At 72.3% G+C, this 57,063-nt stretch carries 51 protein-coding genes and 1 pseudogene (2 of these 52 running past the window's edge); 31 read left to right on the forward strand and 21 right to left on the reverse strand.

Going from position 1 to position 57,063, the window contains the following annotated elements:
• The 5 genes from dacB to ABGA99_RS06835 all read right to left on the reverse strand — a co-directional run.
• Window positions 1–1,085: the 5' portion of a D-alanyl-D-alanine carboxypeptidase/D-alanyl-D-alanine-endopeptidase gene (dacB, locus tag ABGA99_RS06815; RefSeq protein ID WP_347576247.1), read on the reverse strand. 424 nt of this gene lie to the left of the window's left edge; only the first 1,085 of its 1,509 coding nucleotides appear in the window; it begins with the start codon at window positions 1,083–1,085; its stop codon lies off the left edge, out of view.
• 166 nt (window positions 1,086–1,251) lie between these two features.
• A complete protein-coding gene (locus tag ABGA99_RS06820; RefSeq protein ID WP_326798309.1) occupies window positions 1,252–2,037 on the reverse strand; it encodes a succinate dehydrogenase/fumarate reductase iron-sulfur subunit in 786 nt (261 codons plus the stop codon).
• A complete protein-coding gene (locus ABGA99_RS06825) occupies window positions 2,034–4,028 on the reverse strand; it encodes a fumarate reductase/succinate dehydrogenase flavoprotein subunit (protein WP_347576246.1) in 1,995 nt (664 codons plus the stop codon). The genes ABGA99_RS06820 and ABGA99_RS06825 overlap by 4 nt, the downstream gene beginning before the upstream one ends.
• Before the next feature lie 41 nt (window positions 4,029–4,069).
• Window positions 4,070–4,903 carry a hypothetical protein gene (locus ABGA99_RS06830; RefSeq protein ID WP_347576245.1) on the reverse strand — a complete coding sequence of 278 codons (834 nt, stop codon included), beginning with the start codon at window positions 4,901–4,903 and terminating at the stop codon, window positions 4,070–4,072.
• Window positions 4,904–5,019: 116 nt separating this feature from the next.
• Complete coding sequence (locus ABGA99_RS06835) at window positions 5,020–5,310, reverse strand: hypothetical protein (protein WP_047017871.1); 291 nt, start codon at window positions 5,308–5,310, stop codon at window positions 5,020–5,022.
• Between the two features lie 355 nt (window positions 5,311–5,665).
• On the opposite strand from ABGA99_RS06835, the gene ABGA99_RS06840 reads away from it, so the two are divergent.
• The 8 genes from ABGA99_RS06840 (at window position 5,666) to ABGA99_RS06875 (ending at window position 17,288) form a co-directional block, all read left to right on the forward strand.
• Window positions 5,666–7,906, forward strand: coding sequence for an ABC transporter family substrate-binding protein (locus tag ABGA99_RS06840; protein WP_347582311.1), 2,241 nt, complete (start codon window positions 5,666–5,668; stop codon window positions 7,904–7,906).
• Between the two features lie 379 nt (window positions 7,907–8,285).
• Window positions 8,286–10,172 (forward strand): translational GTPase TypA, encoded by a 1,887-nt coding sequence (typA, locus tag ABGA99_RS06845; protein WP_347576243.1) that lies wholly within the window; start codon window positions 8,286–8,288, stop codon window positions 10,170–10,172.
• Window positions 10,173–10,413: 241 nt separating this feature from the next.
• Window positions 10,414–12,051 (forward strand): ABC transporter substrate-binding protein, encoded by a 1,638-nt coding sequence (locus ABGA99_RS06850; protein WP_347576242.1) that lies wholly within the window; start codon window positions 10,414–10,416, stop codon window positions 12,049–12,051.
• Window positions 12,052–12,118: 67 nt separating this feature from the next.
• Window positions 12,119–13,042 carry an ABC transporter permease gene (locus ABGA99_RS06855; RefSeq protein ID WP_347576241.1) on the forward strand — a complete coding sequence of 308 codons (924 nt, stop codon included), beginning with the start codon at window positions 12,119–12,121 and terminating at the stop codon, window positions 13,040–13,042.
• Window positions 13,035–13,997 carry an ABC transporter permease gene (locus ABGA99_RS06860; protein ID WP_347582312.1) on the forward strand — a complete coding sequence of 321 codons (963 nt, stop codon included), beginning with the start codon at window positions 13,035–13,037 and terminating at the stop codon, window positions 13,995–13,997. Before ABGA99_RS06855 ends, ABGA99_RS06860 begins: the two co-directional genes overlap by 8 nt.
• Before the next feature lie 7 nt (window positions 13,998–14,004).
• Window positions 14,005–15,012: an ABC transporter ATP-binding protein gene (locus ABGA99_RS06865; protein ID WP_347576239.1), complete on the forward strand. Its 1,008-nt coding sequence runs from the start codon at window positions 14,005–14,007 to the stop codon at window positions 15,010–15,012.
• 155 nt (window positions 15,013–15,167) lie between these two features.
• Window positions 15,168–16,265 carry a dipeptide ABC transporter ATP-binding protein gene (locus ABGA99_RS06870; protein WP_347576238.1) on the forward strand — a complete coding sequence of 366 codons (1,098 nt, stop codon included), beginning with the start codon at window positions 15,168–15,170 and terminating at the stop codon, window positions 16,263–16,265.
• Between the two features lie 117 nt (window positions 16,266–16,382).
• On the forward strand, window positions 16,383–17,288 hold the full coding sequence (locus tag ABGA99_RS06875; protein WP_347582313.1) for an LPXTG cell wall anchor domain-containing protein: 906 nt from the start codon (window positions 16,383–16,385) through the stop codon (window positions 17,286–17,288).
• Between the two features lie 76 nt (window positions 17,289–17,364).
• Here ABGA99_RS06875 and ABGA99_RS06880 read toward each other — a convergent pair whose 3' ends face one another.
• The 5 genes from ABGA99_RS06880 to ABGA99_RS06900 all read right to left on the reverse strand — a co-directional run bounded on the left by ABGA99_RS06880 (window position 17,365) and on the right by ABGA99_RS06900 (window position 22,546).
• Entirely contained in the window at window positions 17,365–19,533 is a 2,169-nt protein-coding gene (locus ABGA99_RS06880; protein ID WP_347582314.1) for a hypothetical protein, read from the reverse strand.
• 161 nt (window positions 19,534–19,694) lie between these two features.
• On the reverse strand, window positions 19,695–20,255 hold the full coding sequence (locus ABGA99_RS06885; protein WP_347576235.1) for a DUF6113 family protein: 561 nt from the start codon (window positions 20,253–20,255) through the stop codon (window positions 19,695–19,697).
• On the reverse strand, window positions 20,252–21,148 hold the full coding sequence (gene mshB, locus ABGA99_RS06890; RefSeq protein WP_347582315.1) for an N-acetyl-1-D-myo-inositol-2-amino-2-deoxy-alpha-D-glucopyranoside deacetylase: 897 nt from the start codon (window positions 21,146–21,148) through the stop codon (window positions 20,252–20,254). Before mshB ends, ABGA99_RS06885 begins: the two co-directional genes overlap by 4 nt.
• 38 nt (window positions 21,149–21,186) lie before the next feature.
• Window positions 21,187–21,381, reverse strand: coding sequence for a hypothetical protein (locus ABGA99_RS06895; RefSeq protein ID WP_101421759.1), 195 nt, complete (start codon window positions 21,379–21,381; stop codon window positions 21,187–21,189).
• Window positions 21,382–21,577: 196 nt separating this feature from the next.
• Window positions 21,578–22,546, reverse strand: coding sequence for a hypothetical protein (locus ABGA99_RS06900; RefSeq protein WP_347576233.1), 969 nt, complete (start codon window positions 22,544–22,546; stop codon window positions 21,578–21,580).
• A gap of 490 nt (window positions 22,547–23,036) precedes the next feature.
• Between ABGA99_RS06900 and ABGA99_RS06905 the strand changes: the two genes are divergently transcribed.
• The 5 genes from ABGA99_RS06905 (at window position 23,037) to ABGA99_RS06925 (ending at window position 29,268) form a co-directional block, all read left to right on the forward strand.
• On the forward strand, window positions 23,037–24,077 hold the full coding sequence (locus ABGA99_RS06905; RefSeq protein WP_347576232.1) for an ABC transporter permease: 1,041 nt from the start codon (window positions 23,037–23,039) through the stop codon (window positions 24,075–24,077).
• A 123-nt stretch (window positions 24,078–24,200) separates the two neighbouring features.
• On the forward strand, window positions 24,201–25,964 hold the full coding sequence (locus ABGA99_RS06910) for an ABC transporter substrate-binding protein (RefSeq protein WP_347576472.1): 1,764 nt from the start codon (window positions 24,201–24,203) through the stop codon (window positions 25,962–25,964).
• Between the two features lie 101 nt (window positions 25,965–26,065).
• Window positions 26,066–27,043: an ABC transporter permease gene (locus ABGA99_RS06915; protein WP_347576231.1), complete on the forward strand. Its 978-nt coding sequence runs from the start codon at window positions 26,066–26,068 to the stop codon at window positions 27,041–27,043.
• A 10-nt stretch (window positions 27,044–27,053) separates the two neighbouring features.
• Window positions 27,054–28,115 carry an ABC transporter ATP-binding protein gene (locus tag ABGA99_RS06920; protein WP_347576230.1) on the forward strand — a complete coding sequence of 354 codons (1,062 nt, stop codon included), beginning with the start codon at window positions 27,054–27,056 and terminating at the stop codon, window positions 28,113–28,115.
• 16 nt (window positions 28,116–28,131) lie between these two features.
• A complete protein-coding gene (locus ABGA99_RS06925; RefSeq protein ID WP_347576229.1) occupies window positions 28,132–29,268 on the forward strand; it encodes a dipeptide ABC transporter ATP-binding protein in 1,137 nt (378 codons plus the stop codon).
• A 27-nt stretch (window positions 29,269–29,295) separates the two neighbouring features.
• Here ABGA99_RS06925 and ABGA99_RS06930 read toward each other — a convergent pair whose 3' ends face one another.
• Together ABGA99_RS06930 and ABGA99_RS06935 are read right to left on the reverse strand one after the other, a co-directional pair.
• Window positions 29,296–30,171, reverse strand: coding sequence for a transglutaminase-like domain-containing protein (locus tag ABGA99_RS06930; RefSeq protein ID WP_347582316.1), 876 nt, complete (start codon window positions 30,169–30,171; stop codon window positions 29,296–29,298).
• 204 nt (window positions 30,172–30,375) lie between these two features.
• Window positions 30,376–31,374 carry a GNAT family N-acetyltransferase gene (locus ABGA99_RS06935; protein ID WP_347582317.1) on the reverse strand — a complete coding sequence of 333 codons (999 nt, stop codon included), beginning with the start codon at window positions 31,372–31,374 and terminating at the stop codon, window positions 30,376–30,378.
• Between the two features lie 111 nt (window positions 31,375–31,485).
• Here ABGA99_RS06935 and fdxA point away from each other — a divergent pair, with 111 nt between their 5' ends.
• Both fdxA and dapC read left to right on the forward strand, forming a co-directional pair.
• Complete coding sequence (fdxA, locus tag ABGA99_RS06940; RefSeq protein WP_027754067.1) at window positions 31,486–31,812, forward strand: ferredoxin; 327 nt, start codon at window positions 31,486–31,488, stop codon at window positions 31,810–31,812.
• Window positions 31,813–31,902: 90 nt separating this feature from the next.
• Window positions 31,903–33,009 (forward strand): succinyldiaminopimelate transaminase, encoded by a 1,107-nt coding sequence (gene dapC / locus ABGA99_RS06945; RefSeq protein ID WP_347576226.1) that lies wholly within the window; start codon window positions 31,903–31,905, stop codon window positions 33,007–33,009.
• Window positions 33,010–33,139: 130 nt separating this feature from the next.
• Here the strand turns inward: dapC and ABGA99_RS06950 are convergent, their stop codons facing one another.
• Window positions 33,140–33,511 carry a hypothetical protein gene (locus ABGA99_RS06950; RefSeq protein ID WP_347576225.1) on the reverse strand — a complete coding sequence of 124 codons (372 nt, stop codon included), beginning with the start codon at window positions 33,509–33,511 and terminating at the stop codon, window positions 33,140–33,142.
• A gap of 280 nt (window positions 33,512–33,791) precedes the next feature.
• Window positions 33,792–34,733, reverse strand: a complete 942-nt coding sequence (locus ABGA99_RS06955; protein ID WP_347576224.1) for a heavy metal transporter — start codon at window positions 34,731–34,733, stop codon at window positions 33,792–33,794.
• Window positions 34,734–34,872: 139 nt separating this feature from the next.
• On the opposite strand from ABGA99_RS06955, the gene dapE reads away from it, so the two are divergent.
• Window positions 34,873–35,946, forward strand: coding sequence for a succinyl-diaminopimelate desuccinylase (dapE, locus tag ABGA99_RS06960; RefSeq protein ID WP_347582318.1), 1,074 nt, complete (start codon window positions 34,873–34,875; stop codon window positions 35,944–35,946).
• A 147-nt stretch (window positions 35,947–36,093) separates the two neighbouring features.
• On the forward strand, window positions 36,094–36,834 hold the full coding sequence (locus tag ABGA99_RS06965; protein ID WP_347576222.1) for a TIGR00730 family Rossman fold protein: 741 nt from the start codon (window positions 36,094–36,096) through the stop codon (window positions 36,832–36,834).
• Between the two features lie 16 nt (window positions 36,835–36,850).
• On the opposite strand, the gene folP is transcribed toward ABGA99_RS06965, so the two are convergent.
• Window positions 36,851–37,711, reverse strand: a complete 861-nt coding sequence (gene folP / locus ABGA99_RS06970; protein ID WP_347582319.1) for a dihydropteroate synthase — start codon at window positions 37,709–37,711, stop codon at window positions 36,851–36,853.
• A gap of 215 nt (window positions 37,712–37,926) precedes the next feature.
• Between folP and ABGA99_RS06975 the strand changes: the two genes are divergently transcribed.
• Window positions 37,927–38,514 (forward strand): DivIVA domain-containing protein, encoded by a 588-nt coding sequence (locus ABGA99_RS06975; protein WP_347582320.1) that lies wholly within the window; start codon window positions 37,927–37,929, stop codon window positions 38,512–38,514.
• Window positions 38,511–39,092 (forward strand): DNA-3-methyladenine glycosylase I, encoded by a 582-nt coding sequence (locus ABGA99_RS06980; RefSeq protein ID WP_347576219.1) that lies wholly within the window; start codon window positions 38,511–38,513, stop codon window positions 39,090–39,092. Before ABGA99_RS06975 ends, ABGA99_RS06980 begins: the two co-directional genes overlap by 4 nt.
• Before the next feature lie 58 nt (window positions 39,093–39,150).
• On the opposite strand, the gene ABGA99_RS06985 is transcribed toward ABGA99_RS06980, so the two are convergent.
• Window positions 39,151–39,954: an enoyl-CoA hydratase-related protein gene (locus tag ABGA99_RS06985; protein WP_347576218.1), complete on the reverse strand. Its 804-nt coding sequence runs from the start codon at window positions 39,952–39,954 to the stop codon at window positions 39,151–39,153.
• A gap of 341 nt (window positions 39,955–40,295) precedes the next feature.
• Here ABGA99_RS06985 and ABGA99_RS06990 point away from each other — a divergent pair, with 341 nt between their 5' ends.
• Window positions 40,296–40,463 (forward strand): DUF3117 domain-containing protein, encoded by a 168-nt coding sequence (locus ABGA99_RS06990; protein ID WP_018834979.1) that lies wholly within the window; start codon window positions 40,296–40,298, stop codon window positions 40,461–40,463.
• A gap of 159 nt (window positions 40,464–40,622) precedes the next feature.
• Here the strand turns inward: ABGA99_RS06990 and ABGA99_RS06995 are convergent, their stop codons facing one another.
• Window positions 40,623–41,255, reverse strand: a complete 633-nt coding sequence (locus ABGA99_RS06995) for an O-methyltransferase (RefSeq protein WP_347576217.1) — start codon at window positions 41,253–41,255, stop codon at window positions 40,623–40,625.
• A gap of 297 nt (window positions 41,256–41,552) precedes the next feature.
• Here ABGA99_RS06995 and sigE point away from each other — a divergent pair, with 297 nt between their 5' ends.
• The 5 genes from sigE (at window position 41,553) to ABGA99_RS07020 (ending at window position 47,791) form a co-directional block, all read left to right on the forward strand.
• Complete coding sequence (sigE, locus tag ABGA99_RS07000; RefSeq protein ID WP_347576216.1) at window positions 41,553–42,353, forward strand: RNA polymerase sigma factor SigE; 801 nt, start codon at window positions 41,553–41,555, stop codon at window positions 42,351–42,353.
• The gene (locus ABGA99_RS07005) at window positions 42,350–43,150 is read left to right on the forward strand and encodes an anti-sigma factor (RefSeq protein WP_347576215.1); all 801 of its coding nucleotides are present in this window, start codon (window positions 42,350–42,352) and stop codon (window positions 43,148–43,150) included. Before sigE ends, ABGA99_RS07005 begins: the two co-directional genes overlap by 4 nt.
• A gap of 151 nt (window positions 43,151–43,301) precedes the next feature.
• A complete protein-coding gene (locus tag ABGA99_RS07010) occupies window positions 43,302–46,346 on the forward strand; it encodes a trypsin-like peptidase domain-containing protein (RefSeq protein ID WP_347576214.1) in 3,045 nt (1,014 codons plus the stop codon).
• Between the two features lie 156 nt (window positions 46,347–46,502).
• Window positions 46,503–46,979: a sec-independent translocase gene (locus tag ABGA99_RS07015; RefSeq protein ID WP_347576471.1), complete on the forward strand. Its 477-nt coding sequence runs from the start codon at window positions 46,503–46,505 to the stop codon at window positions 46,977–46,979.
• A gap of 164 nt (window positions 46,980–47,143) precedes the next feature.
• Window positions 47,144–47,791 (forward strand): hypothetical protein, encoded by a 648-nt coding sequence (locus ABGA99_RS07020; RefSeq protein ID WP_347576213.1) that lies wholly within the window; start codon window positions 47,144–47,146, stop codon window positions 47,789–47,791.
• A gap of 107 nt (window positions 47,792–47,898) precedes the next feature.
• On the opposite strand, the gene ABGA99_RS07025 is transcribed toward ABGA99_RS07020, so the two are convergent.
• A complete protein-coding gene (locus ABGA99_RS07025; protein ID WP_347576212.1) occupies window positions 47,899–49,035 on the reverse strand; it encodes an Mrp/NBP35 family ATP-binding protein in 1,137 nt (378 codons plus the stop codon).
• Between the two features lie 94 nt (window positions 49,036–49,129).
• Here ABGA99_RS07025 and ABGA99_RS07030 point away from each other — a divergent pair, with 94 nt between their 5' ends.
• Window positions 49,130–49,849, forward strand: a complete 720-nt coding sequence (locus ABGA99_RS07030) for a hypothetical protein (RefSeq protein WP_347576470.1) — start codon at window positions 49,130–49,132, stop codon at window positions 49,847–49,849.
• A 141-nt stretch (window positions 49,850–49,990) separates the two neighbouring features.
• On the opposite strand, the gene ABGA99_RS07035 is transcribed toward ABGA99_RS07030, so the two are convergent.
• A complete protein-coding gene (locus tag ABGA99_RS07035; RefSeq protein ID WP_347576211.1) occupies window positions 49,991–50,509 on the reverse strand; it encodes a hypothetical protein in 519 nt (172 codons plus the stop codon).
• 39 nt (window positions 50,510–50,548) lie between these two features.
• Window positions 50,549–51,658: a magnesium and cobalt transport protein CorA gene (locus ABGA99_RS07040; RefSeq protein ID WP_347576210.1), complete on the reverse strand. Its 1,110-nt coding sequence runs from the start codon at window positions 51,656–51,658 to the stop codon at window positions 50,549–50,551.
• Window positions 51,659–52,138: 480 nt separating this feature from the next.
• On the opposite strand from ABGA99_RS07040, the gene ABGA99_RS07045 reads away from it, so the two are divergent.
• The 4 genes and pseudogenes from ABGA99_RS07045 to ABGA99_RS07060 all read left to right on the forward strand — a co-directional run.
• Window positions 52,139–52,747: a suppressor of fused domain protein gene (locus tag ABGA99_RS07045; RefSeq protein WP_347576209.1), complete on the forward strand. Its 609-nt coding sequence runs from the start codon at window positions 52,139–52,141 to the stop codon at window positions 52,745–52,747.
• 131 nt (window positions 52,748–52,878) lie between these two features.
• Complete coding sequence (locus ABGA99_RS07050; protein WP_347576208.1) at window positions 52,879–53,514, forward strand: DUF6758 family protein; 636 nt, start codon at window positions 52,879–52,881, stop codon at window positions 53,512–53,514.
• A gap of 112 nt (window positions 53,515–53,626) precedes the next feature.
• Entirely contained in the window at window positions 53,627–54,472 is an 846-nt protein-coding gene (locus ABGA99_RS07055) for a PHP domain-containing protein (protein ID WP_347576207.1), read from the forward strand.
• 75 nt (window positions 54,473–54,547) lie between these two features.
• Window positions 54,548–55,069, forward strand: a pseudogene (locus ABGA99_RS07060) (MarC family protein); the annotation flags it as partial.
• Window positions 55,070–55,241: 172 nt separating this feature from the next.
• Here ABGA99_RS07060 and ABGA99_RS07065 read toward each other — a convergent pair.
• Window positions 55,242–55,784 carry a flavoprotein gene (locus tag ABGA99_RS07065; protein WP_347582321.1) on the reverse strand — a complete coding sequence of 181 codons (543 nt, stop codon included), beginning with the start codon at window positions 55,782–55,784 and terminating at the stop codon, window positions 55,242–55,244.
• Window positions 55,785–55,889: 105 nt separating this feature from the next.
• On the opposite strand from ABGA99_RS07065, the gene ABGA99_RS07070 reads away from it, so the two are divergent.
• Window positions 55,890–57,063, forward strand: the 5' portion of a protein-coding gene (locus tag ABGA99_RS07070) for a helix-turn-helix transcriptional regulator (protein ID WP_347582322.1). It continues 11 nt past the right edge of the window; only the first 1,174 of its 1,185 coding nucleotides appear in the window; its start codon is at window positions 55,890–55,892; the stop codon falls past the right edge of the window.

Consider the following 57,063-nt stretch of genomic DNA (forward strand, 5'->3'; position numbering starts at 1 on the left):
TTGCCCCGCGACAGCCCCGAGCCGTCGACCTGGCGGAGCGTGGACGTGTCGACGCCCACCGACGACAGATACGACGAGACGCCCCGCAGGCCCGCGCTCCACGTGCCGGCGTCCGCCGTCTCCACGCCGATCGTCTTCGTCAGGATCTCCGCGTGGCCGTTGTTGGAGAGCTTCATGAAGGGGACCATCAGGTCCTTCAGCGGCATCGAGCCGTGGCTGGCGACCGTACGCGCCCCCTCCGGCGTCGCCCGGCCGAGCTGCGTCCTGCCCTTGACCTCCACCCCGTGCCGCTTCAGCGCGTCCCGGAAGACCGCCGCCGCGTAGCCCGTCGGCTCCCACACCGAGATCCACTCCTTGGTGGCGTTCGCCTTCACCGGGATGTTCCCGCTGACGACGATGGTGTTCGTGCCGTGCTCCCGCGAGATGCCCAGCGTGTCGCGCTCGCCCTCCGCGACCGTCAGGCCCCGGTTGTCGATCTTCACGTAGTCGTTGGCCGGCGTCACCTTCACCGTCGGCCGGTCGCCCGCCCGCTTGCCGGGGTACGCCTCCACCACCACCGTGCCGGAGTCGTAGTCCGTGTCGGGGGCCACCGTCAGCGCGGAGATCTGCATCGCGTAGTAGTCCGACTCGTAGTCGGCGGACCAGCCGTTGCCGACCCGCACGGAGTCGAAGCGGGTGTCGTCCGCGACGAGCCGGCCGACCTCGTCCACCCCCGCCGCCGCGACCTTCGCGGCCAGCGCGTCGTAGTCGGCGGCCAGCATCGTCGGGTCGCCGCTGCCGCGCAGGTACAGATCGCCGCCCGCCGTGAGGGCGTCGGTGGACCAGGTGTAGTCGGGGCCCAGCAGTTCCATCGCCGCGGCCGACGTGGGCAGCTTGGTGTTGGAGGCGGGCGTGAGCCGGGTGGCGGCGGACTGCTCGTACAGCGTCTCGCCGCTCGCCGCGTCGGCCACGACGACCGAGGCCAGCGCGCCTTCCAGGCGCTCGTCGGCGAGGACGTTGTCCAGCGCCTGCTTGAGCCCGTCGTCGTCGGGGTCCGCCCCGGCCGGGGCGCCGCCGCCGAGGCCGAGGGCGAGTAGGGCCGCCATGCCGGCGGCGGCCGGCCAAGTCCACGTACGCGCCGCTGATTTCGGGCGTCTGGAGGATCTGCTCATGACAGTCGAGCATTCCGAACCATGACACGGGCAACAAGTACCTTGCCGCCCGTGTCATTGGTCCGACCGGTGGTATCCGGCCGACGGCCGGACGGGACGCTCAGTCTTTGCGGCGGAAGATCTTGCTCCCCAGCCACACCAGCGGGTCGTACTTACGGTCCGCCGCCCGCTCCTTGAGCGGGATCAGCGCATTGTCGGTGATCTTGATGTGCTCGGGACAGACGTCCGTGCAGCACTTGGTGATGTTGCAGTACCCCAGGCCGTGCTCGTCCTGGGCGGTGGTCCTGCGGTCCAGACCCTCGTCCTTCGCCGCGTCCAGCGGGTGCATGTCCAGCTCGGCGACGCGCATGAGGAAACGCGGGCCGGCGAAGGCCGCCTTGTTCTCCTCGTGGTCGCGGACCACGTGGCAGGTGTCCTGGCACAGGAAGCACTCGATGCACTTGCGGAACTCCTGCGAGCGGTCCACGTCCTCCTGCTGCATCCGGTACTCACCCGGCGCCAGCTTCTCCGGCGGGACGAACGCGGGGATCTCGCGGGCCTTCTCGTAGTTGAAGCCCACGTCCGTGACCAGGTCGCGGACCACGGGGAAGGCGCGCAGCGGGGTGACCGTGATGGTCTCCTCGCGGTCGAACACCGACATCCGGGTCATGCACAGCAGCCGCGGGCGGCCGTTGATCTCCGCGCTGCACGAGCCGCACTTCCCGGCCTTGCAGTTCCAGCGCACCGCCAGGTCCGGTGCCTGTGTGGCCTGCAGCCGGTGGATGATGTCGAGGACGACCTCGCCCTCGTTCACCTCGACCTCGAAGTCCTCCAGGCCACCGCCCTCGGTGTCGCCGCGCCAGACCTTGAAGCGGGCGATGTAGCCCGTGGTGGGTGCCGTGGTCACTCGGTCAGCTCCTCGTCCGTCAGGTACTTCACCAGCTCTTCCTTCTCGAAGAGGTCGAGCAGGTCGGGCCGGATCGGCGGCATCTCGCGCTTCTCCAGCCGGATCTGGCCCCGCTCCGGGTCCGGCACGTCCGCCGCGGGCAGCGCGCCGCCTGCCGGGTCGGCGAGCCGGCAGACCAGGTTCTGCTTGCGCCAGTCGCGGTCCATCGCCGGGTGGTCGTCGCGGGTGTGGCCGCCGCGGGACTCGGTACGCTCCCGGGCCGCGCGCGCGACGCACTCGCTGACCAGCAGCATGTTCCGCATGTCCAGCGCGAGGTGCCAGCCGGGGTTGAACTGCCGGTGGCCCTCGACGCCGGCGCCCCGGGCCCGTACCCGAAGGTCGCCGAGGCGCGCCAGGGCCTCGCTCATCTCCGCCTCCCGGCGGATGATGCCGACCAGGTCGTTCATGGACTGCTGCAGCTCCTGGTGGAGGGTGTACGGGTTCTCCGGCGGCTTGGCGCCGCCGTCCCCGCCCTCGCCCGCGGAACCCGCGGCCCCGCCGGCGCCGGCCTCCGCGCTGAACGGGCGCAGTGCCTCCGCGGACGCCGCGGCGATCTGCTCCTCGTCGACCTCGGCCGGCCCGGCGTCGGAGCTCGCCGCGTCGCGGGCGTACTCGGCCGCGTACAGCCCCGCGCGGCGCCCGAACACCAGCAGGTCCGAGAGCGAGTTGCCGCCGAGGCGGTTGGAGCCGTGCATGCCGCCGGCGACCTCGCCGGCCGCGAAGAGGCCCGGCACGCCCAGCGCCGCCGCCGTGTCGGGGTCGACGTCCACGCCGCCCATCACGTAGTGGCAGGTGGGGCCGACCTCCATCGGCTCGGCGGTGATGTCGACGTCCGCCAGCTCCTTGAACTGGTGGTGCATCGACGGCAGCCGGCGCTTGATCTCCTCGGCGGGCAGCCGGGTCGACACGTCCAGGAACACCCCGCCGTGCGGGGAGCCGCGGCCCGCCTTGACCTCGGAGTTGATGGCGCGGGCCACCTCGTCCCGGGGCAGCAGCTCGGGCGGGCGCCGGTTGTTGTCCGGGTCCTCGTACCAGCGGTCGCCCTCGTCCTCGCTCTGGGCGTACTTCTCCTTGAAGACGTCCGGGATGTAGTCGAACATGAAGCGCTTGCCCTCGCTGTTGCGCAGGACACCGCCGTCGCCGCGGACCGACTCGGTGACGAGGATGCCCTTGACCGAGGGCGGCCAGACCATCCCGGTGGGATGGAACTGGACGAACTCCATGTTGATCAGCGACGCCCCGGCGAGCAGCGCGAGCGCGTGCCCGTCGCCGGTGTACTCCCAGGAGTTGGACGTCACCTTGAACGACTTGCCGATGCCGCCGGTCGCCAGCACCACCGACGGTGCCTCGATCACGAAGAACCGGCCCGACTCGCGCTCGTAGCAGAACACGCCGGAGACCCGGCCGTCGGGCGCCTTGAGGATGCGCGTGACCGTGTACTCCTGGAAGACCTTGATCCGGGACTCGTAGTCCCCGCCGGCCTTGAAGTCCTCCTGCTGGAGGGAGACGACCTTCTGCTGCAGCGTACGGATCAGTTCGAGCCCCGTGCGGTCGCCGACGTGGGCGAGGCGCGGGTACTCGTGGCCGCCGAAGTTGCGCTGGGAGATCTTGCCGTCCTTGGTGCGGTCGAAGAGCGCACCCCAGGTCTCCAGCTCCCAGACGCGGTCCGGCGCCTCCTTGGCGTGCAGCTCCGCCATCCGCCAGCTGTTGAGGAACTTGCCGCCGCGCATCGTGTCGCGGAAGTGCACCTGCCAGTTGTCGCCCGCGTTGACGTTGCCCATGCTGGCGGCGATGCCGCCCTCGGCCATCACGGTGTGGGCCTTGCCGAAGAGCGACTTGCAGATCACGGCCGTGCGCAGGCCCTGCTCGCGGGCCTCGATCGCCGCCCGCAGCCCGGCGCCCCCGGCACCGACCACGACGACGTCCCACTGCTGCCGTTCGACTTGCGTCATTTTCTGTGCTTCGCCTTTCCCATCGTTCGGCTCGCTGCGCCTCAGAACAGCACCGGGTCGTCGAATGCGCCCGAGGCCACCAGGTATACGTACAGGTCGGCGAGCCCCACGCTGATGAGGGACGCCCAGGCAAGCAGCGCATGGCGCTCGTTGAGCTTGCCCACCAGGCCCCAGGCGCGGTAGCGCAGCGGGTGCTTGGAGAAGTGCCTGAGCCGGCCGCCGACGATGTGCCGGCACGAGTGGCAGGAGAGGGTGTAGAGCCAGATGAGCACGACGTTGATCCAGAGCACGATGGTGCCCAGACCCATGTGGCCCCACTCGTACTCGCTGTTGCGGAAGCCGAGGATCGCATCCCACGTGAGGATCGCGGCGACCGCGATCGCGGCGTAGAAGAAGTAGCGGTGCAGGTTCTGCACGATCAGCGGGAAGCGGGTCTCGCCGGTGTACGTCTTGTGCGGCTCGGCGACCGCGCAGGCCGGGGGCGAGCCCCAGAAGCTGCGGTAGTACGACTTGCGGTAGTAATAGCAGGTGAACCGGAAGCCCAGCGGGAAGATCAGGATGATCGCCGCCGGGGACATGAACCACCAGTCGCCGAAGAGCGCGAAGTTGGGGCCGCCCTTCATGTCCACGCAGTCGGAGCCCAGACAGGGCGAGTAGAACGGTGAGACGTAGGGCGCCGCGTAGTAGTCGGCGTTGCTGAGGGCGCGCCACGTCGAGTAGACGATGAACGCCATGAGCCCGGCGACGGTGACGGTGGGCTGCACCCACCAGCGGTCGGTGCGCAGATGGCGCGCCGCGATCGCGGCACGGCCCGGCGCGCGGACACCGCCCGGCTGATCGGGGGTCGGTGGGCGTTCGGTTGTTCCGGTGGCCAAGGTTGTCTCCGGCAGGAGGGGATGAGTGGGGTCGGGGATGGACGGGGATGCGTCGCGGACCGGGGTCTGACGGGACCCCGGCGCGGACGCGGGGCGGGGGTGGTCCGGCTGCCCCGCTAGGGGGCGTGCCGGCCGCCGGCGCCGAGTCCCTCGTCGTCGGCGTCCCGCCACAGGGTGTGGTCGTACGGCTGGTCGGGAATGGGGACCAGGGTCGGTCCCTCCTTCTCCGGGCCCTGGGCGGAGACCTCGCGCAGCAGGGCGAGGGACTCCCGCAGGTGATCGGCGTCGGTCCGTACGCGGCGCAGCTCCAGCGCGCCGGTGCCCATGCGCTGCTCCAGGCGGCTCACGGTGCGTACGAGATCGTCGACGCAGCGCTGCGCTGCGGTCAGTTCTTCGTTCAGGGTCATGAGATGCCCTCACGTCTTCGGTCGGGCGGTGCTGACGGTGCCCCGCACGCGTCTTCGCGCACGGCGAAGACGCGCTCAGGGCGCTGTGGGGGGAAGTGTCGCGCGTCTCGCGCTCGCTTGGGAAGGGATCTGCAGATTTCCCCCTGCGGGGGTGACGGACGGGGCTGGATCCTGCCGATCCCTGCGGAAAACACACGGGCCGATGTCCCTACGGCTGGGCCGGACGGGTGGCGTTGCACGGCGCGTCCGCCGTGTCGCCGCGGGGCGCGGGGCGGGCTCGTTTTAGGTGGCGGGACACGAGAAGTGTGATGAGCGGCAAATGACGCCAAAAGTGTGCATCACGGAGGTATCGCGCATGTCCCTTCACAGCCGCAGGCGCTACACCGCCGTGCTGATCGCGGCGGGCGTCACGCTGCCCCTGGCGGGCTGCGACACCTCCCCCGGCAGCGCGGCCGGCTCCGCGCACGACGTGACCGCCGTCTCCCGCGAGCAGCTCCGGCCCGGCGGCACGGTCCGCTGGGCCGTGGACCGGGCGCCGGAGACGTTCAACGTCTTCCAGGCCGACGCGGGCGAGGCGACCGACCGCGTGGCGGGCGCGGTGCTGCCGCGGCTGTTCACCCTCGACGCGCAGGGCAGGCCGACCGCCGACCCGGACTACCTGGAGAGCGCGGACGTCGAGGACCGCAGCCCGAAGCAGCGCGTGGTCTACCGGCTGAACCCCAGGGCGGTGTGGAGCGACGGGCGGCCGATCGGGGCGGAGGACTTCGAGGCGCAGTGGCTGGCACTGAACGGCGAGGACAGCGCGTACTGGACGGCGCGCAACGCCGGTTACGACCGGATCGAGTCGGTCGAGGCGGGCGAAGAGCCGGGTGAGGTACAGGTCGTCTTCGAGGAGCCGTACGCGGACTGGCAGGCGCTGTTCTCGCCGCTGTACCCGATGAGCGTGACGAAGACGCCGGAGGCGTTCAACGACGGGTCGAGGACGGAACTGCCGGAGATCGCGGGCCCGTTCATGATCAAGGGCGACGACCGCGGCGGTGGCGGGAAGAAGGACAGGAAGAGCAAGCGGTACAAGGACGGCAAGAAGGCGGACAAGCACGAGAAGGACGGCCGGAAGGGCGGCAAGAAGAAGGACGGCAAGAAGAAGGGGAAGCGGGACCGGAGCGACGCGAGCGAGCCGACGTCCGTGACGCTCGTGCGCAACCCCCGCTGGTGGGGCGACCGGGCGCTGCTCGACCGGCTGGTCTTCGAGGAACTGCCGCGCGGCACCGGGCGAGAGAAGGCGCTGGACGCCGGCCGGCTGGACATCGCCGAGGTGGAACGGGACGAGGCCCTGGAGGCCGCCCGCGCCGAGAGGGCCGCGGCGGCCACGGTGGAGGTCGAAAGGCACGACCCGTCGCAGGACGGCAAGCCCGCGGACCTGGTGAGCCTGCCGAAGGCCGGCCCGCGCCCGTACACGGTGCACCGGGCGCTGGAGCCCGCGTACACGCAGCTCGCGCTCAACGGCAGCTCGGGCCCGCTGGCCGACGAGCGGGTACGCCGCGCCGTCGCCCGCGCCGTGGACCGCGGCACCCTCGCGCGCAGCGTCCTCGGCCCGCACGGTCTGCCGGCGAAGCCGCTCGGCAGCCACCTGCTGATGCCGGGCCAGCCCGGCTACAGCGACCAGAGCGCCGCGCTCGGCCCGCAGGACGTGATCGCGGCGCAGAAGCTGCTGGCGGAGGCGGGCTGGAAGGGCGGCCCGCGGTCGGAGGAGGCGGAGGCGAAGGGCCCCCGCGACAGGGACGGCGGGGACGGCCGGGCCGACCGCGACCGGGCGGAGGGCGCGAACTCCGGCGACGACAAGCCGGGGGCGGTGCTGCCGACGTACGACGTGCCGCTGTCGGTGACGCAGCCGGCGCAGGCGCAGAACGTCGCGCTCGGCCGGCAGGCGGAACTGTGGGCGGCGGCGGCGAAGCACGGCACGTCCTCGAAGGCGTACAAGGAGGCCGTGAAGGCGGCCCGGCTGGCGCGCAGGGCGCTGGCGGAGCGGGAGACGAGCGTGGCGCAGCCGCCGCGGCAGCGGCCGTTCGTCAAGAACGGCAAGCCGCTGACGCTCCGCTTCGTGGTGCCGCAGGGGCCGGGGACGGAGCAGCTGCGGTCGGTGGCCTCGCGGGTGGTGAAGATGATGGACAACATCGGCGTACGGACCGAGGTGGTGGAGGCCGGGGAGCAGGGCTACTTCAAGGACTACATCGCGGCCGGCGAGTACGACATCGCGCTCTACTCCTGGCCGGGCACCGCCTACCCGGCGACCGACGCCCGCCCGATCTACGCCAAGCCCGTGCCGTCCCCCGACGGCTCCCTGGTCGTCGAGCAGAACTACACCCGGGTCGGCACCGACGAGATCGACCAGCTCTTCGACCAGGCGGTCTCCGAACTGGACGACGAGGTGGCCCAGGAACTCCTCACCCGCGCCGACGCCCGCATCTGGGCGGCCGCCGGCTCGATCCCCCTCTACCAGCGCCCCCAACTGGTCGCCACCACCCGCAACCTCGCCAACGCCGGCGCCTTCGGCTTCGCCACCCCCCGCTACCAGGACATCGGCTACCGCAACTGACAAACGCCCTCCGCCGCCGCGGCGACCCGACGCCGGGGATCCGGGGGCGGGGCGTACACCGGCGGGCCGTACGCGGGGCTGATCGACCCGTCCGCGTGGCCCTCCCCGGCGGAGGCCCGGGAATCCCGGCACCGCTGGAGCTGCGCCCCACGGGCCGGGCCGGGAGCGATGCGACGCGCCGCTCGCCCGGGTGTGGGCCGGGGTCCGGACGGGGACCTGGGCCAGGTCGGGGCGGGGGCCGCCCGTGTGGGGCGGGGGGCCGGATGGGGCGCTCTACCGTACCGGCACGCGTGGGCGTGGGGGAGGGGGCCCGTACGATAGGACGGCCGAGGTCGAATCGCCCGGCTGACCCCCTCTAGTTCGGGAGCACCGCCCAGTCATGCCGACGCGCCAGGACATTCGCAACGTCGCCATCGTCGCCCACGTCGACCACGGCAAGACCACCCTGGTCGACGCCATGCTCAAGCAGGCCGGCGCCTTCGCCGAGCACCAGCTCCAGTCCGTCGACGACCGGGTCATGGACACCGGGGATCTGGAGCGCGAGAAGGGCATCACCATTCTCGCCAAGAACACCGCGGTGAAGTACCACCCCAAGAGCGGCGACCCGGTGGTGATCAACATCATCGACACCCCCGGCCACGCCGACTTCGGCGGCGAGGTCGAGCGCGGGCTGTCCATGGTCGACGCGGTCGTGCTGCTGGTCGACGCCTCGGAGGGGCCGCTGCCGCAGACCCGGTTCGTGCTGCGCAAGGCGCTGCAGGCGCGGCTGCCGGTGATCCTGTGCATCAACAAGACCGACCGGCCCGACTCGCGGATCTCCGAGGTCGTGGACGACACCTACGACCTCTTCCTCGACCTCGACGCCGACGAGGAGCAGATCGAGTTCCCGATCGTCTACGCCTGCGCCCGCGACGGCGTCGCCTCGCTGACCCAGCCCGAGGACGGCACGGTGCCGGCGGACAGCGACAGCCTGGAGCCGTTCTTCTCCACCGTGCTGGACTACGTCCCCGCCCCGTCGTACGAGGAGGGCGCGCCGCTCCAGGCACACGTGACCAACCTCGACGCCGACAACTTCCTCGGCCGCATCGCGCTGCTGCGCGTGGAGCAGGGCGAGCTGAAGAAGGGGCAGACCGTCGCGTGGATCAAGCGCGACGGCACCGTGCAGAACGTGCGGATCACCGAGCTGATGATGACCGACGCGCTCACCCGCCGCCCCGCGCAGGTCGCCGGGCCCGGGGACATCTGCGCGGTCGCCGGCATCACCGACATCATGATCGGCGAGACCCTCGCCGACCCGGAGAACCCGGTCGCGCTGCCGCTGATCACCGTCGACGAGCCGGCGATCTCCATGACGATCGGCACGAACAACTCGCCGCTGGTCGGCAAAGGGATCGGCGGCGGGAAGAGCAAGGGCCACAAGGTCACCGCCCGGCTGGTCAAGGACCGCCTCGACCGCGAGCTCGTCGGCAACGTGTCGCTGCGCGTGCTGACCACCGAGCGCCCCGACGCCTGGGAGGTGCAGGGCCGCGGTGAGCTGGCGCTGGCGATCCTGGTGGAGACGATGCGCCGGGAGGGCTTCGAGCTGACCGTCGGCAAGCCCGAGGTGGTCACCAAGGAGATCGACGGCAAGCTCCACGAGCCCGTCGAGCGCATGACGATCGACGCGCCCGAGGAGCACCTCGGCGCGATCACGCAGCTCCTCGCCGCCCGCAAGGGCCGGATGGAGACGATGACGAACCACGGGTCCGGCTGGGTCCGCATGGAGTTCGTCGTGCCCTCGCGCGGGCTCATCGGCTTCCGTACGGAGTTCCTGACGCAGACCCGCGGCACGGGCATCGCGCACTCGATCTTCGAGGGGCACGAGCCGTGGTTCGGCGAGCTGCGGACGCGCAGCAGCGGCTCGCTGGTCGCGGACCGGACGGGCGCGGTGACGGCGTTCGCGATGACGAACCTCCAGGAGCGCGGGACGCTCTTCGTCGAGCCGGGCACCGAGGTGTACGAGGGCATGATCGTCGGGGAGAACTCCCGCTCCGACGACATGGACGTCAACATCACCAAGGAGAAGAAGCTCAGCAACGTACGGTCGTCCACGGCCGACATCGCCGAGTCGATCGTCCCGCCGCGGAAGCTGTCGCTGGAGCAGTCGCTGGAGTTCTGCCGCGACGGCGAGTGCGTGGAGGTCACGCCGGACACGGTGCGGATCCGCAAGGTGGTGCTCGACGGGCGCGAGCGCGCGCGGGCGGCCTCGCGGGCCAAGCACGCGTAACGCCCCGCAGGCGGAGAAGGTACGGGCAGGGCGCAGGCACGGGACGTAAGCGCAGGACCTACGCACCGGACGTACGCCCAGCGCGTACACCCGGCACCCGGCCGCCCTCCGGACCGGCGCGCGGCGCGCGCTCCATCCGGGGGGTTGTGCTCCCCCGATGGCGTGCCACCGCAAGCGCGGACGCCCCTTATGGGGTCTTATGTCACTTAAGTGATACTAGGGACCCTTGGGAGGCACCCCTATGCGCCGAGCCACCCGCGCCTCGTGGACCGCCTGCGTCGTCTGCGCCGCACTCGCCGCGGCCGGCTGCGGCAGTGACAGCGGTGACGGCGGTTCGTCAGGCGGCGGAGGTACCTTCACCGCGCAGTGGGGCGACCCGCAGAACCCGCTGGAGCCGGCGAACACCAACGAGGTCCAGGGCGGCAAGGTCCTCAAGCTGATCACCCGCGGGCTCGTCGTCTACGACCCGAAGACCGCCGAGCCGAAGAACATGCTCGCGCAGTCCATCAAGAGCGACGACCAGAAGAACTGGACCGTCAAGGTCAAGAAGGGCTTCCGGTTCAGCAACGGCGAGCCGGTCACCGCCGCGTCCTTCGTGGACGCCTGGAACTACGCGGCCAACATCAAGAACCGGCAGGTCAACGCCACCTTCTTCCGGTACATCGACGGCTACGACAAGGTCCACCCGACCGCCGAGGGCTCCGAGCCGAGCGCGCAGAAGCTCTCCGGCCTGAAGGTCGTCAACGACCGGACGTTCACCGTCAAGCTGTCGCAGAAGTTCGCCATCTGGCCCGACACCCTCGGCTACCCGGCCTTCGCGCCGCTGCCGAAGGCGTTCTTCGACGACCACGCCGCGTATCTCGACAAGCCCATCGGCAACGGCCCGTACAAGATCGACTCGTACACCAAGGGCACGTCGATGAAGCTCGTCAAGGACGAGAAGTACAAGGGCGACGACAAGGCCCGGAACGACGGCGTCGAGCTGAAGGTCTACACCGACCAGAACACGGCCTTCACCGACCTGCAGGCCGGCAACCTCGACATCTCCGACGAGCTGCCCGCCGGCCAGCTCGCCAACGCCAAGAGCGACCTCGGCGACCGCTTCATCAACCAGGAGGCCGGCATCATCCAGACCCTGGCCTTCCCGCTCTACGACGACTCCTGGGGCGGCGCCGACAACGCGGACCTGCGCCGCGGGATCTCCATGGCGATCGACCGCGAACAGATCACCAAGCAGATCTACGACAACACCCGCATCCCCGCCAAGGACTGGACCTCCCCGGTCATCGGCGAGAAGGGCGGCTTCGACGACACGATCTGCGGCGACCTGTGCACGTTCGACCCCAAGAGGGCCAAGAAGCTGATCGACGACGCCGGCGGCCTGCCCGGCGGGAAGGTGACGATCTCGTCCAACGTCGACACCGGCTCCCACCGGGAGTGGATGGACGCGGTCTGCAACAGCATCAACAAGGCGCTCGGCAAGGAGAACGCCTGCATCGTCAACCCCATCGGCACCTTCGCGGACTTCCGCACCCAGGTCGTGGACCGCAGCTTCAAGGGCCCGTTCCGGGCCGGCTGGCAGATGGACTACCCGCTGATCGAGAACTTCCTGGCGCCGACGTACGTCACCGGCGCGTCCTCCAACGACGGCGAGTACAGCAACAAGAAGTTCGACGACCTCATCAACCAGGCCAACGCCGCCGACGACACCGCCGCGGCGGTCAAGAAGTACCAGGAGGCGGAGCGGCTGCTCGCCAAGGACGTGCCGTCGATCCCGCTGTGGTACCAGAACGGGATCGCCGGCCACTCCGACCGCGTCAGCGACGTCTTCCTCGACCCCTTCAGCGTCCCCTCCTACCCGGACGTCAAGGTCCAGTAGCGCACGCGCCGCGGTCCGCCGCGGCAGGGACGGAAGCGGGGGACACGCGAGGAGAGGAGGGGCGCCGATGGGCCGTTACGTGATCCGGCGGCTGCTGCAGATGATCCCCGTGTTCATCGGCACCACGTTCCTCATCTTCTTCATGGTCTACGCGCTCGGCGACCCGGTCGCCGCCATGTTCGGCGACCGGGCGCCCGACCCCGCCACCGCGGCGCAGATCCGCAAGGACCTCCACCTCGACAAGCCGCTGTGGCAGCAATACCTGCTCTACATGGGCAACATCTTCTCCGGCGACTTCGGCCAGGCATTCAACGGCCAGCCGGTGCTGGACCTGATGCGCCGCGCCTGGCCGATCACCGTCCGGCTCGCCCTGCTCGCCGTGCTCTTCGAGATGATCATCGGCGTCACCCTCGGCGTCATCTCCGGGCTGCGGCGCGGCCGGGCGGTGGACAGCGGGGTGCTCTTCGCCACGCTGGTCGTCATCTCCATCCCGACGTTCGTCACCGGCTACGTGCTGCAGTACCTGCTCGGCGTCAAGTGGGGCTGGGTCAAGCCCGCGGTCTCCTCCGAGGCGCCGTGGAACGAACTGGTCCTGCCGGCGGTGGTGCTGGCGCTGGTCTCGCTCGCGTACACCACCCGGCTGACCCGTACCTCCGTGGCCGAGAACGCCCGCGCCGACTACGTCCGCACCGCCGTCGCCAAGGGCCTGCCCCGCCGCCGCATCACGGTGCGCCACCTGCTGCGCAACTCCCTGATCCCGGTGGTGACCTTCCTCGGCATCGACATCGGCAACCTCATGGGCGGCGCGATCGTCACCGAGCGGATCTTCAACATCCAGGGCGTCGGCTTCCAGCTCTGGCAGGGCGTCCTGCGGCAGAACGCGCCCACGGTCGTCGGCTTCGTGACCGTCCTCGTCATCGTCTATCTGCTGGCGAACCTGGTGGTGGACATGCTCTACGCGGTCCTCGACCCCCGGATCCGCTATGCCTGAGCGCTACGAGGAGAAGCAGCGGGCGGACATCGGGACCCAGGAGGCGGAGTCGCTGCCCGGCAGCGACGTCCTCCAGGCCGAGGCCGGCGGCATCCCGGGGACGGACCAGCCGGCCCGCAGCCTGTGGTCCGACGCCTGGCAGGACCTGCGCCGCAACCCCGTCTTCGTCGCCTCCGGGCTGCTGATCCTCTTCCTGATCTTCGTCTCCCTGTGGCCCAGCGTGATCGCCACCGGCAGCCCGTACAACTGCGACATCGCCAAGCGCAACCTCGGCGCCGAGTCCGGCCACCCCTTCGGCTTCGACAGCCAGGGCTGCGACGTCTACAACCGCACCGTCTACGGCGCCCGCGCCTCGCTGACCGTCTGCACCCTGGCCACCCTCGGGGCCGCCGCCCTCGGCACCGTACTCGGCGGTCTCGCCGGCTACTTCGGCGGCTGGGGCGACGCGGTCCTCTCCCGGATCACCGAGGTGTTCTTCGGCATCCCGATCCTGCTGGGCGGCCTGGTCTTCCTCTCCGTCATCAAGAGCGGGTCCGTGTGGCCCGTGATCGGGCTGATCGTGCTGCTGGGCTGGCCGCAGGTGGCGCGGATCGCGCGCGGCTCGGTGATCACGGCCAAGCAGAACGACTACGTCCAGGCCGCCCGCACCCTCGGCGCCTCCACCCGGCGCATCATGCTGCGGCACGTACTGCCCAACGCCATCGCGCCGATCATCGTCGTCGCCACCATCGCGCTGGGCACGTACGTGGCGCTGGAGGCGACCCTGTCGTTCCTCGGCGTCGGCCTCAAGCCGCCGACGATCTCCTGGGGCAGCGAGATCTCCACCGCCTCCACCCAGATCCGCAACGCGCCGCACGCCCTGCTGTGGCCGGCCGGGGCGCTGAGCCTGACCGTGCTGGCGTTCATCATGCTCGGCGACGCGGTGCGCGACGCGCTCGACCCGAAGCTCAGGTGAGGTGCCCGTGACCGCGCTGCTCGACGTCCGCGACCTGCAGGTGGAGTTCCGCACCCGGGAGGGGGTGGCGAAGGCCGTCAACGGCGTCTCGTACAGCGTCGCCGCGGGCGAGACGCTGGCGGTGCTCGGCGAGTCCGGCTCGGGCAAGTCCGTGACCGCGCAGGCCGTGATGGGCATCCTCGACACGCCGCCCGGATTCGTCACCGGCGGGCAGGTGCTCTTCCAGGGCGAGGACCTGCTGACGCTGGGCCGCGAGGCGCGGCGCAAGGTGCGCGGCGAGCGGATGGCGATGATCTTCCAGGACGCGCTGTCGTCGCTCAACCCCGTGCTCAGTGTGGGCTTTCAGCTCGGCGAGATGTTCCGGGTGCACCGCGGCGCGAGCCGCGCGGAGGCGAAGGCGCGGTCGATCGAGCTGATGGAGCGGGTACGGATCCCGGCCGCCCGGGAGCGCGTCAACGACTACCCGCACCAGTTCTCCGGCGGCATGCGGCAGCGCATCATGATCGCGATGGCGCTGGCGCTCGGGCCCGAGCTGATCATCGCGGACGAGCCGACGACGGCGCTCGACGTGACCGTACAGGCGCAAGTGATGGACCTGCTCGCGGAGTTGCGCGAGGAGACGGGGATGGGGCTCATCCTCATCACCCACGACCTGGGCGTGGTCGCGGACGTCGCCGACAAGATCGCGGTGATGTACGCGGGGCGGATCATGGAGACGGCGCACGTCCACGACCTCTACAAGGCGCCGGCGCACCCGTACACCCGCGGGCTGCTGGACTCCATTCCGCGGCTGGACCAGAAGGGCCAGGAGCTGAGCGCCATCCGCGGCACTCCGCCCAGCCTGCTGGCCATCCCCCCGGGCTGCCCCTTCAACCCCCGCTGCCCGCGCGCCCAGGACGTCTGCGTGACCGACCGCCCACCGCTCTACGAGGTGACGGACGACGACGGCCGTCCGCTGCCCGGGCGGGGGAGCGCCTGTCACTTCTGGAAGGACCAGCTCCATGACCGGCCCTGAGCTGGTGAGGGGGAGTGTGACCCCGCCCGCGTTCCTGTGTCCGGTCGCCGGCGTTCCGGTGCCGTGGCCCGGCGATCGGACGGATCGGCGACGAGTCCCGGTACGGCCCGGCCGGCGAGGCCACCGCGCCTGTCACTTCTGGAAGGACCAGCTCCATGACCAGCCCTGAGGTGGCCGAGGCCCGGCCGGACGCGCCGGGTGGGGAGGCGATCCTCGAAGTGCGCGACCTGGTCAAGCACTTTCCGCTCACCCGGGGGATCGTCTTCCGCAAGCAGATCGGGGCCGTGCAGGCCGTCGACGGCGTCTCCTTCGACCTGCACCGCGGCGAAACCCTCGGCATCGTCGGGGAGTCCGGCTGCGGCAAGTCGACCATCGCCAAGATGCTGGTCAACCTGGAGCAGCCCAGCGCCGGCCTGATCCGGTTCAAGGGCGAGGACATCACCCGGCTGTCCGGGCGCGCGCTGCGGGCCGTACGGCGCAACATCCAGATGGTCTTCCAGGACCCGTACACCTCGCTCAACCCGCGGATGACCGTCGGCGACATCGTCGGCGAGCCGTACGACGTCCACCCCGAGGTCGCGCCGAAGGGCAGCCGGCGGGGGCGCGTTCAGGAACTGCTCGACGTCGTCGGGCTGAACCCCGAGCACATCAACCGCTACCCGCACCAGTTCTCCGGCGGGCAGCGGCAGCGCATCGGGATCGCGCGCGGGCTCGCGCTGCGCCCGGAGATCATCGTCGCCGACGAACCGGTCTCGGCGCTCGACGTGTCCGTGCAGGCGCAGGTGGTGAACCTGCTGGAGCGGCTGCAGAACGAGTTCCACCTGTCGTACATCTTCATCGCGCACGACCTGTCGGTGGTACGGCACATCTCGGACCGGGTCGGGGTGATGTACCTGGGCCGGATCGTGGAGTCCGGCACCGACGAGGCGATCTACGAGCACGCCACGCACCCGTACACGCAGGCGCTGCTCTCGGCGGTGCCGGTGCCGGACCCGGAGGCGCGCGAGGACCGGGGGCGGATCCTGCTCGCCGGCGACGTGCCGTCGCCGGCGAACCCGCCGTCGGGGTGCCGGTTCCGGACGCGGTGCTGGAAGGCGCAGCCCGTCTGCGCGGAGAAGGACCCGGCGCTGGACGTGCCGCCGTGGTTCCGGGACGCGGAGGGGGCGGTGGCGCACCCGTCGGCGTGCCACTTCGCGGCGGAGTGGGAGGACGAGGAGGGGCCGGGGAAGCTGCGGCCCGCGACGGGCGGGTAGGCCGACGGGGCGATCTGCCGCTGGTAGGGAAGTCTGGTTAGTCGGTTTTATCGCGTATCGGTGTCATGGTGGGCGTCGGTAGCTGATGCCCCGTCACCGAGCAGAGGGACACCCACCATGAAGCGTTCGTCACGCCGTCGGCTCCGTGTGCTGAGCGGGGCGCTGCTCGCCGCCGTACTGGGCGCGGGTCCCGCCCTCGGGGGCGTCCTCCCGCAGGCCCACGCGACCGAGGGCCCGGTGAGCGAGGCACATGAGCCCGGGGACGTGGCGGAGGTCCGGGAGACCGCGGAGGACGTCGAGGCCGGGTTGGCGGCGGCGGAAGCGGAGCTTGAGGCGGTGGCGGAAGGGGCCGGGGCGTGGGGTCCGGACGACGACTGCAAGGAGCCCGGGACCGGCGGCGGGACTCCGGGCGGCGGGGCCGACGCCCCGCAGGACGGCGGCACACGGCCCCGCCCGGGTACGGAGCCCGCCGAGCCGGATCACGACGGGGCGCAGGTTCCCGGGGGCGCGGTGCCGGGTGCCGAGCAGCCCGGGGCAGAGGTGCCCGGGGGCGAGGTGCCCGGTGCCGAGGTGCCCGGGGGCGAGGCTCCGGGGACGGGGGTTCCGGACGCCGAGGCCCCGGCCGAGGTCCCTCCGGCCGAACTCCCCGCCGCCGAACTCCCCGACACCGACGCCCCGGCGGCCGAGCCCCCCGCCGCCGAGCCCCCCGCCGCCGAACCTCCCGCCGCCGAAGCGCCCGCGCCCGCCGACGCCGGGCCCCCGGCGTCCGACGCGCCGGTGAACCCCGTACCGGAGGACGAGGAGCCCGTGCCCGGCGGCGGGGCGAACGACGAGGGCGACGGCTTCGAGCCGCCCGACAGCCACACGCTCCCGGCCGACTACGACAACGCCGGCGAGAAGCCCGACCAACTGCCCCACACCGGCGCCGACATCTGGCTCCCGCTCGCCTCCGGCATCGGCGGCCTCGCCGCCCTCGGCACCGGCGCCGTCGTGGTGGCCCGCAAGCGGCGCGCCCACACCTGAGCCATCCGCCCCCACGGGGACGGGCCCCGCGGCACTGCCGCGGGGCCCGTCCCCGTACGTCGTCCGCCGACGGCGGTCACGCGATGTCGATGACCCCCACCCGCTTCTCCGGGTCGGTCTCGCGCAGCGGGCCCATCATGGCGCTCGCCACGTCGTTCGGCGTGATCTCCGTCGTGCTGCCGTCGCCGCGCTGGACGAGAAGCCCCTGGAAGGTGCTGCCGTACAGCGTCTCCAGCTTCTCCAGGTCGAACTTCGGCGCCAGCTTGCCGTCCGGCGTCGCCTGCATCGTCAGGAACTCGGAGATCGAGCGCTCCGGGCTGAACTGGATGTAGGCGTCGCCCGCCTGCACCGTGACCATCCCGGACATCGCCGTCTCGGCGAAGCCGTTCATCGCCGTGTCGAACTCCGCCTGGCTGACGGCCGGTTCCTGCTGCGTGACCGGCAGCGTCACCGGCTTGTTCGCCCCGCCGGCCGCGCGCTCGTCGAACGCCGCCTGCACCGCGCTCATGGACTTGTCCACGTCCACGGCCTCGTGCGGCTCGCCCTTCACGGGCACGGCCTCGCCGTCGACGAAGCGGATCATGCCGTCCCGGCCGCCGCCCGCCTCGTCGGCGATCTCCTGCAACTGGGCCCGCAGCTTGTCGGTGTCGTCGACCATCGCCGGGTCCACCTCGCGGGAGCCGCCGAAGAGCGAGCCGATGACGGACACCGGGTTGTAGTCGCTGCCCATCGCCGAGCGGACGCTCTCCGCGGTGTCGATGCCGAGGCCGGCCGACTCCGGCGTCAGCTTCTGCTCCTGGTCACCGACGCGGAGCACGATCGGCGCCTTCGTGCGCTCCTCGACGGCCGCGTCGAGCTTGGCCACCGCCTGGTCGCGGGAACTGCCGCCGATGTCGACGCCGAGGACCGTCGTGCCCTTGGGCACGTCGTCGTTGTTGAGGACGAGCCCCGCGCCGTACGCGATGCAGAGCACCCCGAAGACGCCGGCGCCGGCCATGACGGCGAGCTTCTTGCGGTCGCCGCGGGCCCGTCCCGACGGGCTCCCGGAGCGGGAGCGGGCGGCGGAGGCAGGGGCGGGCGGCGGCACGGGCGGCCCGTCGCCGCCCGGTACGGGTACGGGGCCGGGGGGCGGCACGGCGCCGGGCGGCGGCTGCCGGGGGGTGAACCCCGGTACGGACGCGGCCTCTTGCGGGTACTGCGAGCCGTGCGGGCCGGCCTGCGGGACGCCGTGCGCCGGGGTGTGCCCGGGACCCGGGCCGTGCGGGCCGGTCTGCGGCACGCCGTGGGCGGGGGTGTGCCCGGGGCCCCGCGGCACGCCGTGCGCCGGAGTGGGCTCCGGGCCGGGCGGCACCGCGGGGATGCCGCCGACGGCGGTGTCGCCCATGCCGCCGGTGGGGGCCTGCGGTGCGGCGGAGCCGCGCAGGGTACGGCCGGCGGCCGGGCCGGCGGGCTTGAGCGGCATGCTGCCGGTGGCGGGGCCCGACGTCGGGCCCGAGGGCACACCCCCGGGCGGGCCGCCGAGGCCGCGCGGGGTGCCGCCGGCCGGAGCGGGGCGTACGGGCAGGGCGTTGGCCGGGTCGTCCCCGGCGAAGCCGTGCCCGCTCTCGCTCACCGGTACGTCCACCGAGCCGGTGTCCCCGGGCGCCGGGTGTGCCTGCGGGACGCCGGCCGGCGGGGTGTCCATCGGCGCGCCGGCGTCGCCGGGCGGTGCGAAGGCGGGGAACTGCATCCCGGCGCCGTCCGTCGTGCCCGTCGGGCCGGAGGGCGGCGTCATCGGGGGCTGCGCGGGCGGGGGCGCCGGTGCGGCCTCGGGTGCGCCCTGGGCGGGCGCCGGGTCCTTCGACGTCTTGCGGGGGGCGAACCAGTCGCTCGTCGCCGGCTTGGCGTTGCCGCCACCGCCGCCCGGCCCGTTCGCCGCCGCCGCGGCCTCCGCGGGACCGGGGGCCGGCGCGGGGACTCCGGCACCGGAGGTGTCGGGCTCCTCCGCCCCGGCTTCGAGGGGCTGGCGGACCACGACGGGCGGGATCGGCCGGGAGCCCGGGATGTTGATCCGGATCCGGGTCGTCAGCGTCGTCTCGGTCGTGGGACCGCCCGCGTCGCCGTCCCGGCCCGTCCTCGTGCCCGGAGCGGGCGCGGGCCTGGCGGTCGGTGAGTCCGGTCCCGCGTACGGCGGGGTCCCCGACGGATAGGCGGCGTCGCCGCGTCCCTCGGGACCGGATGGCGGACTGTCATTCTCTCGGCTCACGGCAGGTCTCCCGTAGTGCTCCGCCGCCCGTCATGGCACCCGCGGGCAGCTCGGCGGCGCGCACCACCATACTTGTCCGCTCCGACACTGAGGCCCGACAACCGCATTCGGCAACCCGCGCGAAGGCGTACTTGACAGCATCCGATGCCCAACAGAGCACGTCACTCGGGGAGTCGGGACGGCGGTTCGGCCACCGCGAGCAGCCGCGGCAAGGTGGTGCAGATCACAGCGATCAGCATCCCGCCGAAGATGAAGAGCTGCGGCCCGAGTCCGGCGGCGAAGACGAAGTCCCCCTCCGGGCGGTTGAGGGACACGGCGATCACCGCGAGGAACCAGCCGCCGCCCGCCGAGAAGCCGGCGCCGCGGCCTCCGGTGGCCACTCCGGCGCCGTAGCAGAGCCCGCCGACGGCGGCGAGGGCGAGCAGCATGCCGCCCGGTGACCAGGCCCCCTGCACGAGTGAACCGGCGCACCCGACGAGGCCGCCGAGCAGCAGGGCGCCCAGATACGTCAGTACGCGCCTGAGCGTCATCGGCCGTGCGAGGGCGCTGCCGGGGGGCGGGGCGGCGGGGCGGCGCGCGGGGGAGCTCGCGGTGGCGGTGCCGGCCCGGCTGCGCTTCTCCGCGCCCCCGCCGCCCGTACGCTCGCCGTCGGCACCCGCCTTGCTCCGGTTTCCGCCGCTCGCGGGCGACTTGGGGCGAACGGTCCGTTTCCTGGCGCTCACGCCGCCACCTCCGCGAACAAGTCGGTCTCCACGGCGCCCGGATCGCGCCGCGCGGCGTCCGCACCGCCGGCGAGCCGGAACTGCTCCGTGGTCAGGATCGGCTGGCCCAGCCCGTTGGAGAGCGCGAAGGCGCCGTCGGCCACGGTGATCTGCGTCGCATGCGCCGCCATCGCCCGCGCCTTCGCCGCCGCGTACGCCCCCCCGGTCACGGCCGCCGTGACCTCACCGTCGTCGACCACGCCCGGCAGGTCCGCGACGGTCGCGGTGCCGGGAAAGGGGTGGCCCGCCGCGGCCAGTTCCGCGAGGCCCTTCTCCGCCGTGGTGCGCGCGACGCAGGTCCAGTAGACACGGGCCACCGCCCACGGCTCCGCGGCGTCCGCGGCGTACGACGCGTCCGCGGCCAACTCCGCCGCGCGCGTGGCCACGCGGTGGGCCTGGACGTGGTCGGGGTGGCCGTAGCCGCCCCGGGGGTCGTAGGTGACCAGCACCTGGGGGCGTACCTCGCGGATCACCGGCACCAGCAGCCCCGCCGCCTCGTCGACGCCCGCCGACCAGAACGTGCCGGGGCGGCCGTTCCGGTCGAGGCCCTGCATGCCCGAGTCCCGGAAGCGCCCGGGGCCGCCGAGGAAGCGGTGGTCGGTGACGCCCAACGCCCGCATGGCGGCGGCGAGTTCGCCCGCCCGGTACGCGCCGAGCGTGTCGTCCCGCCCGGATCCCAGGTGGGTGAGGGCGGGCGGAATGACCTCGCCCTCCTCGCCCCGGGTACACGTCACCAGGGTGACGAGGGCACCCTCGGCGGCGTACCGCGCCATGGTGGCGCCGGTGGTGATCGTCTCGTCGTCCGGATGCGCGTGCACCAGCAGCAGCCTGCGCGTCGGAAGCTCCCTGCTCATGGAGGAAGCCTAGACGAGCGGACGGAAGGTCCCCCGGGTCAGAAATCGATGCTCTCGATCATCCCCGCGACGTTCTGTGTCACATCGTCGATGGTCGGCGCCATCGAAGAGCTGGCGAGGTAGAAGCCGAGCAGGATGCACACGACTGCGTGCCCGCCCTTCAGGCCACTCTTCTTGATGAGCAAGTAGACGATGATCGCGAGCAGCAGCACTAGCGAGATCGACAGAGCCATTCGGCTCACCTCCCGGAACCTGCGGTCGGGTCATCTGACAGGCCACGTGATGCATGCCCGTCGCGCGCACGCATCATAACTATCGGTGCCCGTGCATCGTTCGGCGCACCGGCGCATGAAGGGGTCGCACGCGGGACGCCGCCGCGAAGCGGTGGCCGGGATGCCAAAGAGCGGGAAAGCGGCTGTCGCCGGACGGTCACCAGGGGGGCTGGGAGGAGGGTTCCTGCCAGCGGGGGAGGGGCTCCGCCATGGGGTCGCGCTCACCGCGGCCGGCGAGCGCGAAGAGGATCACGAAGCCGGCGAGCAGCAGCCCGATTCCGGTGCCCGCCTGCAACTGGTGCTCCGTGCCGAGGGCGCCGAAGTTCTCGAAGACCTCGTCCTTCAGGTACCGGGAGGTGTCGGCCGCGCCCCAGCCCAGGACGAACGCGCCGGCGGTCATGCCCAGCGGGCGGGAGAGCGGGGCCCGCTTGGCGGCGGCCACGGCGGCGACGAAACACACCGCGGCGGTCGCCCACTTCCCGTACGCGACCGGCGGCTGCAGCAGCGCGTACGTCGTGTACTCGCCGGTGAGCCGCTTGCCGTACGCGTCCCAGCCCACGACCGCGGCCTGGCGCAGCTCCCACGCCGCGAAGGCCAGCGCGGCGACGGCGAGGAAGACCGTGCCGGTGGCCGCGGCCCCGCGGGCGGGGCGGCGCGGCGGCTGCTCGTCGGACAGCAGGTAGCCGGAGCCGGCGGACTCCGCGGGGCGGCGGCCGGCGGCCACGGAGATGAGGAGCACCGCGCCGAGCGTGACGGCGACGCCGGCGGAGAGCAGCGCGCGGTTGCGCAGGTCCTGGTCGACGTTCTGCATCCAGTCGGCCGTCAGCGTCCACAGCGCGGGGGCGCGCAGCAGGATCGTTGCCGCGCCGGCCGTGGCGAGGGCGCCCGCGGCGGCGGTGGACTGCAGGGCGGTGACGCCGGCGACGGCGTACACGCAGAGGAGGACGACGTCGTAGAGAGAGGTGCCCCAGTGGCTCTCGGGGGCGGACTCGGGGGAGCCCGCCCAGGCCCACCACAGGTCGGGCAGACTCGCCGTGACGTCGACGTCGCGGCCGATCCACAGGAGTGAGAGCAGAGCGAGGAGCGCGCAGCACACGGCACCGAAGACGCGTGCGCCACGCCCCAATATGTGTCCTTGATCCATCGCCGGAAGACCCCCGATACGCAACCGTGCGCCTTTTGGGCCCACACGGCACCCAGGTCTACACCTCTCCGCAGCCCCGGACAACACCCCCGGCAGGACCGGCCGGGCGGCGGCGGTCGGCGGCCCGGATCCCGGCCGGATCCGGCGCGCAGACCGGACCCGGCCGGGGGACGGCACCCGCACGGCCGTACGCTCCCCAGAGTGACGCGTTCGTATATCGGTGATGCGACAGAAGGGTTGCCGACGTGTTAACGACCTTCGACGCATTATGTCGGATATGTCGGTCACTAAGGCGGCTTGTCAAGCACGTACGGACCTCAATCTGCAAAACATACGCTCAAGAAGCGATTCCGCACCTCAGCTTCCCCCGTCACCCCCTTGACTGGGGGATGAATCGGTTGCGAAAGTCCCGTCAACCACCGCAGCGTGCACGGGCGCTGCGGCTCTCATCCGGTTCGGGAGCACAACGCCAATGACGAGTCCATCCGAGGCTGCCCCGACGGGGTCCGAGCCCACAACGCTCGAACCCGTCAAGGCAGAGGGGGACCAAGGCCAGGGCACCGCCGAGTACATCGGCAAATCGCCCGGTCAGCTGATGTGGCAGCGCTTCAAGCGCGACCGCGCGGGGGTTATATCCGCGTATGTCGTCGGCTTCTTCGTGCTGATCGCGATCTTCGCACCGCTGATCGCGAAGCTGTACGGCAAGTCGCCGTACACGCTGTACAACTCGGCCACCGGCAAGCCCGAGCTGTTCGACGCTCTCGGCTACCCGATCAAGCCCAACGGCGGTATCAGCGGCGAGTTCTGGTTCGGCCTGGAGCCCATCCTCGGCCGGGACGTCTTCACGCTGCTGATCTACAGCATCCGGACCTCGCTGGCCATCGCCGTCGCGGTGACGATCCTCACCGTCGGCATCGGCGTCCTGCTGGGCGTGGCCGCCGGCTTCACCGGCGGTCGCACCGACACGCTGATCGGCCGCTTCACCGACCTGATGCTGGCGTTCCCGAGCCAGCTGTTCTTCGTGGCGTTCATGCCCGTCATCACCGCGATGTTCGTCGCTCCCGAGGACGCGACGCCGACCTGGCTGCGGATCACGGTCCTCATCGGGGTGCTCGCGGCGCTGAACTGGATGCGCATGGCCCGCATCGTGCGCGGTGTCGCGCTGTCGATGCGTGAGCGCGAGTTCGTCGAGGCCGCCAAGGTGAGCGGGGCGTCGAACTGGCGAATCATCCGCAAGGAGATGCTGCCGAACCTCGTCACCCCCATCCTCGTGCAGGGAACCTTCGAGCTGCCGCTCGTCGTGACGAACGCCGCGGGACTGTCGTTCCTCGGCGTCGGCCTGGTGAACCCGACTCCCGACTGGGGGCTGATGTTCGCCCGGGCCGCGGACGTGTCCGAGACCGTTCCCACGTTCATGTTCTTCCCCGGCGTCGCCATCGTGATCTTCGTGGTCGCCTTCAACCTGCTGGGGGACTCCGTCCGCGACGCGTTCGATCCGAAGGCCGCGCGCTGACGTTCGTACCGCCGCCAGGGTGCGACCGCCGTGGCACGGGTGTGAACACGCACAGCAAGTCAAGACCGACAGACAGGGTGGTAGACAGTGAGTATCAGGGGTGTACGCAGATCGCACGCCGTAGTGGCGGCGCTCGCAGCGGGGGCCTTGGCCCTGAGCGGTTGCAGCAGCGGCTCGGAGAACACCGACTCGCAGCAGGACGACAAGAAGAAGGCGGCGGAGCAGCAGGCGCAGATCCCGTTCGGTGACGCCGCGGCGTCCACCGGGCCTGCGGCGGAGGTGAAGGGCGCCCAGGAGGGCGGCACGATCCCCGTCATGCAGCGCGACAGCTACGCGCACCTCGACCCGGGACAGATATACGTCTCGGACGAGGGCGCCCTGGCGCGTCTGATCCACCGTGGTCTGACCGGCTACAAGGCCGACTTCAAGGGCAAGCAGACCCTCGTCGGCGACCTCGCCACGGACAGCGGCAAGCCCTCCGACGGCGGCCGCACCTGGACGTACACGCTCAAGGACAACGTCAAGTGGGCCGACGGCACGGACATCACGTCCACCGACGTCCGGCACACCTTCGAGCGGCAGTTCGCCGAGTTCATCAACGACGGCCCGGTCTTCATCCAGCAGTGGCTGGCCAACGTGCCGGGCACCGAGTACCGCGAGCTGCTGCCCGACGGTCCGTACAAGGGTGACCACCTGCCGGACTCCATCCTGGAGACGCCGGACGACAAGACCATCGTCTTCAAGTTCAAGGACCCGAAGCCGGACCTCCCGTACGCCCTGGCGATGCCGGGCTACTCGATGGTCTCCGAGGCGAAGGACACCCAGGAGAAGTACGACAAGGACCCGATGACGGCGGGCCCGTACAAGATCGAGTCCTTCAAGACCGGCAAGTCGATGACGCTGGTCAAGAACGAGCACTGGGACCCGGCGACCGACTCGACGCGCAACGCCTACCCGGACAAGTACGAGATCACGTTCAACATCCAGTTCGAGACCTCGGCCGAGCGGCTGATGGCGGACAAGGGTGTGAACAAGAACTCGATCAGCTTCACCAACAACGTGGACGCCGCCACGCTGCCGAAGCTGAACAAGGATGCCGAGGCCCAGAAGCGCTCGGTCAACGGCTACCAGCCGTACGTCGCCCAGATGGCCATCAACATGGACCGGGTCAAGAACAAGAAGGTCCGCGAGGCCATCGCGTACGCCCTGCCGATCCAGCCCTACCAGCAGGCCTTCGGCGGCCCGCAGGGCATGGAGCTGGCCGGCGGTCTGATCAGCCCGACCGTCTCCGGCTACGAGGAGGGCTTCGACCCCTTCGGCAAGCTGAAGAAGCCGCTGGGTGACCCGGCCGCGGCCAAGAAGATCCTGGAAGAGGCCGGCGAGACCGGTTACAAGCTCACCTGGGGCTACATCAACACCCCCGAGGGCCAGAACTACTCGCCCACGATGGAGAAGACCCTGGAGGAAGCGGGCTTCGACGTCCAGCGCAAGGAGATCGCGGCCGAGACGTACTACGACCAGATCGGTCTCGTCGACAACGAGTTCGACATGTACGTGAGCGCGTGGGGCGCCGACTGGCCGTCCGCCAGCACCGTGGTTCCGCCGCTGTACGACGGCCGGCAGATCCAGGACGGCTCGTCGAACTACTCGCACACCAACGACGAGCACGTCAACTCCGAGATCGACCGGATCCAGAAGATCTCGGACCCGGCCGAGGCGGCCAAGGAGTGGAACACGCTCTCGCAGTACGTGGTGGAGGACCTGATCTCCAACATCCCCATGACGTACTACAAGCAGATCCAGCTCTACGGCTCGAACATCGGCGGCGTGCAGTACGACGACGTCATCGGTGACATCGACCTGCGCAAGATCTACCTCAAGCAGTAGGCACCACCTCCGGTACGCGGGGGCCCGCCCGATCGGCGGGCCCCCGCGCACCACCCTTCAACCCACGTCGCCGCTTTGTCCTTCGAAAGCAGCCCACAGTCATGCTTCGTTTCCTGATTCGCCGGACAATCGGCGCATTGATCATCCTGCTGATCCTCAGCGCGGTCTGTTTCTTCCTGTTCTTCGCCATCCCGCGTGACCCCGCCCGCATCTCCTGCGGCGAGAAGTGCACTCCGGAGAACCTGGAGCTGATCCGCAGGGCCCTCGGCCTCGACGACCCCGTCCCCGTGCAGTACTGGAACTTCCTTTCCGGTATCTTCGCCGGCCGTTCCTTCCCGACGGGCGAATGCCCGGCACCCTGCCTGGGCCGCTCGTTCGTGCACGACGAGAACGTCCTCACCCTGATCCAGGACCGCTTCCCCACCACGCTGTCGCTCACCATCGGCGCAGCCATCGTCTTCCTCTTCTTCGGCGTCGGCGCCGGCATGGTCGCCGCCTGGCGCCGCGGCACGGTGCTCGACAAGTTCGTCAGCGGCAGCTCGCTGATCATCGGCTCGCTGCAGATCTACTTCATCGGCCCGCTCGTGCTGTGGGCGCTGGTGTACAGCACCGGACTCTTCGGCGACCCGGCGTACAACGAGTTCACCGAGAATCCATGGAAATGGGCGGTCGGACTGATCCTGCCCTGGGCGGTGCTCTCCACGATCTTCGCGTCGAACTACACCCGTATGGTGCGGTCCACGATGATCGAGCAATTGCAGGAAGAACACGTCAGAACGGCCAAGGCCAAGGGCATGTCGAGCGGTACGGTCTTCTTCCGCTACGCCTGGCGCGGCGCCCTGATCCCGGTCGTCACGATCTTCGGCATCGACCTCGGCTCGCTGCTGGGTGGCGCGATCATCACCGAGTTCACCTTCTCGCTGCCGGGTCTGGGCCAGCTCTCCATCGATTCCGTGTTCAAGGCGGACCTGCCGGTGCTCATGGGCATCCTGCTGTTCTCGTCCACCATGATCATCCTCATGAACGTCATCGTCGATGCGGCGTACGCCTTCATCGACCCGCGCATCCGTCTGTCCTAGGAGAAGAGCAGTGACCACCCTGACCAAGGAATCGGAAGGTTCCGCGCCGTCCGCGGGCGGTGCCTTCCTTTCGGTGCAGGACCTGCGCGTGCAGTTCACCACCGAGGACGGCGTCGTCAAGGCCGTCGACGGTCTCTCCTTCGACGTCGAGCGCGGCAAGACCCTGGGCATCGTCGGCGAGTCCGGCTCCGGCAAGTCGGTCACCAACCTGACCGTGCTGGGCCTGCACAACCAGATGTTCACCAACGTCGAGGGCTCCATCAGCCTCGACGGCGAGGAGCTGATCGGCGCGCCCGAGCGCAAGCTGGAGAAGCTGCGCGGCAACAAGATGGCGATGATCTTCCAGGATCCGCTGACCGCGCTCTCGCCGTTCTACACGGTCGGCCGGCAGATCGCCGAGCCGTACCGCAAGCACATGGGCGTCTCCAAGCGCGAGGCGCACCAGCGGGCCGTGGAGATGCTGGACAAGGTCGGCATCCCCAACGCCAAACTGCGCGCGGACGACTACCCGCACCAGTTCTCCGGCGGCATGCGGCAGCGCGCCATGATCGCGATGGCGCTCGTCTGCAACCCCGACCTGCTGATCGCCGACGAGCCGACCACCGCGCTCGACGTGACCGTGCAGGCGCAGATCCTCGACCTGATCAGGAACCTGCAGGACGAGTTCGGCTCCGCGATCGTCTTCATCACCCACGACCTCGGCGTCATCGCGAACGTCGCGGACGACATCCTGGTGATGTACGCGGGGCGCGCCGTGGAGCGGGGCACCACCCGCGAGGTGCTGCGCAAGCCGCAGCACCCGTACACCTGGGGCCTGCTGAGCAGCATGCCGCGGCTGTCGTCGGACGTGAACGTGCCGCTCACGCCGATCAAGGGCTCGCCGCCCAGCCTGCTGAGCCCGCCGCCGGGCTGCCCCTTCCACCCGCGGTGCGGCTTCACCGGCAACGTGGGCGGCACGGCCTGCCGTACGGACCGGCCGGCGCTGCCCGAGGGCCGCGGGGCCGCCTGCCATCTGAGCGCCGGGCAGAAGCAGGACATCTTCATCGAGCAGATCAAGCCCCGGCTGGGCTAGGGAGCGACTGACCACCATGAGCGAAGAACTCACCCTCCCCGGCCCCCGGGACGACACCCCGACAACGGTGGGCGAGGAGCTGCTCACCGTCGAAGGGCTCACGAAGCACTTCCCGATCATGGGCGGCTTCCCGATCAAGCGGCGGGTCGGCGCGGTCCAGGCGGTCGACGGTGTCGACCTGGAGGTACGCGCGGCCGAGAGCCTCGGCCTGGTCGGCGAGTCCGGCTGCGGCAAGTCGACGACCGGGCGGCTGCTCACGCGGCTGCTGGAGCCGACCGGCGGCAAGATCACGTACCGCGGCCAGGACATCACGTACGCCAAGCGCAGGCAGCTGGCGCCGATCAGGTCCGAGATCCAGATGATCTTCCAGGACCCGTACTCGTCGCTGAACCCGCGGCAGACCGTCGGCACCATCATCAACAGCCCGATGGAGGTCAACGGGATCAACCCGCCCGGCGGCCGGGAGAAGCGGGTCCGCGAGCTGCTGGAGACCGTCGGCCTCAACCCCGAGCACTACAACCGCTTCCCGCACGAGTTCTCCGGCGGCCAGCGGCAGCGCATCGGGGTCGCGCGGGCGCTGGCGCTGAAGCCGAAGCTGATCGTGGCGGACGAGCCGGTCTCGGCGCTGGACGTGTCGATCCAGGCACAGGTCGTCAACCTGCTGCAGGAACTGCAGCGCGAGATGGGCATCGCGTTCCTCTTCATCGCGCACGACCTGGCGGTCGTGCGGCACTTCTCGCAGCGCGTCGCGGTCATGTACCTGGGGAAGATCGTCGAGATCGGCGACCGGGACGACATCTACGCCCGGCCGCGGCACCCGTACACCCACGCCCTGCTCTCGGCCGTCCCGGAGGCGACCCTCTCGGAGGACGAGGAGGAGACGCCGCGGGAGCGCATCCGGCTGGCGGGCGACGTGCCGTCGCCGATCAACCCGCCCTCGGGGTGCCGGTTCCGCACCCGGTGCTGGAAGGCGCAGGACCTGTGCGCGGAGAAGGAGCCGCCGCTGGTGCAGATCGGCGGCAACAACGCGGGGCATCTGACCGCGTGCCACTTCCCCGAGGAGCCGACGGTGGAGCGCGAGGAAGTGGTCATCATGGACAAGGCGCTGGCCGCACTGGAGGACAGCCCGAGCGTGGATCCGGTGAAGGAGTAGCGCGTACGTCGCAGGGCGCGGGGCCCGTCAGTTGAGGCGGGCGCGGGCGGCGCGCGCCTCGCGGCGCAGGGTCTCGGCGGCCTGCGGCTCCATCGCGGCTATCACCGAGGCGTACTCCTCCAGCTCCGCCGCGCCGGTGGCGAAGTCGCCGCGGGCGATGAGGAGCTGGGCGCGCTCGTGGCGCAGCCGGGCCGGGTGGCTGGGGAGCAGCAGGGCGAGTTCGACGGCGGCGAGCTGCACGTCGGACTGCTCGGGGCGGCGGGCGGCCCAGGCGCGGATGTTGTTGAGTATGCGCAGCACGATGGCCAGCGGGTCGGCGGGTACGAGCATCGCGGGCGACAGCGGCTCGCCGCCCGTGGCCTCGGCGACGAGCCGCTCGGCATCGGCGGGGGAGAGGAGCCGGCCGCCGTCGAAGGGGTCGGCGAGAACGGGGTCGCCCGCGGCGGGGGTGCCGCGGCCGGTCGGCAGCGGTCCGGTGGGGGGCGGGCCGAAGCCGACGACGAAGTGCCCGGGGAGGGCCAGGCCGTACACCGGGGCACCGGCGCGGCGGGCGACCTCCATCCAGATCACGGAGAGCATGATCGGCAGCCCGCGGCGGCGCCGCAGTACCTCGTGGAGCTGGGACGACTCCAGCCGCCGGTAGTCGCCGGGCGTGCCGTGGAACCCGTACCGCTCCCCGAGCAGCTCCGCGGCGGCCTGCGCCCACGCGCGGGGGCCGCCGGGCGCGTACGGCAACTGCCCGGCCAGCCGGTCCAGCTCGATCTGCACGGCGTCGATGCCGCTCTCGTCGAGCCCGGGATCGGTCTCGGCCCCGACGAGCAGACAGAGCAGGGCAAGATCCGGCCGTGGCACGCGGGCCTCCTCCGCGAACCGGGCCCGGTGACCGACGCCGGACGTACTCATGTCCCCATTGTGCGACGCGACGGGGCGCACGTCCCGCGCAAAGGTGAGACCGGTGGGGAGAGAGTGAGCACTGAGGCACCCCCGGCCCGGCGCGGGCGGGGGCGCCTCCGCCGGCCGGGCGGCAGGCGGGCGGGACCGGTGCGGACATTCGCCCGGCGGGTCCGTGCGACCCGACCCGCCGGGCCCGCAGGGCCCCCGCCGCCCCTAGACCGTGGGGTGGTGGCGGTAGTGGTAGCTGTGGTGGGTGGTGAAGCCCAGGGTGGTGTAGAGCGCCAGGGCCGCGGCGTTGTCCGGTTCCACCTGGAGGTACGCCGCCGAGGCACCCTCCGCCAGGGCCCGGGTGGCCAGCGCCGCCATCACCGCCGTGGCCAGGCCCCGGCGGCGGTGGGCCGGGGCGACCTCGACCGCCGCGAAGCCCGCCCAGCGGCCGTCGACCACGCAGCGGCCGATCGCCGCCGGGGTGCCGTCCGGGGCCCGAACCGTCGCGAACCACACCGACGGGCCGCCCTCCAGCACCGTCCGCGCGCAAGGCGTCAGCTCCGCGGCCCGGTGGTAGAGCGAGAACCACGCCGCGGACGTCGTACGGGACAGCTCCACCCGCTCCGCGTCGCCGCGGTCCGCCACCGGCGCCAGCTCGCCGACCTGGAGCAGCGCCGCCCGGCGCACCGTCCAGCCCCGCGCGTCCAGCTCCGCCGCCAACGCCTCCGCCGTGCCCGCCGCGCCCGTGGCGACCTGCACCAGCGCCGGCAGCCCCCGCTCCCCGTACCACCGCGTCACCCGCGCCAGCGCCGCGTCCAGCGGCAGCCCGGGGTCGCCCAGCGGCAGCACCGAGTTGGCCCGGCTCGTGAAGCCGTCCGAGGCCCGCAGCGTCCAGTCGCCCAGCCGTTCGCTCACCACCGGCGGCCACCCCCGCGCCGCCACCCGGGTCAGTTCCGCCGCCGTCGCCGCCGGGCCGCGCCGCCGGGCCGGCGCGGCCGGTACGACCTTCGCCGCGACCACGGCGGCCTCCGGAATCCGGACGACCTGACCGTTCCGCCTGGTGAGACGCAGCTCGCCAGCGTCCCACGATGTGAGCACGCCGACCGCGTCCGTGAACCGCGCGTCCCCCTCGCAGGCATCTGTCAGTCGCCGTACCGAAACGCGTTTGCCCACGTCAGCATGGGTGATACGGATTTCGAGCCGCGCCCCAGTGGTGAATTCCACAGCTCTCCACGCCCCTCTTGTTCGCTCCGTGCCCGGGAACGGAGATACTAGGTGCGGGCATCGACACGCCGCGCTCCCGCGCCGCCAGCCTGATCGAGGAGGAACGACAGCGTGACCTACGTCATCGCAGAGCCTTGTGTGGACCTCAAGGACAAGGCCTGCATTGAGGAGTGCCCCGTCGACTGCATCTACGAGGGCCAGAGGTTCTTGTACATCCACCCGGACGAGTGCGTCGACTGCGGTGCTTGCGAGCCGGTCTGCCCCGTGGAGGCGATCTTCTATGAGGACGACACTCCGGAGGAGTGGAAGGACTACTACAAGGTGAACGTCGAGTTCTTCGACGACCTCGGTTCGCCCGGTGGTGCCTCGAAGCTCGGCCTCATCGAGCGGGACCACCCGATCGTCGCGGCCCTCCCGCCGCAGGAGCACGACGAGTAATACCCGGAACCACGGCGATGCGCAGTGCCCCCGCCCCGTCGGCCCCGGGCTGAGCGGCGGGGGCTGTTGCGTCGATTGAGGACAGTGAGAGTGCGACCCGTCACCGCCCGGCTGCCCGTTTTCCCCTGGGACCGGCTGGAGCCCTACAAGACCGCCGCCGCCGCCCACCCGGACGGCATCGTCGACCTGTCCGTCGGCACCCCCGTCGACCCCGTTCCCGAGGTCGTCAGAGCCGCGCTCGCGGACGCCGCCGACAGCCCCGGCTACCCGCTCGCCTGGGGCACCCCGGCGCTGCGCGAGGCCATCGCGGGCTGGTTCGGCCGGCGGCTCGGGGCGGGCGTCGGCCCGGACGCGGTGCTGCCGGCGATCGGCACCAAGGAGCTGGTCGGCTGGCTGCCGACGCTGCTGGGGCTGGAGCCGGGCGACCAGGTGGCGTATCCGCAGCTCGCGTATCCGACGTACGAGATCGGGGCGCTGACGGCGGGCGCCGGGCCCGTGACGTACGCCGATCCGGTCACGGACCTCGACCCGGCCCGGGTGAAGCTGCTCTGGCTCAACACCCCGTCGAACCCCACCGGACGCACCATGGACGCGGCCGAGCTGCGCCGCGCGGTGACGTGGGCGCGCACGCACGGGGTGCTGGTCGCCTCCGACGAGTGCTACGTGGAGCTGGGCTGGGAGACCGAGCCGGTATCCGTGCTGCACCCGTCGGTCAGCGAGGGCTCGTACGAGGGTCTGCTCGCCGTCCACTCGCTGTCGAAGCGCTCCAACCTGGCCGGCTACCGCGCCGGGTTCGCCGGCGGTGACGCGGCGGTGGTGCGCGAGCTGGTCGCGGTGCGCAAGCACACGGGGATGATGGTGCCGAAGCCGGTGCAGCAGGCGATGATCGCCGCACTGGGCGACGAGCGGCACGTGGCCGAGCAGCGTGAGCGCTACGCCCGCCGGCGGGCCGCGCTGCGCGAGGCGCTGACGCGGGCGGGCTTCCGGATCGAGCACAGCGAGGCGTCGCTGTATCTGTGGGCGACGCGGGACGAGCCGTGCTGGGACACCGTCGCCGAGCTGGCGAAGCTGGGGATCGCGGTGGCGCCCGGGGAGTTCTACGGGGCCGCGGGGGAGCGGTTCGTACGGGTGGCGTTCACCGCCACCGACGAGCGCGTGGCCGCCGCCGTGGAGCGGCTGGCGGCGCTGCCGGGCTGAGGGCGCCGTAGCGCCGCCGCGGGGCCCGGGAGCGCCGCCGCCCGACCCGCCGCGGTGCTGCCGGGCCCGGCGGGCCCGCGGAGGACGGCTCCGCGGGCCACCGGCGGCCTCGTGGATCAGCCGGTCGGGCTCAGACGAGGCCCAGGCCCGACGCGGGCAGGTCGGGGGTCAGGTTCCCGGCGGCGTCGCCGACCGCGGCCTGGCCCCGCTCGGCGGTCTTGCCGGTGGTGTCCTGGACCGTGCCGAGAGCCTTCTCGGCGGCCGGGGGGGCGTTCTCCCCGAGCTTGTTCGCGGCCTCGGCACCGGAGGTGAGCACCTCGCCGCCGGTCTGGGAGGCGGTCGCGGGCAGCGAGCTGGTGTCCAGCGCGCTGACCGGCTTCAGACCGTTCGTGCTGGGCAGCTCGACGGCGCTGGCGGCACCCGCGGCGCCGACGACCGGGGCGGCACCCGCAGCGACGACGAGTGCGACCCGGGCGAGGTGGCGCTTCAGGGGGTGGGACATGGTGCTCCTTCGGAGGGTTACTGATGGTCATGTCCGCCGGGCGGACGCTGTGACTACCGCGTGAGGCGCCGGAAGGTTGCGGCCGCCCTCCGTAAAGAGTTGGTAATGCGTCGCATTATCTGCCTCGCCGGAAACTCGGGCAAACCGGGTCGGTATGAGCATCGTTCGAGAAGCAAAGCCCGCGCTCACCGGGGATGTGTCGGATCGTGGAAAAGAACGGGAAACGGCGGCCGTGCGTCAGCCTGCGTTGACCGGGTTCGTCCGTACGAGGCGGCGTGCGCTACGGCTCGGTGACGATACGGACCGACGCCGCGCCCGCCTCCGCGTTCGCGCCCTCGACCTCCCGCCAGCCCGCGGACGACTCCCCGGCCCGCCACTCGCGGCCCGCGAAGGACACCTGCGCGACGCGCAGCCGCGGCGCCTGCGCCACCGCCCAGTGCGCCAGCTCCCAGCCGCGGCCCGCCGCGTCCGCGTCACCGTCCGTGCCGTCCCCGGCGACCGGCAGCACCAGCACCTGCCCGGCGTCGCCGCGGCTCGCGCCCCCGGACCCCTCGCCGGAGCCGCCCGCGTCCGATTCCGGCAGCACGCCGGCGCCGAACTCCCGCTTCAGCGCCTTGCGCAGGAGCGCGGGGTCGCCGGAGCGGGTGTCGCCCTTCGCCGTCGTACAGGTGAAGGCGCCGCCGTCGCGGCCCGTCAGCGCGGCGGACAGCCGGGCTGCGGCCGGCTCGTGCTTCGCGTACGCCTGCGGGAAGCCGCTGCGCTGCACGCGCTGCGCGGCCTCGGTGAGCGGCAGCCGGGAGTAGCCGGGGATCTGCGCCAGGTGCTCGTAGAACTTGCCGGTCGAGTACACCGGATCGAGGATCTCCTCCTCCGTGCCCCAGCCCTGGGAGGGGCGCTGCTGGAAGAGGCCGAGCGAATCGCGGTCGCCGTGCTCGATGTTGCGCAGCCCCGACTCCTGCATGGCCGTGGCGATCGCGATGGTCACCGCGCGCTCCGGCAGCCGGCGGGAGGACGCCACGGCGCTTATCGTCGCGGCGTTGGCGGCCTGTTCGGGATCCAGCTCGTACGGCTCGCCCTCGCCCTTGCCGCGCACCTCGCAGCGCGGCGCGGGACCGCCGCCCGTGTTGAGGTGGACCAGCAGGTACGCGCCCACGCCGCCGAGCACCGCGAGCGCGACGAACGCGCGGAGAAGGCGGCGGCGGAAGACGTCGGAGGCGGGCACGGGCCCACCGTAGCGTTCGCGGCGGACAACCGCGGAAGCCGGGAGCGCGGTGTGCTGCGTCCGCCGGCGCGGGTACGGCGCGCGTGCGCCGTACGGACGCCGCACGGGGCCCGGGGCGCCGGGTCGTAGGGTCGTCGCCATGGACTTGACACTCGATGCCGCACGGCTCACCGCCCAGCTCGTCGACACCGCCTCCGTCAGCGGCGAGGAGAAGCACCTCGCCGACACGGTCGAGACCGCGCTGAGGCGTCTTCGCCATCTGGAGGTGGACCGCGACGGCGACGCCGTCGTCGCCCGGACCCGGCTGGGCCGCGCCGAGCGGGTCGTGCTCGCCGGGCACCTCGACACCGTGCCCGTCGCCGGCAACCTGCCCTCGCGCCTCGACGGCACGTACGAGGACGGCGTCCTCTGGGGCTGCGGCACGTCCGACATGAAGGCCGGCGTCGCCGTCCAACTGCGCATCGCCGCCACCGTGCCCGCGCCCAACCGCGACCTCACCTTCGTCTTCTACGACAACGAGGAGGTCGACGCCTCCCGCAACGGCCTGCGCCGCCTCGCCGAGCACCACCCCGACTGGCTCGCGGGCGACTTCGCCGTGCTGCTGGAGCCGTCCGACGGCGAGATCGAGGGCGGCTGCCAGGGGACCCTGCGCGTCGTCCTCCGTACAGAGGGCGAACGCGCGCACTCCGCCCGGAGCTGGCTCGGCACCAACGCCGTCCACGCCGCCGCCCCCGCGCTGGCCCGGCTCGCGGCGTACCGGTCGCGGCACGCCGTCATCGACGGCCTGGAGTACCGCGAGGGCCTCAACGCCGTCCGCGTCTCCGGCGGCGTCGCGGGCAACGTCGTGCCGGACCTCTGCGAGATCACCGTCAACTTCCGCTACGCCCCGGACCGCTCCGAGGAGCAGGCGATCGCCTTCGTACGGGAGTACTTCGACGGCTGCGGCATCGCGGAGATCACCGTGGCGGACAGCTCTCCGGGCGCGCTGCCGGGCCTGGCCCACCCCGCGGCCGCCGCGTTCACCGCCGCCGTCGGCGGCACCCCGCGGCCGAAGTACGGCTGGACGGACGTCGCCCGCTTCACGGCCCTCGGCATCCCCGCGGTGAACTACGGACCCGGCGACCCGAACTACGCGCACAAGCGCGACGAGCACGTGCACACGGCCCGTATCCACCACTGCGAGGAGCGGCTGCGCGCCTGGCTCACCGCCTGAGCGCGGGCCGCGTCACCGGCTGTTCCGCCGTGGTTTCTGCCGGGGTTCACATGGCTTCGAGCCGCTTCGCCTAGCCTGGGCCCGGAGATCGTCGTACGGGGAGAGTCGTACGGGAACACGAGTCAGCACGAGGAAGGGAGCGCGCCCGTGGCGAACCGCGAGGAGTTCGAGGAGCAGCGGCTCGGGCCCGTCATCCGCCGCCGCAGCCGCATCCAGAGCGGGACGATGGACCAGCACCTGCTGGACTCCCGCGAGCGCGCCGCGGAGTACGTGCACGAGGACCCGTGGCGGGTGCTGCGGATGCAGGCGGAGTTCGTCGAGGGGTTCGGCGCGCTCGCCGAGGTGGGGCCCGCGATCAGCGTCTTCGGCTCGGCCCGCACGGCGCCGGACAGCGCGGAGTACGCGCGGGGCGTCGCGATCGGCAAGGGGCTGGTGGACGCCGGCTTCGGGGTGATCACCGGCGGCGGGCCCGGGGTGATGGAGGCGGCGAACAAGGGCGCGCTGGAGGCCGGCGGGCTCTCGGTGGGCCTCGGCATCGAGCTGCCCTTCGAGCAGGGGCTCAACAGGTATGTCGACCTCGGCGTGAACTTCCGCTACTTCTTCGTCCGCAAGACGTGTTTTGTGAAGTACTCCCAGGGCTTCGTGGTGCTGCCCGGCGGCTTCGGGACGATGGACGAGCTGTTCGAGGCGCTGACCCTGGTGCAGACGAAGAAGGTCACGCGGTTCCCGATCGTCCTCTTCGGCAGCGAGTACTGGGGCGGGCTCGTCGACTGGCTGCGCAAGACCGTCGTGGACGGCGGCAAGGCCGCGGAGCGGGACCTCGACCTGTTCCACATCACGGACGACGTCTCCGAGGCCGTGGGGCTGGTCACCAAGGAGACGCCGTAGCGCCGGCGGTGGACCGCTAGGCGAGCCCGCGGCGTGCGGCCGCGGGCGGGCGGTGGCCCGCGATGGCGGCCACCATGTCCAGCACCTGCCGGGTCTCGGCCACCTCGTGCACGCGGTACACCTGCGCCCCCAGCCAGGCCGAGACCGCCGTGGTGGCGAGCGTGCCGACCAGCCGCTCCTTGACCGGTTTGGCCAGCGTCTCGCCGACGAAGTCCTTGTTCGACAGCGAGACCAGCACCGGCCAGCCGGCCGCCGTCATCTCGCCGAGCCGGCGGGTGGCCTCCAGCGAGTGCCGGGTGTTCTTGCCGAAGTCGTGCCCGGGGTCGATCAGGATGCCGTCGCGGCGTACGCCCAGCTCCACGGCCCGCTCCGCGAGTCCCAGGGTGACCCGCAGGATGTCGGCCATCACGTCGTCGTACGCGACGCGGTGCGGCCGGGTGCGCGGCTGCACGCCGCCCGCGTGGGTGCACACGAGCCCCGCGCCGTGCCGGGCGGCGACCTCGGCGACCAGCGGGTCGACGCCGCCCCAGGCGTCGTTCAGCAGGTCCGCACCGGCCGCGCAGGCGGCCTCGGCGACCTCGTGCCGCCAGGTGTCGACGCTGATCACGACGTCCGGGTGGCGGCGGCGTACCTCGGCGATGAAGCCCGCCGTGCGGCGCACCTCCTCCGCCGCCGACACCTCCTCGCCGGGCCCGGCCTTCACCCCGCCGACGTCGATGATCGCCGCGCCCTCGGCGACGGCGTGCTCGACGCGGGCGAGCGCGGGCTCGTCGCGGAAGGTGGCGCCCTGGTCGTAGAAGGAGTCCGGGGTCCTGTTGACGATCGCCATGATCACCGGCTCGTGCGCGGCGAAAGTGCGCGACCCCAGTCGCAGCATGCTGCCTCCTCTGACGTCCTCCGGGACGGCGGCCCGGGCTCCTCCCGCGACCTTAGCCCGCGGGTGCGGCGGGGCGCGGCGCGGCGGCGCGGTGCCGGTACGGTCCGTGCGCCGGGCCGTGGGGCGCTGTCACAGGCCCCGGCTATGGTGGGGCGCAGCCACCCGGCGTACCGGGCGCGGCCATCCGGCGCCCCGGCTGTCCACGGGGAGACATCGTGTTCTGGTTCATGCTCATCGCCATGGTCGCGGTCGTCGCCGCGGTCACCGTCGTGCTGGCGGGGAACGGCGAGGAGGAGCTCACCGAGCCGCAGCCGGACCGGATCCACGACCCGCTGCCGCCGGACCGCCCGCTGGGCCGCGCCGACATCGACGCGCTGCGGCTGCCCGTCGCACTGCGCGGGTACCGCATGGACGACGTGGACGACGCGCTGGACCGCGTCGCCGCGGAGCTGGCGGAGCGGGACGCGCGCATCGCCGAGCTGGAGGCGGCGCTGGCGGGCGCGCACGCGGCGGCGTACCGCGGCGTGCCGCCGGGCGGACAGGGGTACGAGGACGCGCCGCCGGGGCCGGGCTTCGGGGTCGGGGGTGCGGACCCGGGCGGCCGGAGCAACGGCGGTACGGACCTGGGCACCTGGGACCTGTCCGGACGCGGCAACGGCGGTGCGGACCCGGGCGAGCGGGACCCGCTCGGCCGGAGCAACGGCGACACGGACCTGGACGGACGGGACTTCGGCGGCCGGGATCCGCGCGGCCCGGAGCCCGGCGGTACGGATCCGCACGGCAGCCCGGACGGCCGGGCATGAGCGCCGGCGGCGGGGCCGTGGCCGGGCCCGACGGGCTGCTGCGCTGCCCCTGGGGGCTGTCCGCCGAGGACTACGTCGCGTACCACGACGAGGAGTGGGGCCGGCCCGTACACGGTGACGACGCGCTCTTCGAGCGGCTGTCGCTGGAGGCGTTCCAGTCCGGGCTGTCGTGGCTGACGATCCTGCGCCGCCGCGAGGGCTTCCGGGCGGCCTTCGCCGGCTTCGAGATCGCGGCGGTGGCGGAGTTCGGGCCCGGGGACGAGCAGCGGCTCCTCGCCGACCCGGGCATCATCCGCAACCGGCTGAAGGTGCAGGCCACGCTCGCCAACGCCAAGACCCTCGCCGGCTGGACCCCCGGCGAGCTGGACGCCCTGATCTGGTCGTACGCCCCGGACCCCGCCGACCGCCCCGCGCCGCGCACGCTCGCGGACGTACCGGCCGTCACACCGGAGTCGACGGCGCTGGCCAAGGAGCTGAAGCGGCGCGGCGTGCGGTTCGTCGGCCCGACGACGGCGTACGCGCTGATGCAGGCGTGCGGCCTGGTCGACGACCACCTCGCGGACTGCCACGCGCGCTAGCGCGGGCGGCGCGCATCGGCCTGCATCGGCGCGTACCCGCCTCCGCCGGGCTCCGTGATCAGCGGCCCGTGAAGCGCGGTTCCTCCTTCGCCACGAAGGCCTCCACCGCGATCCCGTGGTCCTCCGACGCACCCGCGCGGGACTGCAGCTCCGCCTCCTTCGCCAGCGTCTCCGCGAGCCCGTGGCCCGCCCCGTACGCCAGCGACTCCTTGATCGCCGCGTACGCGCCCGTCGGCCCCGCCGCGAGCCGGCGGGCCACCGCCGCCGCCTCGGCGGCCAGGTCCGCCGCCGGTACGACGACGTTCGCGATCCCCAGCGCCAGCGCCTCCGCCGCGGAGATCCGGCGCGGGAAGAGCAGCAGGTCGGCGGCGCGACCGTGGCCGACGAGGCGCGGGAGGGTCCAGGAGACGCCGGAGTCCGCGGTCAGCGCGACGCCCGCGAAGGAGGTGTTGAACGACGCGCTGTCGGCCACCACCCGGTAGTCCGCTGCGAACGCGAACCCCGCGCCGGCGCCCGCGGCGACCCCGTTGACGCCCGCGACCACCGGCTTCGGCATCCCGGCGAGGGCGGCGGCGATGGGGTTGTAGTGCTCGGCGACGGTATCCATCGCGTGATCCGTACGCTGCGCGGCGCGGGCCGCGGCGAGGGTGCCGATGTGCTCCTTGAGGTCCTGTCCCACGCAGAACGCCCGCCCCGCGCCGGTGAGCAGCACGGCCCGTACGGCCTCGTCCTCCGCCGCCCGCCGCAGGGTGTCGCGCAGGGCGTTCTTGGTCTCGGTGTCGAGGGCGTTCATCGCGTCCGGGCGGTTGAGGGTGACGGTCGCGAGTCCGTCGGCGACCTCGTACAGCACGGTGTCCGCCATGTTCTTCCCTTCGCTACGCCCCGGGGTCACCGGGGCTGTGCCGCGTCTCGTCCGGTGCCGTCAGCATGGCGGAGATCCCCGCTCCGCGACATGTGACGTGCGTCAAATGGAAACCCGGCGCGCCCCGGGCGGGAAGGGCGCAGTATCGCATCCCTCTGGCGGGAATTGGGAGGTTTTGCGGTCGGACGTCGTCGAGAGTATGCGGACCGATGTTGGTCATCAGGACCGGCAATGCGGGATAATGGGCGAGAAGCACTGTGTTCGATGCCGGTGGCGACGAGCCTGTCCACGGGCCGTCGAAGCTTCTCAACGAAGAGCTGGTTTCAGGAAGGGGAACGAGCATGGCGGCCATGAAGCCGCGGACGGGCGACGGCCCGCTCGAGGTGACCAAGGAGGGGCGGGGCATCGTCATGCGCGTTCCGCTCGAAGGCGGCGGGCGGCTCGTCGTCGAGCTGACCCCCGATGAAGCCGACGCGCTCGGCGACGCCCTGAAGAAGGTCGTCAGCTAGTCGGACCGAGGTCCGGAAGAACCCTGTATGCGCCCCGGCCACGTGGTGGCCGGGGCGGATCGTCCTTCCGGGCCCGGATCCCCTCCCGCGGGGCACCGGCCGGGCGCCTTGCCGACCCGACCGTGACGTCTGTCACGTCCGTCGAGTCCGTCGCCTTCGTCACACCTCGCGCTTGACGGCGCACAACAGCCCGTCCCCCACCGGCAGCAGCGCGGGCATCAGCTCCCGGCTCTCCTTCACCGCGCGCAGCAGCTCGCGCACCTTCTGCACCTCGTCGGGCTGGGCCGCCGAGTCCACCGTGCGCCCGTCCGCGAAGACGCCGTCGAAGCACACGACGCCGCCGGGGCGCAGCAGGCGCAACGATTCGCCCAGATATTCCAGGCACTCCAGCGGATCGCCGTCGCAGAAGACCATGTCGTACGAGCCGTCCGCCAGCCGCGGCAGCACGTCCAGCGCCCGGCCGACGATGATCCGCGCCCGGTTCGCGGCGAACCCCGCGGCCCGGAACGCCTGGCGCGCGAACTGCTGCCGCTCCGGCTCCGGGTCCACGGTCGTCAGCACGCCGCCGGGGCGCATGCCCTGCAGCAGGTGGATGCCGGAGACCCCGGTGCCGGTGCCGATCTCGACGACCGCCTTGGCGCCCGCCGTCGCGGCCAGCAGCCGCAGCGCGGCCCCGGCACCCGCGGACACCTGGCGCAGCCCCGCCTCCAGGGCACGCTGCCGCGCCCAGTGCAGCGCGGCGGTCGCCGAGCCCTGCGCACGCGTCGCAGCCGCCGGGTCGCCCGGGGTCACCCCGGCCCGGCCGCTGTCGGCGTCCGCGGCACCGTCCGTGCCGTACGCCTCGGCGAACGACCAGCTCGCCAGCCGGTTGCCGGTAATCGCCTTCTCCTGTTCCCCGTTGGCACCTGCACCTGCATCCGTCGCAAGCGTGACTGTATCCGCTGCCCCTGGGAACCTGCTGGCCGGACCGTGCGTTGGGGGAGACGGAAGTGATACGGACGAGGTAAGGATGCCGGCGGGGATGCTTCCGCTGAATGCGGGAAAATACCGGTCGGAAGAGCTTATCCGGAGCTAACGGGCGAGGTGGATATGGTAGGGGGCCTACTGGACACCACCAGAGCCACCAGGGGAGGTGCGGCCGCGTCCGGCGAAGGGGGCACCCCCCGGCGATTCCGCCGAGGATCCCGGGCACCGGATGAGCCGAAATCCGTGACCGACAATGCTGACGACCACAGCCACACCACCGACACCGTGACCGTTGCCGGATTCTCCGCGTTCCCGGCCGACGACGCGTCGTCCAAGGGGTGGACTCCGCCTTCGTGGGAGGAGATCGTCAGCACCCACAGCGGTCGCGTCTATCGTCTCGCCTATCGCCTCACCGGGAACCGGCACGACGCCGAGGACCTCACGCAGGAGGTCTTCATCCGCGTCTTCCGGTCGCTGTCGACGTACACCCCGGGGACGTTCGAGGGCTGGCTGCACCGCATCACCACGAATCTCTTCCTCGACCAGGTGCGGCGCAAGCAGCGCATCCGGTTCGACGCGCTCGGCGACGACGCCGCCGAGCGGCTGCCGAGCCGTGAGCCGTCTCCGCAGCAGCACTTCAACGACACGCACTTCGACGCCGACGTCCAGCAGGCGCTGGACACCCTCGCGCCCGAGTTCCGGGCAGCGGTGGTGCTGTGCGACATCGAGGGCCTGTCGTACGAGGAGATCGCCGCCACTCTGGGCGTCAAGCTGGGCACGGTCCGCAGCCGGATCCACCGCGGCCGTTCCCACCTGCGCAAGGCGCTCAAGCACCGCTCCCCGGAGGCGAGGGCCGAGCAGCGCTCGCTCGCCGGGGCGGGGCAGGGCGCCTACGGCTCGGATGAGGAGGGCGGAACGCTGTGAGCAGCGTGGGCGGGCTGTCGCCCGCCGAGCAGCACCTGGGCGAGGCGCTGGCGGCGCTGGTCGACGGGGAACTGCCCCACGACTCGCGGGACCGCGTGCTGGCGCATCTGGCGACGTGTCCCCGGTGCAAGGCAGAGGCCGACGAACAGCGTCGGCTCAAGAGCGTGTTCTCCGCCGCCGCCCCGCCCGCGCCTTCGGACGGGTTGCTGGCCCGGCTGGAGAACCTGCCGGGCGTCGACCTCGACGACGACGCCCGCCGGTCGCCCTTCGCGGGCGGAGCCGGCGGCGCCGCGCGTACGGGCGGCAGGACCGGCGGCGCCCGCGCGGCCAGGACCGGCGGCTTCGGCGGCGGCGTCCTCGGCGGTGCCGTGCTCGACGGCGGCTCGGGGTTCCCGATACACGAGGTCGAGCGGCCCTCCGCCGCCCGCGGGCGGCGCTTCGCGTTCGCCGCCGCCGGCGCGGTCTCCTTCGCCGCCCTCGCCCTCGGCGGCGCGCTGCCCATCGAGTCGGCCGTCGACCCCTCCGGCGGCTCCCCGGCGGTCACCCCCGGTGACCGCGGCGAGCCCGCGCGCTACTCGTACGACCCCCAGCTCTCCACCTCCGGCGGTGCGCAGGACGCCGGCCCGGTCCAGCCGTACAGCACGCAGAGCGGCCCGCTGCAGATGGCCGCCTCCGCGACGGCGGCGACGACCGCGACGCCGCAGCCGCCGCTGCTGTCCGTCTTCGCGGTCACCGAGCCGGCGGCGTCCGCGCCGCAGACCGCACTGAGCGGGATGAATACCCCGTCGCCGCAGTGACGGCCCGCGGGGACGGCGAGGCGTCGGCCCCGGGGCGATGCGCCGGACCGCATGCACCTGATTGAATCGCTAGGGCCTGCCCGGCGGGTGAGCAACAACTGCGGGCCGCGACGGTCCGCGCCCAGTCGCATGCGGAACGTGTGGGGAGAACATGGACCAGGGGAAGCCGAGTTGGTGGAGGCAGGAGCCCGGCGAGCCTCCGCGCGAGGCCGAGTCGGACACCGCCGGACCGCCCACCGACTCCGACACCTCCGCGCCGTCGGCGGCCCCGCCGGCGGACGCGGGCCCACCCCCGGGGTACGACCCGGAGGTGGACCAGTTGCGCAGGGTCCGGGAGGCGCTGCGGGAGTGGCGCGACGGGGAGGACGAGTACCACAGGGACCGGAGCCGGTCCCCCGTGGGGAGCGCGGCGGACGGCGGTTCGGCGGACGCCTCGATGCCCCCGCCGGGGGGTGCGGAGAGCTCTCCGGCCGGGGGCGCGGCAACCCCCGAGGCAAGCGGGCCGGGTGACGGCAGCCGGGCACCGCTGCGGGACGCGGGTGCGGACAGCGCGGGGGAGCAGCGCGCAGGCGGACCGGACGTGACGACGAGCGGGCAGCCGGCCGTGCCGGCCCCGGAGGCCGGCACCTCGGCGGACGCAGGGGCCCACGCCGCGTCCGCGACGGAGCGGGCAGGGGTCGCCGACGTGCCCCCCTCCGCACCGGAAGCTGCCGGGACCCCGCAGAGCGCGGACCCTTCCACCGACTCGGTCACGGCCGCGGATCTTCCGGCGGACCTTCCCCCGACGCGCGCCGCGGAGACCGGCGGACCGGCCGCGGAGACGCAGGCGGGCACGCTCCCGACGCGCCCCCGGGCGGCGGAGCCGACGGGACCGGCGACAGCCGGGGACCGGACCGCGGAGACCGACGGGCCGGGCACGGACCCGGGTGCGCTCCCGGCCCGGCCCGGGATCGCCGATGCGGAACCGGCGGCGGAGCCCTCTTCGTCCGCCACGGGGCAGGGCCAGGCCGGTGGAGCGACGGACCCCGCCCCCGGCGCGGGTGCCGCCGCCGCGACGGGCACCGAGGGTGCGGAGGTACGGCCCTGGGAGGTCGGCGTACGGCCGTACCCGGGTGCCGCGGAGGCCGGTGCCGACGGCTCGACGGGCGGCAGGGGCATACCCGCCGCGCTGTCCGCCGTGGCGGGCGCCCGGGCCGGCCGTGCAGCCCTGCCGCAGCACGACGAACGGGACACCCCCGAGGAGACACCGGCGGAGCCCGCAGACGCCCCGCAGAACGCCGCGGAGCCCTCGCAGCCGGCTGCCCCCCCGGTCGGCGACCGCACGGCCGCCTCCGGCCCGGAGGACCCCGCGAAGACACCGGACGCCGCCGCGGCGGCGGGCCCCGCGGGGCGGTCCGGCGGCTCTGCCGCGTCGCGGACAGGCGCTCCCGAGCGGTCCGGCGACCCGAGCGGCTTCGGTCCCGCGCCGTCGGACGACGCCCACCGCGAGGTGGCCGACCGGCCGCCCGCCGCTGCCGGGCCCCGCGGGGGCGTGGAGGACGACGACACCACGCAGCTCGCCGTCATCTCCGACTCCGGCGCCGGACCCTCCGGGGACGTACCGGGCCCGCGGCGGCCCGCGGCCGGCGCGCCCGTGGCGCCCGCCGCAGCGGCGGGCGGGGGCGCCGAGGGCGACGTACCGCGTCAGCCCCCGCCCCCCGGCACCCGCCACCCCGCCCCGCAGGGCGGCCACCCCGGTGCGCCCGGCGGCCCCGGGCCGCATCCGCAGCCCCGGCCCCGTGCGCCGTACGGGCCCGGCGCCCAGCCCTCCGCACCCGGCGCGGCACCGCCCGGCGGCGTACCGCCGGGCGAGTACGGGCCCCAGGGTTCCGGCCGGCCCTCAGGCGCGCACCCGCCCACGGCATCCGGGACGCCCGGCCCCGGCACCCCCGGGTTCGACGGTCCCGGGCGGCCCCCCGGCGGCCCCGGCGCGACCGCGCCCTACGGCACCCACCCGCAGGGCGCCCCGCAGGGCCAGTGGCAGCGCTACGACCCCTGGGCGCCCGCGCACGCGGCGCACGCCCCCGAGCGCCGCAAGGGGCGCATGGCGACCCTCGTCGGGGCACTCGTCATCGCGCTCGTCGCCGGCGGCATCGGCGGTGCCCTCGGCAGCTACATCGAGCGCAACGGCACCCCCGGCCAGCTCGAACTGGACCAGTCCTCCGCCGCCGACGACGGCGGCAAGCGGCCCCCCGGCAGCGTCGCGGGGATCGCCAGGTCCGCGCTGCCCGGGGTCGTCACGCTGCGCGTCAGCGGGGCCGCCGAGCAGAGCACCGGCACCGGCTTCGTCCTCGACAAGCGCGGCCACATCCTGACCAACAACCACGTCGTGCAGCCCGCCGAGGAGGGCGGCGACATAACGGTGACGTTCAGCGGCGGCGAGTCCAAGTCCGCCGAGGTCGTCGGCGGCGACGCCGGCTACGACCTGGCCGTCGTACGCGTCAAGGGCGTTTCCGGGCTGAAGCCGCTGCCGCTCGGCAACTCACGCTCCGTCGCCGTCGGCGACCCCGTCGTCGCCATCGGCGCACCGTACGACCTGCCCAACACGGTCACCTCCGGGATCATCAGCGCCAAGGAGCGCCCCATCACCGCCGGCGGCGAGCAGGGCGACGGCAGCGACATCTCGTACGTCAACGCCCTGCAGACCGACGCCCCCATCAACCCCGGCAACTCCGGCGGTCCGCTCCTCGACCTCGAAGGCCGCGTCATCGGCATCAACAGTGCCATCCGCGCCGCCGACAACGGCAGCGGCGAGCCGCAGACCGAACAGGGCGGCAGCATCGGCCTCGGCTTCGCCATACCGGTCAACAAGGGCGCGGACGTCGCCGAGGAGTTGATCAACACCGGCAAGGCCACGCACCCGGTCATCGGCGTCACGCTCAACATGCAGTACACCGGCGACGGCGCCCAGGTCGGCACCTCCGCGGAGGAAGGCGGCACCGAGCCGGTCACCCCGGGCGGCCCCGCCGACAGCGCGGGCATCGAGCCGGGTGACGTGATCACCGGTGTCGACGGCGAAGCCGTGCACAACGGCGAGGAGTTGATCGTCAAGATCCGCAGCCGCAGCCCCGGCGACGACCTGAGCCTGACCGTCGAGCGCGACGGCGAGGAACTGAGCGTCGACGTCACCCTCGGCGAGGGCGACTCCACCGACTGACCCTGCCAAACAGCCCCAAACACCCGCATCGGCCGCGGTGGACCAGTCCACCGCGGCCGATGCGGTACTCCCGGGGAGGCCGGGTCGCCAGGTACCGTGAGAGTCGCCCGGACCTGCCGGCAGCGGGCCGACGGACAGGACAGCAAGGAGTGCCAGGTGTTCTTCGACATAGGACCCCTCGAGCTGATCGCTCTCATCATCCTGGCCACGATCGTCTTCGGCCCCGACAAGCTGCCCAAGGTCATCCAGGACACGATGCGGTTCATCCGCAAGGTCCGGGAGTTCTCCGACAGCGCCAAGGAGGACATCCGCAAGGAGCTGGGCCCGGAGTTCAAGGACTTCGAGTTCGAGGACCTGAACCCGAAGAACTTCGCCAAGAAGCACCTCCTCGACAACGACGACCTGGGTCTGAAGGAGATCCGTAACGGCTTCGACCTCAAGAAGGAGGTCGCCGAGGTCGGCGAGGCGGCGCGCACCGTGGGGGACATCGAGGACGACGGTGCCGCGGGCGGCAAGCGGCTGAGCCTGACGAAGGACAGCGGCGGCGGCAAGGATGCCAAGAGCGACGCCGCAGGTGAGGCCAAGGGCACGGCCACGGCCGAGCGCCCGCCGTACGACGCGGACGCCACCTGATCGGCTCACATATCAGACCACCTGCCTGTCCTAGCGTATGCAGGTGGATATCCTCCCGTGTGTCTGGGTGAGCGCCCGGCATGCGGTGTGCCAGGCGGGGCGTGCGCCCCGGCGGGGGGCGACCGCCGACTGACAGGTCCAGGCCACGAGGAGGCACCACGCTGATGGAGATGACGAGCGAGGCGGAGCCCGGGGGGACGGTTCAGGAGTCCGAGCCACGCCTGGTGGACAGCTTTCTGCGGGCGTCCTTCCCCTGGTACGGGCTGGACGACGCGTTCGACGGCCCGCGCTGGCTGCAGTCGACCGGGGGCGGCGACGGCGCGGTCGACCACGGCACGGTGGGCCACGGGGACATGCCCTCGTATCTCGCCGAGGCCGGCATGCGCGAGCACCGCTTCGCGGTGGTCGTGACCGTCGCGAGCCGTCCTGTGCGGCGCAGTGCGGACGGCACCGGGGTGCTGGAGGCGACGTCCGTGTCGTCCGCGGCCTGGCTGGCGGGCTCCGGGCTGCTGTCGTGCACCTGGCCGACGCAGATGGAGCGCCAGATCCGCGAGGAGTGGCTGGACCAGCAGACGTCGGTGGCCTGGGAGCTGGCCGACGACCTGGAGGGGTCCGGCTGGTCGGCGCTGTCGCTCCCGGTCGACGGCGAGGCGACGCAGTTCCACTACCGCGAGTCGGAGTTCGGCTGGGTGCTGGCGGGGACGACGCAGAACCAGGTGCACCTGGGCGCGTACGGCCGCGGCATGAGCGCCTACGGGCTCGGGTTCTCGGTGATCAAGGACATCACGGCGTACGAAGACCGCCGCGGGTAGCTTCCCGCGGCGGTCCGGGGCGCGGATCGCGTACGGGCCGCGCCCCCTGCTCCGTAGGGCCGGGGGCGTACGCCCCTGCCCGCGCCCGGCGGCCCGGGGCGTACCTCTCAGAACTTGTTGCGCGGCGTGACGCCCAGCGACATCCCCGCGAGCCCCCGCGGCCGCCCGCCGAGCTGCGCCGCGATGTCGCGCAGCGCCGCGCCCGCCGGGGACTCCGGGTCGGTGAGGACGACCGGCTTGCCCTCGTCGCCGCCGGCCCGCAGCGTCACGTCGATCGGGATGGCGCCGAGGACCGGCACCACCGCGCCCGTCGTGCGCGTCAGCCCCTCGGCGACCTGCTTGCCGCCGCCGGTGCCGAAGACGTCGACCATCTCGCCGCAGTGCGGGCACGGCAGGCCCGACATGTTCTCCACCACGCCGACGATCTTCTGGTGCGTCTGCACGGCGATCGCCCCGGCCCGCTCGGCGACCTCGGCCGCGGCCTGCTGCGGGGTGGTGACGACGAGGATCTCGGCGTTCGGCATCAACTGCGCGACGGAGATCGCGATGTCGCCGGTGCCCGGGGGCAGGTCGAGGAGCAGCACGTCGAGGTCGCCCCAGAAGACGTCCGCGAGGAACTGCTGCAGCGCGCGGTGCAGCATCGGGCCGCGCCAGACGACCGGCGTGTTGCCCGGCGTGAACATCCCGATGGAGATGACCTTCACGTCGTGTGCCGTCGGGGGCATGATCATGTCCTCGACCTGGGTGGGCACGGCGTCCGTGCCGAGCATGCGGGGCACGGAGTGGCCGTAGATGTCGGCGTCGACGACCCCCACCTTCAGCCCGTCCGCCGCCATCGCCGCCGCCAGGTTGACCGTCACCGACGACTTGCCGACGCCGCCCTTGCCGGACGCCACCGCGTACACCCGGGTCAGGGAGCCGGGCTGGGCGAAGGGGATCTCGCGCTCCGCCTTGCCGTCGCGCAGGGACGCGGCGAGCGCCTTGCGCTGCTCGTCGCTCATCACGTCCAACTCGACGGTGACGGACGTCACACCGGCGACCTTCTCGACCGCGTCGGTGACCCGTGAAGTGATCGTGTCCCGCATCGGACAGCCGGCGATGGTGAGGAAGACCCCGACGGCCACCGAGCCGTCTGTCCCGATCTCGACCGACTTGACCATGCCGAGGTCGGTGATCGGCCGGTGGATCTCCGGGTCGTTCACCGTCGCGAGCGCGGCGCGCACCGCCTCTTCTGTGACTGCCATGCCACCAGCGTACGGCCGAGTGCCACGGGCGGGGAAAGCCAGGTGCCCGGGGCCCGGTACGCTGCCGCACGTGATGAGGAGATCGGCGTTCCGGATGGTGCTGTTCGCTGTCTCCGCGACCGTTCTCGCGGGCTGTGGTGAGGACGGTCCGGAGGCGGGCGAGAACGGCGTCGGGAAGCTCTCTCCCGGGAGCATCAGGTCCAAGGCGGAGAAGGCGGCCGCGGGCGCGAGTTCGGTGCGGCTGGCGGGCACGCTGGTGAGCAACGGCCAGCCGGTCAAGCTCGACATGAGGCTGTCGGCGGCCGGCGGGGTCGGCGAAGTGTCCACCGGCGGCATGACGTTCTCGCTGCTGCGCGCCGAGGAGGACCTCTTCCTGAAGGCCGGCGACGAGTTCTGGCTGCACCAGGACGACGGCGGGGACGGCGACGCCGAGCCGTCGGACTCCGACGTGGCGGCGGCGCAGAAGCTCGACGGCAAGTACGTGAAGGTGCCGCCGGAGGACACCGCGTACAAGCAGCTCAGCGGCTTCACGGAGATGAAGGTGCTGCTCGACGGGCTGCTGAAGCTCGACGGCGAGCTGGCCACGGAGGCCAACGGCGAGGTCGACGGCTTCACCACGATCCGGGTGACGGCCGACGACGGCGCGGGCGGGGCCCTGGAGGTGGCCCTGGAGGGGCGGCCGTACCCGCTGCTGCTGGAGCGCGCGGGGGACGCCGGCGAGCTGCGACTCCTGGACTGGGACGAGGAGTTCGAGGTCAACGCGCCGCGCAAGGAAGAGGTCGTGGACTACGGGAAGCAGATCTCGGCGAGCTGAACCGGCCCCGCGTGCAGGCGGCTTGAGGCTGTCGTACGGGTCCCGCCGCCTGTCGGCCGCTCGTTCCGCACGTCCGTGCCGAACCGCCGTCCTGTAGTTACTGTCGTACGGACCCGTCGTGCCGTACGCGCCGCGCCCCCCTCAGCCGCGCCGCCGCCGGAACAGCAGCCGCGGCAGCGCCGCCGGCGCCGGCCGCCGCGTCGTCGCCGGGGTCGCCGGCGGCGGGGCGGCCAGCGAACCGGACGGCAGCCCGTCCCCGGCGACCGCCGCGCCGTCCCGCGTCAGCCGCAGCACCCGGCTCTCCCGGGCCCAGCGCCCGGCGACGTGGTCGGCGTCCACGGCGTTGAGCCGCTTGCCCTTCAGCTCCTCCACCGCCGCCCGCCACGCCTCGCTCTCCGGCGCCAGCTCGGCCACCCGCGCCGGCCACGCGACCAGCCGCCCGCCCTTGTCCTTGCTGCGCGCGTGCACGGTCACCACCGCCCCGTCGGCCAGCCCGAGCCCGTCGAGCGGCTGCTCGGCCGGCCCGTCGCCGACGAGGACGACGGCGCCGTCGTGCCAGATGTGCCACAGCGCGCGCCGGGCGCCCTCGGGGCCCTCGACCCACACGAGCCCGGACTTCCTGGCGGCCTCTTCTGCGAGGGCGGCGGCGATCGGCTCCATGGGGCACGAGCGTAGCCGCCGGGCCCCGGGTCCGTACCCCTACAGCCAGCCGTTGCGGCGGAAGCCGCGGTGCATGGCCAGGCAGATGCCGAGGATCAGGGTGAGCACCATGGGATAGCCGAACTCCCACTTGGTCTCCGGCATGTGGTCGAAGTTCATGCCGTAGACCCCGGCGATCATCGTGGGCACCGCGAAGATCGCCGCCCATGACGTGATCTTCCGCATGTCCTCGTTCTGCGCGACCGTGGCCTGGGCCAGATTGGCCTGGAGGATGGAGTTGAGCAGCTCGTCGAAGTTGACCACCTGCTCGTGCACGCGCGCCACGTGGTCCGCGACGTCCCGGAAGTACTTCTGGATCTCCGGGTCGACGAAGCGCATCGGCCGCTCCGACAGCAACTGCATCGGCCGCAGCAGCGGCGCGACGGCCCGCTTGAACTCCAGCACCTCGCGCTTGAGCTGGTACACCCGTCCGGCGTCGCTGCCGCGCCCGCTGCGGCCGTCGCTCGGCGAGAAGACGTCGATCTCGACCTCGTCGATGTCCTCCTGGACGGCGTCGGCGACGAGGATGTAACCGTCGACGATCTGGTCGGCGATGGCGTGCAGTACCGCGGACGGACCGGTCGCCAGCAGCTCCTGGTCCTGCTCCAGCCGGGCGCGCAGCGCGCGCAGCGAGCCCTGGCCGCCGTGCCGGACGGTGATGATGAAGTCCTGGCCGGTGAAGCACATCACCTCGCCGGTCTCCACCACCTCGCTGGTGGCGGTGAGTTCGGTGTGCTCCACGTAGTGGAGGGTCTTGAAGACGGTGAACAGCGAGTCCTCGTACGGCTCCAGCTTCGGCCGCTGGTGCGCGTCGATCGCGTCCTCCACGGCCAGCGGGTGCAGCCCGAACTCCTGGGCGATGCCGGCGAACTCGCGCTCCGTCGGCTCGTGCAGCCCGATCCAGGCGAAGCCGCCTCCGGCCCGTACCCGGCGCATCGCCTGGGCGGGGGAGAGCCGTTCGCTGATGCGCCGGCCGCCCCGGTAGACGGCGCAGTCGACGACGGCGCTGACGGTGGCCGGGTCGCGGGTGGGGTCGTAGCTGTGCGCGGACTGGCCGCGGCGCCTGCGGGCGGGACGGACGACGGCTCGCAGGTCACGGATCATCGACATGGGCGAACTCCTTCACGCTCCTGCCGGGCGCGGGCCAACGCTGCCGGGAATGGGGATCTACGCAGAGGTACACCCACAAAGCGGGCACCGCTGAGCGCGCCGGCGGCACGTCAGTGGATGATGACGGGATAACGCGTGCTCAGCCGCCGGGCGCCGAACGGCGCGGCCGGGAGTCGACCTGGACGTCCCCGCGTCGTTGCGAGGGGAGATCGGCGAAGGTCAGCGAGCGCCGGACCGGGCGGGAGAGCTGTCGGTACTGCAAGGTCGGCTGGGATCCACCGCAGTCCCCACCTCCTCCGGCCGGGCCCTGTCGAAGGGCGTGTGTGTCGTAGCCGTTCGCGTGCTGCTCATGTGCCTGTGTGTCGGAGCTGTGCCCGCGTCGTACGTACGATGCGCATCAAGCCGACACGCAAGGTTACCAGCCGCCGGTGAATCGGCCGTCCCGCGTTGACGGTTCCCCGGCGCCCTAGGCTGAGGCGCATGGCGGACGACGACGTGCTTGCACAGGTGGAACGGCGGCTGACCGGGGCGTTCGGCGACCCGGACGCGCGGGCCTCGGTGACCTTCATCGGCACGGACCGCATCGAGGTGGCGCGTTTCACCTCGGCCACCGCCGAGGGCGAGCCGCTGCTGCGCTACGCCACCCTCGGCATGTCCGCGCAGCCCATGACCGATCCCGCGCAGGCGCTGGCCGACCCGCTGCGCGGTCCGCGCGCCGAACTGCTGCTGACCGTACGGGCCGGGCGGGCCGACACGGACAAGGTGTTGCGCCCGCTCGCCGTGCTCGCCGCGTCGCCGCAGGTGGAGGGTGTCGTCGTGGCGCCGGGGGCGTCGCTGGAGGTGGGCGGACCGCTGTGGCCGGGGGCGCCGTTCCGCGCGGTGCTGGTCGCCGAGCCGGGCGGGCTCGTCGGCGATGTGGTGCTGCCGGAGCCGCGGGAGCCGGTGCGGTTCCTGCCGCTGCTGCCGATGACGCCGAACGAGGCCGCGTGGAAGCGGGTGCACGGCGCGGCGGCGCTGAGCGAGCGCTGGCTCGCCGCGGGCACGGACCTGCGCGACCCGCTGCGGCGCGGGGTGGAGCTGGGCGCGTAGCGCGGCCGCCCGGCGCACGGCGTACGGGCACGGGGCGGCCGCCGGTGCGTGCGCCGGGGCGCCCGGCCGGGCGGCCCCGGACGGGTGATCGTCCTTGACGACGCGGCGGCCGGGGAGGACCGTAAGTTCCTATGAGGGGCGAACCCAGTTGCCCGAAGTGCGGCGGGCGGGTCCGGGCGCCCGGTCTCTTCACCGACTCGTGGCAGTGTGAGCAGCACGGACCCGTGCAGCCGATGCAGCCCGTCATACCGCCCAGCGTCGAGGCGCTCGGGGTGGTGGTCCACCGGGCCCAGGTGCCGGTGTGGATGCCGTGGCCGCTGCCCCTGGGCTGGCTGTTCACCGGCGTCGCCAACGCGGGCGACGACCGCAGTGGCGGCCGGGCCACCGCCGTCGCCTGCTCAGGACCCGGGCCGCTGGGCGGCCCCGGCGAGCTGATCCTCGTCGCCGAGGAGCTGGGCGTCGGCCTCGGCGCGCGCTTCGCCGGCGTGCAGGGGCCCGACCCCGGGCCGGGGATGTGCACCGACAAGCCGCCGGACGCCAAGGTCATCGCCGCCGGCCGGCCCACCCCGCTGTGGCACGTCGGCGGCGTGCCCCCGGACCGGGCCGTCTTCGCCGGGGAGGCGCGCGGGCTGTGGCTGTGGGCGGTCGTCTGGCCGGAGCAGTCGGGACTGCTGCTCTACGACGAGCTGGTGCTCACCGACCTGCGGGACGCGGGCGCCGAGATCGAGCTGCTGCCCTGCGGGGCGCTGTCGCCGCGGCTGCTCTGACCGGGGCCGCGCGGCGGCCGTCCGCGAAGCCGCACCTTCTCGGTTGGACAGCCGCCCGGGACCGTAAGCTGGGTGCCCTCCAGCGACCCCGAGCCCGTGCGAGGTACCGTCCGTGCGCATCGACCTGCATACCCACTCCGCCGATTCGGACGGTACGGACACTCCGGCCGAGCTGGTGCGCAAGGCGGCGGCCGAGGGCCTGGACGTCGTCGCGCTCACCGACCACGACGGCGTCGGCGGCCACGCCGAGGCGATCGAGGCGCTGCCCGACGGGCTGACCCTCGTCCCCGGCATGGAGCTGTCGTGCGACCTCGACGGCATCAGCCTGCACATGCTTGCGTACCTCTTCGACCCCGAGGAGCCGGAGCTGACCCGCGAGCGCGACGCCGTGCGCAACGACCGGGTGCGCCGGGCGCGGCTGATGACCGAGCGGCTGATCGAGCTGGGCGTGCCGATCACCTGGCAGCGCGTCCAGGAGATCGCCGGCGAGGGCGCCATCGCCCGCCCGCACGTGGCCAGCGCGATGATCGAGGCCGGCGTCGTGGACTCGGTGCAGGACGCGTTCACCGACGAGTGGATCGGCTCCGGCGGCCGGGCCTACGTGGAGAAGCACGAGCTGGACCCGTTCGACGCCATCCGGCTGATCAAGGGCGCCGGCGGCGTCACGGTCTTCGCCCACCCGCTGGCGGTCAAGCGCGGGGTGTGCCTGCCGGAGAGCGCCGTCGCGGAGCTGGCCGCCGCCGGCCTCGACGGCATCGAGGTGGACCACATGGACCACGACGAGGAGACCCGCGCCAGGCTCCGCGGCACGGCCGCCGACCTGGGCCTGCTCGCCACCGGCTCCAGCGACTACCACGGCGCCCGCAAGACGTGCCGCCTGGGCGAGTTCACGACGGCCCCGGAGGTCTACGAGCAGATCGTGGACCGCGCCACGGGCGCGACCCCGGTCAAGCGCTAGCCGGGCGCCGGGCCGGAGGGGTACGACCGCTGCCCGCCGGGGCTCGATGCGCACGGGACGCCTTCAGCTCCTGGCGTGTTCGATCTCGCCCTCTTCGGCCCGGTCTTCGTCACGCTGTTCGTGATCATGGACCCGCCCGGCACCACACCGAGCTTTCTCGCGCTCACCTCGGGCCGCCCCTGAAGCTCCAGCGCACGATGGCGCTGCAGGCGGCGGCCGTCGCGTTCGGGGTGATCGCGGTGTTCGCCGTCGGCGGGCAGCAGATCCTCGACTACCTGCACGTCTCCGTACCGGCGCTGATGGTCGCGGGCGGGCTGCTGGTCCTGCTGATCTCCCTCGACCTGCTCACCGGCAAGGCCGAGGAGCCCACCCAGACCAAGGACGTCAACGCCGCCCTCGTACCGCTGGGCATGCCGCTGCTCGCCGGGCCCGGGGCGATCGTGACCGTCATCCTGGCGGTGCAGGACGCGGACGGGGTGCGCGAGGAACTGGCGGTGCGGGCGGCGATCGTCGCCATCCACCTCGTGCTGTGGGCGACGATGCGCTATTCGCTGCTGATCACCCGGGGTCATCAAGGAGGGCGGCGTGGTCCTGGTCAGGCCTGCTCACGCAGTGTTTTCTTCGCAGGTCAGGCAGTCATCGGCGGTTCGCGTAGGTTCAGCCTGGAACCGGTCTCACCAGCTTCGGTGCAGTAGATCGGCTTGTCGGTGCCCGGTTCGATGCCGGGGCCCGGTTGGAGCCGAATGCGGCTCCTGCGGTAGCCGTCATGTCAAACGATCAGTCTCGTGGCCGCTTCAAGGGCCAGGTGCCACGGGTATGCGTCCGGCCGGCCCTTGCCCGGTTCGTTGGGCACGAATCCGCCTTCGCCGTAGAGGACGTGTACGCCCATGGCGCGAAGAGTCTCGATGCTGCGCGTGAACTGGGTGTGCTGCACATAGGCTGCGTTCACGCACGGCATGGTCACCAAGGGGATGTTCTTGCCGATCCCCTCGGCCGCGAATCCGACGACGAACTTCTCAGTGATCCCCAGGGCCCACTGGTTGATGGTGTTGAAAGTGGCAGGGGCGATGACGCCGACATCGGCAGGCGGCCAGACGTCCGGCTCATGAGGCAGTTTGTACTGGCTGCGGACCGGATACCCGGTCAGCCCTTCCAGCCGGGGCCTTTGGTCGTCCAGCCACCGGGCGGCGGTGGGGGTGAGTCCGAGACACACGCTCCATCCCCCCGCCTGTGCGCGTTTGATGACGTCCTCGACGTCGAGCACGGGTGGAGCGGCGCTGCCCAGTAGGTAAAGCACGCGGTTCCTAGCCATTCGCGCAGTTCATCGTGTGGGGCCGGGGTGGCGCAACCGGGAAAAACCGTCTCAGACGACTCCCCGGCGGGTAGCTTCGGGGGAGGAGTGACGGAACGGAGCCCTATGCCCCTTCGCGGCGAAGATCACACAGGGGCGCGCATCGCGCACCATCGCAAGCGTGCGGGACTTACGCAGCGTGCCTTGGCCGACAAGATCCCGTACTCGTACAGCCTGCTCACTCAGGTCGAGAGCGGCCACAAGCCGGCGAGCCCCGACCTGGTGGCCACGGTGGCGCGTACGTTGGCCATCGACGTGACCGCCCTCACGGGTCAGCCGTACGTGACCGAACTCCAGCAGGACAGACTCGCCGGGCTGATCCGGCCGATCCGCGAAGCGCTCGATCTCTACGACCTGGGTGCCGACCCCGACATTGATCCGAGGCCGACCCTCCAACTCGTCGCCGCCGCGGAGAACCTGTGCCAGCAGGTGAGAGCCACGAAGCTCCATGACGCCGCGCTGGACCTTCCTGGGCTGATCGCCGAGATCACCACGGCTGCGCACCGCGCGCCGTCGTCGGAGCTGTGGGCCGCACTGTCCAGCACCTTCCGCACGGCCCACGACCTCTCGGTGAAGCTCGGTTTCTACGACCTGTCCACTGTGGCGCTGGATCGCATGGACTGGGCCGCCGCCCGCGCGGCGGATCCGCTCCTGGGGGCAGTGCGCCAGTACATGCGTGCGCTCGTGTACTTCCGCGAGGGTGAGTACACGATCGGCCGGCGGCTCGTCTCGTCCGGTCACGGGCTACTGAGCCAGGCCACCCCGTCGAGAGAGCGGGAGGTGGTTGCCGGACAGCTCCACCTGGGCGCCTGCATCATCGCGGCTCGTGCCCGCGACAGGAGCGCCGTAGAGACCCACCTCGCCGAGGCCCGTACGCATGCGCAGCGTGTCGGTGAGGCGACGGAGGTGCATTGGCTGTCCTTCGGACCGACCAACGTTGCGGCACATGCTGTGTCGGCCAACATCGAACTACGTGAGTACGGGGAGGCGTTGAAGGAAGCGTCCGGGGTGGTGATCCCGAGGGACTGGGCGGTCTCCCGCGCCGCGCACTTCTACGTGGACCAGGCTCGTGCGCAGATGGAAGCGGGGCGCAGCGAAGCCGCCCTGAAGTCGATCAAGCAGGCACGCCGGCTGGCGCCCCAACAGACCCGCTATCACTCGGGGGCACGCGAGACGATCAGAGGACTCGTCCACGTGGCCCGGCGTACCCCGGACACGTTGGATCACTTGGCAGCTTGGG

The organism is Streptomyces sp. B5E4 (genome assembly GCF_039871555.1).
Lineage (GTDB): Bacteria > Actinomycetota > Actinomycetes > Streptomycetales > Streptomycetaceae > Streptomyces.

Coding starts and splice junctions, on each gene's coding strand:
- ABGA99_RS06825 (WP_347576246.1), bottom strand. CDS start 4,028: ATGACGCAAGTCGAACGGCAGCAGTGGGACGTCGTCGTGGTCGGTGCC.
- ABGA99_RS06835 (WP_047017871.1), bottom strand. CDS start 5,310: ATGACCCTGAACGAAGAACTGACCGCAGCGCAGCGCTGCGTCGACGAT.
- ABGA99_RS06840 (WP_347582311.1), top strand. CDS start 5,666: ATGTCCCTTCACAGCCGCAGGCGCTACACCGCCGTGCTGATCGCGGCG.
- typA (WP_347576243.1), top strand. CDS start 8,286: ATGCCGACGCGCCAGGACATTCGCAACGTCGCCATCGTCGCCCACGTC.
- ABGA99_RS06850 (WP_347576242.1), top strand. CDS start 10,414: ATGCGCCGAGCCACCCGCGCCTCGTGGACCGCCTGCGTCGTCTGCGCC.
- ABGA99_RS06855 (WP_347576241.1), top strand. CDS start 12,119: ATGGGCCGTTACGTGATCCGGCGGCTGCTGCAGATGATCCCCGTGTTC.
- ABGA99_RS06860 (WP_347582312.1), top strand. CDS start 13,035: ATGCCTGAGCGCTACGAGGAGAAGCAGCGGGCGGACATCGGGACCCAG.
- ABGA99_RS06870 (WP_347576238.1), top strand. CDS start 15,168: ATGACCAGCCCTGAGGTGGCCGAGGCCCGGCCGGACGCGCCGGGTGGG.
- ABGA99_RS06875 (WP_347582313.1), top strand. CDS start 16,383: ATGAAGCGTTCGTCACGCCGTCGGCTCCGTGTGCTGAGCGGGGCGCTG.
- mshB (WP_347582315.1), bottom strand. CDS start 21,148: ATGAGCAGGGAGCTTCCGACGCGCAGGCTGCTGCTGGTGCACGCGCAT.
- ABGA99_RS06895 (WP_101421759.1), bottom strand. CDS start 21,381: ATGGCTCTGTCGATCTCGCTAGTGCTGCTGCTCGCGATCATCGTCTAC.
- ABGA99_RS06905 (WP_347576232.1), top strand. CDS start 23,037: ATGACGAGTCCATCCGAGGCTGCCCCGACGGGGTCCGAGCCCACAACG.
- ABGA99_RS06915 (WP_347576231.1), top strand. CDS start 26,066: ATGCTTCGTTTCCTGATTCGCCGGACAATCGGCGCATTGATCATCCTG.
- ABGA99_RS06925 (WP_347576229.1), top strand. CDS start 28,132: ATGAGCGAAGAACTCACCCTCCCCGGCCCCCGGGACGACACCCCGACA.
- ABGA99_RS06930 (WP_347582316.1), bottom strand. CDS start 30,171: ATGAGTACGTCCGGCGTCGGTCACCGGGCCCGGTTCGCGGAGGAGGCC.
- ABGA99_RS06950 (WP_347576225.1), bottom strand. CDS start 33,511: ATGTCCCACCCCCTGAAGCGCCACCTCGCCCGGGTCGCACTCGTCGTC.
- dapE (WP_347582318.1), top strand. CDS start 34,873: ATGGACTTGACACTCGATGCCGCACGGCTCACCGCCCAGCTCGTCGAC.
- folP (WP_347582319.1), bottom strand. CDS start 37,711: ATGCTGCGACTGGGGTCGCGCACTTTCGCCGCGCACGAGCCGGTGATC.
- ABGA99_RS06980 (WP_347576219.1), top strand. CDS start 38,511: ATGAGCGCCGGCGGCGGGGCCGTGGCCGGGCCCGACGGGCTGCTGCGC.
- ABGA99_RS06985 (WP_347576218.1), bottom strand. CDS start 39,954: ATGGCGGACACCGTGCTGTACGAGGTCGCCGACGGACTCGCGACCGTC.
- ABGA99_RS06990 (WP_018834979.1), top strand. CDS start 40,296: ATGGCGGCCATGAAGCCGCGGACGGGCGACGGCCCGCTCGAGGTGACC.
- sigE (WP_347576216.1), top strand. CDS start 41,553: ATGGTAGGGGGCCTACTGGACACCACCAGAGCCACCAGGGGAGGTGCG.
- ABGA99_RS07010 (WP_347576214.1), top strand. CDS start 43,302: ATGGACCAGGGGAAGCCGAGTTGGTGGAGGCAGGAGCCCGGCGAGCCT.
- ABGA99_RS07020 (WP_347576213.1), top strand. CDS start 47,144: ATGGAGATGACGAGCGAGGCGGAGCCCGGGGGGACGGTTCAGGAGTCC.
- ABGA99_RS07025 (WP_347576212.1), bottom strand. CDS start 49,035: ATGGCAGTCACAGAAGAGGCGGTGCGCGCCGCGCTCGCGACGGTGAAC.
- ABGA99_RS07030 (WP_347576470.1), top strand. CDS start 49,130: ATGGTGCTGTTCGCTGTCTCCGCGACCGTTCTCGCGGGCTGTGGTGAG.
- ABGA99_RS07035 (WP_347576211.1), bottom strand. CDS start 50,509: ATGGAGCCGATCGCCGCCGCCCTCGCAGAAGAGGCCGCCAGGAAGTCC.
- ABGA99_RS07040 (WP_347576210.1), bottom strand. CDS start 51,658: ATGTCGATGATCCGTGACCTGCGAGCCGTCGTCCGTCCCGCCCGCAGG.
- ABGA99_RS07045 (WP_347576209.1), top strand. CDS start 52,139: ATGGCGGACGACGACGTGCTTGCACAGGTGGAACGGCGGCTGACCGGG.
- ABGA99_RS07050 (WP_347576208.1), top strand. CDS start 52,879: ATGAGGGGCGAACCCAGTTGCCCGAAGTGCGGCGGGCGGGTCCGGGCG.
- ABGA99_RS07065 (WP_347582321.1), bottom strand. CDS start 55,784: ATGGCTAGGAACCGCGTGCTTTACCTACTGGGCAGCGCCGCTCCACCC.